Source organism: Erwinia pyri (assembly GCF_030758455.1).
Classification (GTDB): domain Bacteria; phylum Pseudomonadota; class Gammaproteobacteria; order Enterobacterales; family Enterobacteriaceae; genus Erwinia; species Erwinia pyri.
Window position 1 is genome coordinate 57,672 of the sequence record NZ_CP132354.1, and the last position, 57,671, is coordinate 115,342.

The following is a 57,671-nucleotide window of genomic DNA, read 5'->3' on the forward strand; positions in this document are numbered from 1 at the left end:
CGGCGGCTGTCAATACGACTCCTCGACCGTTCGTCTCGTCAGCTTCGATTCACTGACGAGGGTGAGCTACTATGTCTTCGTGGCGCTGATCTCGTCGAGCAGTTCGATGCGCTCTTGGAGGATCTGGAAGAACGGCGACATGGCTTCGTCGGCAAGCTGAAAGTCAACGCTCCATTCGGGTTTGGGCGACATCATGTAGCGCCCGCGGCTGCAGAATTTCAGCGAATGCATCCCGAAATCGAAATTGCTCTCAGTCTGTCGGAGCAGCCCATGGTTGAGGTCAATGACCGGTTTGACGTTGTAGTTCATATTGGACAACTACGCTCATCGAATATGGTCGCCCATGTGGTTGCGCCCAATCGAAGGTATGTTTGCGCCTCACCCGAATTCATTGGGCGTTATGGGTCACCCGAACATCCGGAGGATTTGAGTGCCCTACCGTGTATCGCGCTACGTGAAAACAACGAGGATGTTACACGTTGGTCATTTAGCCGCTCAGGAAAGATGCTTAATGTCCGAATTCGTCCTGCATTAAGCTGTAACGATGGCAGTGCAATACGAAAATGGGCATGTGACGGTCACGGTATTATCATGCGCTCAGAGTGGGATGTTGCGGAGTCGTTGGCGAATGGCACTCTCGTGCGATTACTACCCGGCTGGAAGCTGCCAGACGCCGATATTGTCGCACTCACGCACCAGCGCGAAGGGTTGCCTGCCAGGACGACAAATTTCCTACGCTTTCTTCAATCTCGCTTCCGTCCGCACCCAAGTTGGCGGGAATAATAAAGCTAAGCTTCTTCTAGACTGACCTGCTCCCCGTTGATTAATACACCGCGATGTCAGTAATGTCTTCATCAGTCACATGAGGACATCCCCATGAAGAAGCGATTTTCCGACCAACAGATCATCAGTATTCTCCGCGAGGCCGAAGCCGGGGTTTCGGCCAGGGAACTCTGCCGCAAGCATGCTATTTCAGACGCTACCTTCTATACCTGGTGCAAGAAGTTTGGCGGTATGGAAGTGCCTGAGGTTAAACGTCTGAAGTCGCCTGATGAAGAGAACGCTCGCCTCAAGAAGCTGCTTGCTGAAGCCATGCTGGATAAGGAGGCGCTTCAGGTGGCTCTGGGCCGAAAGTTCTGACGACAGACCAGAAGCGGGAAGCCGTAGAGGCCATGTGTGAGGCAACGGGTCTGTCGCAACGTCGAGCCTGCAGGCTGGCTGGTCTGTCCCTTTCAACCTGCCGCTATTCGGCTCAGCGCCTGGCTGCTGACGCACAGCTATCTCTACGTATCACAGAGCTGGCACTTGAACGCCGCCGCTTTGGTTACCGGTGTATCTGGCAGCTTCTGTGGCGTGAAGGTCTTTGCGTTAATCACAAGCGGGTTTACCGCATCTATCACCTTAATGGCCTGAGCGTAAAACGCAGACGGCGTCGTAAAGGGCTGGCGACTGAGCGGCTTCCACTGCTGCGCCCGGATGCGCCGAACCTGACCTGGTCGATGGATTTTGTCATGGATGCACTCGGCAACGGCCGCCGGATTAAGTGCCTTACCTGTGTGGATGATTTCACAAAGGAGTGCCTGACGATCACCACCGCATTCGGGATTACAGGCGTTCAGGTGACACGCATTCTGGACAGTATTGCACTGTTTCGTGGCTGGCCGGCGACGATAAGAACCGATCAAGGCCCGGAATTTACTTGTCGCGCGCTCGATCAATGGGCCTTTGAACATGGTGTTGAGTTGCGCTTAATTCCCCCGGGTAAGCCAACTCAGAACGGATTTATTGAGAGTTTCAACGGCCGCTTTCGGGATGAATGCCTGAATGAGCACTGGCTCAACGATGTTCTTCATGCCCGGAAAATCATTAATGACTGGCGGCAGGACTATAACGAGTCCAGACCTCATTCATCGTTGAATTATCAGACGCCGGCTGAATTTGCAGCAGGCTGGAGAAATGGAAAAATAGAAGGTAACCAAACCGATATTACTAACTGATCGTTATATCTGACACTGGAGGCAGGCCAGCAGGTCAACTCTGGCACACGCTGGAAGATAAGCTGGGCTGCCCCGGCAACAAAGCACCTTTATTGAATGAATGTGATAAAAAACAAAATGCGTTTTTAAACTATGCCCTTATGGCGCTCTTTAGATGTTATCTTTTAGTATAAAACTTATATTTTATGATAAGTCGTAACCTATGATTTTTTATTTTGTTTTTACTGTTCTTTCGCGAAAGTCATGGTGGGGGTACAAACCTGCATTCCGCCTGTGAGAAAATGGAGCTGGCCTGAAGTCCTGATCCATTGAGCAATAGAATGCCTGACTGAAAATATCCGGCTAATTTTCAGAGGTTAATTGATAAGAGCTTTGGCTTTAGCCTTAATTTCTGCCAACTCAGCACTCGTTACCGTTCCTTTTTTTGTCACTTTCCTGGTACGCCAGTCGACGCAGGTAACCTGATCTGTCAGAGCAACTCCCTCACGACTGCCTGAGATTTTCACTTCGAATGGATAACCTTTTTCCTGTGTGGTACAGGGTACACAAAGCAGCAGACCAACTTTATTGTTATAGGCGAACGGGCTTAGCACGACTGCAGGGCGGTGTCTGCCCTGCTCATGCCCGGCCACAGGATCTAAATCAATCCAGATAAGATCCCCTGATTCTGGTACAAAACGCGATACCATCAGAGCAATTCCTTACCTGTGGTTGCACCAAACTCTGCCTTTTCGTGGAGATTTTCAGTCGATATTCCCGCCAGAAGGGCATCGAGTGAGTATTCCTTTACTTTTGCCGGAACGATAATGATTCGGCCATTTTCCACTTCAATGTCAACAGCATCATCAACATTGAGAGATGCCGCCTGCATGATTGCAACGGGTAAACGTACTGAAGGGCTGTTACCCCATTTTTTAACGATTGCTTGGGCCATGATTGATTTCTCCGTAGTTGATACACTGTATCAACATTAACGCTTGCCGCCAGACGTGTCAACATTGTTGATACGTAGATTATTATTTCCTCTCTGACTTTACACATTATCTTTGGGATCAGGCTGGGAAGCGAAAAACAGCCTGCGCTAAGCATTCTTCACAGGATTACTTAGCTCCAGGAGCATTGCTATCCAATGTAGTGCCCGGCGATCTCGATATGAACCTGCTGGCAGAAGGGGGACGGAATCGGATTTTGACCTGTGTCCGGTCAGGACGATCGCTGATGTCAGCGATCCTTACCCATCGTGGTGTCCTGAGCGCCCTATCCCGATGGCCGGTCAGAACCGGAAGAGGGTGCCATCGAAATATGGATGGGCAGGCTTTCTGCCACCGGCCCATCAGAATATTATTGTTTGTGAAACCAAAAGGCTTTCTGCAATTCCAGCGTTTCCTCTTCAACCTCATAAACAGGCCCAATCAGTTCGATTTTTTTCTGCCCATGCTCAAAAATATATGATGCGGGCACACTCATCGTAGGATTTTCTTCATGATTGCCCGTGCACTCAAGGAGACGCGTTTCGCTCATTCCATATACGACACGGCCAATATTTGCCCAGTAGAGGGTTCCGGCACACATACAGCAGGGTTCAACCGCAGTATAAAGCGTGCAGTTCCAAAGGAACTCTGCCGTAAAATTACTTGCAGCTATTCGGGCAAGTGTTGATTCCGCATGGTTAACGGTATCGATATTACATTGTGTTAAAAGTACGGTCTCCCTGTCAGGGGCGACCAGCACCGCACCGAAAGGATGTTTACCCAGGGCGACAGCGCGTTTTCCCACTTCGTTCGACATTCTCAGGAATTTAATATCCGTTGCGTTACTCATTTTCTTCTCCTGTAGCGGAATTCAGTAAGGCATTAAGTAAAACAGCGGTAAATCCTCCAATGAAAATGCCGCTGTCAAAAATCAGTCTTAACGACGAAGGAAGGGATTTAAATAATGCCGGAAAAGCCATGGGTATAATGCCAATGCTTATTGAAACGGCAACAATGAGGATATTGTTGTCGTTTGCAAAGCTGATATCTTTAAGCTGCTGGATACCTGCTGCCAGCGTCATGCCAAACATCAAAATGCCGACACCGCCTAAAACCGGACGCGGGATAGCTGAAACAATAGCGCCAAGTTTAGGAAACAGGCCGAGTAATACCAGTATCAAACCCGCAGCGGCAAGCACTGAACGGCTGGTAATACGTGTAAGCATGATCAGCCCGGCGTTTTGCGAAAATGCATTATAGGGAAAGCTGTTAAAACACCCGCCAACCATGGTTGAAAGACCGTCAGCCCGTATCGTATCGGCAAGACGTTGTGGTGTGGTCGGTCGGCCAATAAGCTTGTCTATCAGCAGGACATTACCCGTTGTTTCTGTCATGACGATCAACATAGCCAGGCAGGACACAAAAACGGGAACGGGTGAAAATTCCGGCATGCCAAAAGAGAAGGGCATACTGATACCAATCCATGCCGCGTTACTGATAGCTGAAAAGTCGGTTAAGCCAGCTGTTAAAGCGATCAATGTTCCGGCCATCATGCCGGCCAGAATGCTGAAGTTTCTGATAACACCACGCGTTTTACAGTAAAAGAACAGGGTGATTACTAAAGTAGCCAGACCGAGTAGTAAGTTGGACGGACTGGCAAAGTCAGGCGCATCTGGATTTCCTCCTCCAATCCAGATGGCCGCTGCAGGCATAAGCGAAATACCAATGATGGTTATCACGCACCCAATCACCACCGGCGGGAAAAAGCGGACTAACCTGCTGAAAAGCGGGGCTGTCAGGACGGTAAATAATCCACACGCTATGGCGGAGCCAAAAACAGTTGTGATCCCATACTCCTGGCCAATCATGGCCATAGGCGCCAGCACGATAAATGAACATCCCTGAATAAGGGGTAGCCTTCCGCCAAAACGACCTATGCCGACAGACTGAAGCAGCGTGGCCAGTCCGGATGTAAGCAGACATGCGTTAACGAGCGTAATCGTCTCAGCCCCGTTTAAGCCCATTACCGAAGCAAGGATCAAAGGCACCGTTACCGTACCTGCGTACATAACGAGTACGTGCTGGAATCCCAGCGAAGCTATCCGCCTGACACTCAGCGAGCTTTCAGGTTTTTTCTCTGCAATTGACGTTGCCATAAACATCCTTAATCGCGTTTTAACATCAGGAAGCTCACTGTATAAGTAAAAAAATGATACAAGTAAGTGAACTGTTTTCAGGAAAATTGAAAGCCGGGAGCTATTTTGAAATATTCATTGGAACAACTTATGATGTTTGAGCAGGTAGCCAAGTCAGGATCATTTTCTTCTGCTGCGCGTCAAATGAAAAAATCCCAGTCGTCGGTAAATATGGCGATGAGCAATCTGGAAATCGAACTGAACGTTACGTTGTTTGAACGAACGCCAAGGCAGGTGCGACTGACATCAGAAGGGGAAGTTCTCCGGGAATATGTCAAAACAATACTGGAAAGATGCCATGCTTTCGATCGACGCGTGACGGCATTTAACCGGGCGATTGAGAGTCATGTCAGTCTTGCCATTGAACTTCCTTACGTCATCATTGCGCCGGTTCTATATGAATTCTCTATGACCTTTCCTGAAGTAGATATACATATCAGAGAGCCGTTTTGGGGCGATGTGGGGGCAATGGTCAAAAATGGAGAGGTGGATCTGGGTATTGCCCTCTCACACTCGGTTGAAAGCGATAAAATTCAGTTTGCTCAACTGGGTAAGATCGTCATGGTGCATGTTGTCAGCGCTGGCCATCCTCTTGCTCAACAAATCCCTGTTTCTTTTGCCGATCTGCACAACTGGCGACACATCACCTTTGGCTTACAGGAGAAAAAAATAGCCACAACAGAATATTTAGGCAGTCCTATGCTCTGGCGGGTAGAAAGCTATAGCGCCATGCTTGACGCGGCGCTTGCTGGTCTGGGATGGGCTTCGCTTCCGCGTGAATTTGTTAATCGTGAATTGCGCGCAGGGACGTTAGTTGAATTACGGCAGCAGGAGTATCCCTTCACGGACTGGATTGTTGGTGTTGATTTACTGTGGTCAAAACAAGCTAAAGCAGGAAAAGCTCAGGAATGGCTTCGCAACCGTTTAGTTAAGCATAAAATTTTTGAGCAGGATAACGCGGGTAACAGAACAACACTGTAGTCATAAAATGAAGGCAATGGCGTCGCATAACCGGGTCAGAGGGCAGGAAAAAAGGCCAAGCCGACAAAGAAGGCTGGCCACGCTACGCGAATGCTGAGGATCGAGCAGGGGTGTCACATCATAATTCGCGTAGCTAACAGAGATGAGTTTCAGCTTCCCCAGTGGCTTTTTAAATAACTAACCGCTTCCTGGGTTTGAGGCTGGTTGAGATAGTTCTCCCGGAACAAAATGGTGCCGTTGATTTGCGGCACAGACTTATTCAAATCGAGCTGCCTTTTTAATTCCGGTACGCCGCCCTGTATCGTCCAGGCTGGCTCATTCTTTGACGGTTCGCCTACTTTGTACAGGGCAATGCCAATGTAGAGACGGGTGTTTGTAGGTTTCACCACATCAGCCCACCATTGTGCCAGCACATCATAACGCGCCGCTTCACGCGAGAAGGGCCAGTAGAGCTGTGGGGCAATATAATCAAGCAAACCCTGCTGTACCCAGCGTCGGGTATCCGCATAGGCTTCATCATAAGCTGCCGCACCCCGCGTATCAGATCCTGCCGGGTCATGCGACAGGTTGCGCCATACGCCCGCAGGACTGACGCCGAATTCAACATTGGGTTTCAGCTGTTTAATGGTGCGCGAAACCTGTTCAATCAACTGCTGAGTGTTGTACCGTCGCCAGTCCGCTTTTGAGTCAAATCCCTGGCCATATTTTTTGAAGGTCAGACTGTCATTCAGGGCGGAGGCAGGGGTCTCGGCATAAAAATAATCATCAAACTGCACACCGTCCACAGGGTAGTGCGCAACCACCTCAGCCACGATACTGGTGATCCAGTCTCGTGCTTCCGGGATGCCAGGGTCGAGTACAAAACGCTCGCCTGCGGTACGGATCCAGTCGCGATGCAGTACAAATACGCTGGCCGGATGCAGCGAAAGTGTGCGATTGAGTTCAGTAACGGTTGACGGTTTGGTGTTGACGGATACGCGATAGGGATTAAACCAGGCATGAACCTTCATGCCACGCTTATGCGCCTCATCCAGCATGAACTTTAGCGGATCGTAACCCGGGTCCTCACCAATTTTCCCCATCAGCATATCTGACCATGGCAAAATCTTTGATGACCACAGGGCCGTACCATCGGGTTTCACCTGGAAGAACACCGCATTGATACCGAGACTTTTAAGCCTGTCCAGCTTATCCGTTAGCGCTTTTTGCTGTTGGCTGATGCGGATATCCGCACGGTTGGCATTCACCGACGATACCGGCGGCCAGTCCAGACGGGAGACGGTCGCCAGCCAGACGCCGCGCACCGGTTCCTGATTTTGCGCTGATGGCTGTGGAAGAGGTTGTTTAGCCACAGGGGGAAGCGGGGTGACCAGAGATTTAGGGGGTTCGGAAGAGCAACTGGCAAGTAAAACACCAGTGGCAACAATTACGCCTGACTTTTTAACGGAAGTTAAAAAGGAAAATACACGAGAACTGGCGATGATAAACTCCGGTTCTTTCTGATGGTCGCTGAAAAAGAAACATTCTCTTATTATTTGAATTTAAGTCAATAAACAGGTGCTCAGGCGAAGGCGGATTAACCTGATGAGAGAAGCAGGAAGTTGTGCCCATAGGCTTTATTTAACATAAGATTACTTACCCGCACAGCCGCAAGCGCCCTCAGCACGGTTTCGTGGCTTCAGGTAACCTTTCACCGCCCGTATCGCCTTAAAATGCCCTCATGGATTTTGCGCACGTGCATGGCGGGCGGTTAGAACAAATATCTAAAGCCAATACGCCATTTAAGCATAAATTCATCACACGTTAGTTAACGTGTGATTTGCTACTTCAGCTTCATCACCAGGCGATCTAAAACGGACACATAGTCCGCTATGAGCTGTGAGTTCAATCGATGTAGATTCAACCTGTCAACGCAACACGCTTTCCAATTATCTCTTTCGGTGTTTTGAACTTCAGTGTCTTTCTCGGTCTGTTGTTTAGTTGGGCTGTGATCCAGCTCCTGCTGGGTGTATTGGGCAAGACATGTCTTTTTGGGGAAGTGACGGGCTGACCTGCGTATGGCCGTATTCTACCGTAGCGATACTGATCGCCTCACTGATACATGTAGGTTTTAAAACCCCTTCAGGCACACCGTCCCGAAGCATCATTGAGCGCAGTTCAGCTTCAACGGCATAGCGGACTTCTTCAGTGTCCGGGTTAAGACGGATTTGAAAATCGACCACATGCGGCATCGGAGCAAAGACGTAAATATCAGCCCCGGCTACCAGTTCGTTTTATCCCAGAACAACTTCTGAGCCTTTGCAATCTCTTTCGGCTTCCCGCCTTTCAGTGCTTCCTTCAACCTGTGAGGCTTGATGTGACCCACAACGGTTGCTGGTTCTGCCCTGCTTCAGGCACATCTTACAGAGAGGGTGAGACTTCAGGAATGTGAGCCTGGTTTTGTCCCTGCGGCTGTTATAGATGCGTGCCTCGAACATATTCACCCCAATAAAAAACCGCCCGTAGGCGGTTATATTTCTGACTGATACTTTCTGGGATTTTCAAAGCAAACAGGGCATGGATTAGCACAAGGATGCAATACCCTTGATACCTTAACCGCATCGCCTTCGTGGTAAAAAGTGCCTAAAAATTGTCGGCTGGCTCTTAACGGAAGCGAAACACACTCTTCAGAGTGAATACGAAAGTTGGCATTGTGCTGTGTCAGTAGTGCAATGTAATAAAATTTTGGCATATTTTTTCTCTTCTAATTTGTGCCCAGAAAATTTAGAACTAAATCAGGAAAATAAAATACGGCCTTACCTATCTTTTCGATAACCATTAACTATCTAATTTATTTTCATAGCTTGCCGTTAACCCTTATCGGAAGAGCTATCGCCATACATCCCCCAATTTATCGCTAATACCCGTTGCGCACTGGAATTGATTAACTGTCAGCATTTGAACCTCCGTTAACCCCTTCAATACCTACTCGCCTGCGAACAGAGGAGAAGAGAAGAGCACATTAACGCCGATATATCCGACGAATGCAGACAACGTCCAGCATAATTCCGGCGGAAACGTCCAGCCGAATATCGTGCATATTGCCGTTAGTGTTGGCTGAGCAAAAAACAAAGGATTCCACACATCGCCGCACCGGTGAGCCGGTCACGCCATATGGTTTCCTGTTCCGCGAGGTTGTGAGGGTTGACATAACGAATGCCAGAATTGAGTAGTCGACCTCATTGCGGTGATTTGCCAGCCTGGCGAGCATTCCGCCAGGTTATCAGGTCTGTCCGGGATACCCACCTCTCTTTCAGGCGGCTGCATGTGTTTTTAAAAGGGTAAAGTTCGCCTACCACTACACAGGGAAATCAAGGGGGGAGTTGATTGGCAGGGCCAAAACTGGAATAAAAAAGGTCGCTCTGATGGCGACCTTCTTGAATATAGCGAGGCGGAGTTTGCATCCACTGAGTTTAGTCGGCTTGACGGCTTTAGCTATCTGCTATCTCCTTATAATGCAGATCAGCATGGAAATTTTCATAACCACCAAGAGGCATTAGTCGCCTGATGAAAACACCTCCGCGCATTGTTTTGTTTCCCTGAGTTGTCACTAGACCTGCCTCACACTTCACGTACCAGGCAGGAGCGACTTCGTTACTGACATCACTTTTGCTGGGGCCTAAATAAATTAAAAGCTCAACAATCTTTCCGATGTTTTCTGGGACGTTAGCAGAAACAATCACCGCCAAATCACCGACCTGCAGCTTACTCATCAAAGTTTCCCTATAGCTTAGAAATGTCAGTCTTAAAAAAACACCTCTATTATACAAGGCTTTGAAATAATGAGAATGGCTATCGCTATGAATATAATAAATTCCTATACCCGTATCCAGCCCGGTATCGGCTGTTATCGTTTGTAAGTAAAAGAAAGCTCAAAGTGCTGCAGAAAACATATCAGCTTTGTTATAAAGCCTATGAGCTATCAATCGCATGACACTGCCCTGTTAGGTATCACAACGGTAAAGAGTACCGAGTACATTTAAGCCAAGTCCCTTTAGGGAAGTTCTCTTACCTGTTGTGTAGATAAGAAAAAAAACCGCCGGAGAGAGGTTTAAATAATTAAGTTGTGTGAATTCGTAACCACTCTTAGCACAATACCAGGCTAAATTCGTAATGAATAGCCCCTAAGCAACTTTAGTTGTCTGGCAATACTCGAATCGCCACGGATAATCCAGACACTTTCGAGCCGTTGTGAAGTGGCTCTCAGCTTAACGCGCTCGTGATTGAGCTGGTTATGCTGCCACTACAGTGCTGCTATTTAATTATTGGATGGCGATGGTTGAGATCAATGCCAGTTAATTCTTCCTTGCGCTTGTCATAGTCCCAGCCCGGGTCGGTGAAGACAGTATCAGCACGCTGAAGCTCAGCGACATGCTGAAGAAACATGCCATGTGGTGATCAATGTGCCGGGTCTGCATTGCAGTGATAGCCATATCCATCAACCAGTTAATTATTGCTGACACTTTGTGATTCTACTTTTGCATAAAATTTACACATCACGCTATCGCTATCCGACCCTGTTAAGATTATTCTTAAATCCACCTTCATGTATTAAGTTTGAGGCTATGCCAGTATTACAATTGATATGTCCAGGATGCGGATGTGACCGGTTTACTTCATCTGCAAAATCTTCCAGAGATGAATCCGTTGCCAGTATCCGGTGCGAGAAATGTTCTGCAACGGTTCCTGTCGATGATGTCGTCTGGTACCAGGATGAGTTCATCGCTCCAGCCCTTCAGGCGCTGGAAGACAACGTTTCTTTCACCAACGCTTTTTACCTTATTCCAGGGTCATAATTCATCATCAGGCGCACTCGCAAATGCGCCCTGTGATGACCTTAGCAATCGTCTTCCGGCAGAGTTACAGTTCGACATGCTGACATGCAAGCTTTCTGCATTTCGGTATTCGCCATGGCCATCCACCGTGGAACTGCGCCTGTTTCTTTTGTAGTGTCCAGCAGGGTAAGGAAATGGCGGCTTATATCCCTGAGCCGGTTCATCTTATCAGTCCCGTCGTGTGAAAGTGTCCGAGCCCCCTTAACGGTGCAGCTGCCCTGGGATTGTTCTTCGCTCATATTCACTCCAATAGAAAAACCGCCCGTAGGCGGTGCTTTTATGTTATGAATTTTCATGTTTTTTGAGCTTGTTATGCAGTGCCAAACAAATCACACCAACACCTATAAATGTCAGGAATCCATATCCAAGCAAATGAAACAACCATATCCCTGCAATTCCTCCAGCCAGAAATGACAATAAGGTGAATGAATGTAGCCGGAGTCTTTCAAGATAAAGTGGAGCATCTTTTGGAGACTCCTTTCATCTTAGCACATCGAAGAGCGTGGCCAGCTCTATACCGATGTCCGTAGATGTTCCTGATATATGAGTTGTCCTTACACGCGCATTAGATATGCGAGTTACGACGGCATTCTGTAAGCCCATTAGAAAACTCAGGCACAAAATAAGTAATACTTCAGGCGAAAGCGGAGCCAGCCAACTCTCAACAATACCCAACAAAACCAGCCCCACACCTTCAATAATAATGTTGAAAGCGTACACCGACCGGTTGTTCTTTCTGCGTCCTGCATTAATAAGGATTGTGGAAAATGCAGAGCCGGCAATGAAAATGCATACGATAAACAGAAAAAAATGCCAGATGTAAAGTTGATTTTTGCAAGTTGATCCGACAGTGAAGAAACGTTACCGGTCATATTGGCAGAAAAAAAACCTACAATTTCAAATGCTGCTGTATTCAGGGCTCCAGCAACGGCAGCGAGCGTACAAGCGAGTTGTGTATCTGCAACGTTACTACGAGAATTCTCAGTGCTGATTAACATGTAACCTGCTTTGTTCAACTAGGGTAAACACATGATCTGCTCATTTCTAATCAGTAACAAGATGAAAAATGCACACAAAGATTTAATAGGTAACCCTTACTACGTTGTACAACGCTTTCTGAATTCAGATGGATCTGCTTCCAGATGCGTAATATATTGTCGGGAAATTCTGACCTTCTATCCGTCGATAAATTCCACCTGTCAGGCGCTTCGCGAAATATGCCGCGGCCTTTTGGAGAATGGTAAGTGCCTCTTCCTTCTCTGCCAGTTGACGCTTCAGGCAGGCAATTTCAGCAGCCTGTTTGTTTTCCCTGTTGAAATGGTCATTTGCTGCTGTTTGCTGCGCCAGTTATAGCACTGTGACTCATACAGGCTGATTTTTCGCGCTGCGGCGACCACGCCATTACGCTCAGCCAGTTTGAGGGTTTCGTCATGCATTTGGGCATATGCTGCTTACGGGCCCTGCTCTGTTCCCGTTACGATTTGTACCCGGGAAGAGCGAAAACTATATTCCAGTATCATGCGGCGCTTTGCGCCCGGACATAAGATATATTATCCTGACCGGGTAGCGGCTATTGATTTCTCTCTTCACAGATCCGCACATGACAGGCTTTTGGGCATACTTTCTGCGCAGCAATGACCATCTCTGGAGCACAGATGTTCGATCTCAGGTCTTATACGATTTTGCTTAATGAGGCATTTGATACTGGCTATCATAACGATGATCTGTACAGGCTGCTGCAGGCCTTTCTGACCGGCGAGAATGAACCGGTCAGAGTGGTCACTGCTGATACCTCTGAACTCCACCGCACACTGAATAACAATCGTGTCATGTATGCTTTCACTTGCATAATGGGCGGCAGCGTGCGCCTGAATACCTGTTTTCGTCAGCAGGTTACTCACCTGGGCAGGGTTGACTTCTCTCTGCTGACCACACAGGAAGGTCTCTGCCTCGGTATCCGGTTTGACGGTGTGGTTGCCTGCGCCGTCAGTCCTGACGGGAAGGGAACCACTGTTTCAGCGCTCCCACAGGTGAGACACTGATGATGCCGTGCCTTTATGAGGATCCGTGCTGCTTATGACCCGACAGGCCTTACCGTATCGTAAATTTATTCTGGCTATTGCAGGCGTTGCTCTTTGCGGCGCGCTGCTTCAGGCACGCGCGGACGGGCGTCTTGTGTCGGCTCTCAGCATCACGCTGGTCTCTTCAGAGCCCGTGGCCTTCATGAGAATAAGCTGTATGGGCGGAGAGTCCCTGTTCATTTCTGTGGAATTTCCGGCAGGCTCTCTCAATCCGGACGCGCTCAGGGTGCCAGGTGCAACCGGTGCTGACACGCGCTGGATAACGAGTGGTGACACAGGACGGTCCGTAAACATTGTGTATTCTGCCATGCCACGGGCACTCCTGAGGCGGCTTGCAGCCGGCAAACCGGTGAAATATGTGTTTACCGCCGGGCAGTATGCTTTTGATACGCGGGGGCTGCAGGGCTGGCAGCGTAACCTGCCAGCTGCATGCAGATGAGCGGGAGAACAGAAAAAGCCAAACGCGGTTAAAGTTATCCACAGAAATGGTGGATAACTGCTGTACAAACGGCCTGAGACCCATCACTGCATGCGCAACAGCAGACGGGTGATGTCGGTAACTGACAGTGGCCGCGAATAATAATATCCCTGCCCCTGGTCGCAGCCAGCCGCTGTCAGCACGTCTGCAGTTGCCCGATCCTCAACGCCTTCGGCAATGACGGTATACTCAAGTTCTTTAAGCATGCGGATGATGTTAGTGGCGATGGTACGGCTGCGGCTGTCGACGGCAATATCGCTCACCAGCACACGGTCAAGTTTGATAATGTCCAGTGGCATCCGGTGCAGGTAGCTGATGTTGTTGAAACCCGCGCCAAAATCATCGAGTGCAATCCTGAACCCGCGTTCCCTGAGCGCCAGCAGCGCCGCAACCGCCCCTTCTTTCTCCACTATTTTTTCCGTTTCCAGACATTCAATATCAAGAAGTGCCGGTGCCAGTCCGGCCTGCCTCATCCCCTCAGAAAGAGCGGCAGCAAAACCATCGCGTGAAAAATCACTCTCGCTGAGATTCACGGAGACCGGCACGGCACAGCCAGCCTCCTGCCAGCACGCCAGCTGCGCCATAGCGGTCCGTATGACCCAGTCAGCAAGCACGGCGTGCAGACGTGTACGGGCAGCGGAAGGCAGGAAGGCGTCCGGAGAAAGCATACCGCGCGTCGGATGTCGCCAGCGGATAAGGGCCTCCAGACCGGTCAGTTCGCCCGACTTAAGGGATATTTTGGGCTGGTAAACCAGACAGAGTCCGCTCCCGCCGTGCAGAGCAGTCGCGAGGTCATGCATCAACCGGAACTCCCCGTTACGGTGTCCGTCGGTGAGTGCATCAAAGCTCCGTACGCCGCTGCCGGAGGAGATGGCCTCATGTAGCGCACTGGTCGCACGACGAAGCCCTTCCTGCGCAGAAACGTCAGCCGGAGTGAAACACGCCTCACCGACATTAATTGTCAGATCAACAGCAATACCCTCTTCTATCTGCGCCGTGACGCCCAGTAACCGCGTACTGAGGATAGCGGCGGTCAGCGGACAGGTCTCTTCAGTCAGCACGGCATAGCGTCCGGAAGCAACGGTATACAGCTTGCCCCCGGTCGGCAGGCTGAGACGCAGGGACAATAGCCTGCCGACGTCCCTGAGCAGGGCTTCGACCGGCAGCATACCCAGTGAGCGTTCCAGCTCGCTGGCTTTATGCATATCAATACAGTCGATAATCATCAGCCGCAACCGGTCAGCGCCACACATTACCGCTCTGTGCTGCAGTTCACGTATCAGTGCCTGACGGTTGGGCAGACCGGTGGCCGCATCCGTAAAGCCGGCTGAATGCCAGGTCTCCAGAAATGCCATCACCAGACCGGCCAGTTGCTCAAGTATTCTGCGTTGACGTGATAAAAACCGGTGCGGTCGTGTATCGGTGACACAAAACGTACCCAGAAGTATCCCCTCAGCGGTCCGCAGCGGGGCGCCGGCATAAAAACGGACGTAGGGCTCCCCCGTGACAAGAGGATGATCTGAAGATCGCGGATCCTTAAGCATGTCAGGAATAATAACGGTTCCTTCGCTCTCCATAACATAGCGGCAAAACGCGTCTTTACGCGGAACCCTCCGGACGGGGATATTCTGAGAGGCAGTAATGTACTGCTGGCTGTCATCCAGCACTGAAATGAAACTGCCCGGCATACCCAGAGACTCCGCAGCAAGATGCACAAAATCATCGAGGATCGCATCCCGGCTTTCGTCAGGCGTGCGCAGTACCCTGACGGCCTCCAGACGTTGCGCTTCGTCACCATTCAGATTAACAAGCATTTTTTCTCCTGGAGTAGTAGTGGTTAAGCAGACGCTCAGAGATACCGTTGCCCGAATATTTACTGGCTGGTCCGGGGCATCAGCACGCCAGTAGGCCTCATGTTTAGGTGAAAACCGCAGGGAACAGTTACAGCTTATACTGGCCGCAACACAATGGTTATCGATCCCTTATTGTACAGATGTTACTGAATTTAATAAGAATACCACTACTCCTGGCGTTCCGGCTCGTCAATGTTATTCACCTGTAATGACCTTAAAAATTTTTCTACTTAACAGTGTTGGTTTGAGCTCAGGACCGGCCGTCATAATGGCATGGGCGGCTATGAGTTTCCGGCCTTGTCTTCAGTTTATGTATCAATGCGCTCCATAATACCGATACAGTCCGGTCAGGCAGGACCAGCGCGGCCCCGTCCGGAAGCACCCGCTGAAAAATCTGCTGTTGAGCGGAATTTCGTTTTGCCGACTGTCGTTCCGGATGTGGGGGCATGCCTGGTCGTAAAATTTTCCTGTCACCAGCCGATAACCTGACTGAGAATCATACAAGTCTCCTTAAGAGACATCAGTACGGCCCGTCGGCAGCGGTTTTCTGCCAGCGATCTTACCAGTATTTCTGGCAATGTCAGTCTGTTCCTCGTCTCCCGGGGAGCAGTACAGCACCTTGCTTTTTGCAGCGCAGCTGCGCCAACAACAGGCTGAAACTATCCATGCTTATCAATCTCAGTGGAAATGAGGCACAGCGGCAAAAAGCCACTGACGCGCTCAAAATGCCCGACGACAGCCGGGATGCCATATTAAAACAGTTTGCCTGGCTTGCCAGCGAGTCGCTGGGGATCCCGGGCAGTTTCATCTCCGTTATTGATGAACATCATCAGTTCGTACGGGCTGCGCATAATTTCGCGTTATGCCGGACGTCGCGGGAAGATGCGTTCTGCCGTCATGTGGTGGACAATGGAAATGTTATGATTGTGCCCGATACCCTGCTTGATCCGAACTTCGCTACGCATCCGCTGGTCGTTGCCCCGCCCGGCATCCGGTTTTATGCCGGCGCACCGCTGGAAAATCGCGAAGGTGTCATCCTGGGTACCCTGTGCGTGACGGACCGGAAGCCACACAGGTTCCCGCGTAAAAAAGTCAGAATGCTGACAACACTGGCACGCCTGGTGATGGCATTTCTGGAGACCTGGCATTCAGCCGGCTTTACGGATGCGGCCACCGGTCTGCCCAACCGTCAGGCACTGATACGTCAACTGCGGCTCCTTGCCACTGATGCTGATATCGTTCCGCTTCGCCTGACGTTAATTGACTGCATTGATATGTCCCGTGCTTATGAACTGGCGCGTGCACTGGGTATGACGCCGGTGGAAGCGCTGCTGCGCAACATCGGTACCCTACTGCGGGACAGACTGGCGCTGGCGCCAGCCGATGTGCTCTATGCCGTGGCCACCGGCCGTTATGCCATTCTGGCTCCGGCAGACGACCGTTTCTCAGCACAACGCGTTGTCGAAGAGCTGCGCGACGTCATCGCCCGTCCTGAGGATGGTGTGGCGATGGACCTGACCATTCATACCGGTGAAGTCTGTTTTGAACCCGCTGTGCTGCCGGCGCAGGAGGTGTTACGGCGTGCGGTCAGCGCGCTGCATGAGGCCATCAGCCTGCATGTCGGTGCGCGGGAATTTGATGAGTGCAGTGATATCCGGCGCAACGGTGATTTCAGGCTGATGAACGATCTGGCCGCGGCCCTGAAAACCGGGACCGGTGGTCTCTATCTGGTTTACCAGCCAAAGATTTCTCTTCGGGGCGGTCACCCTGTGGGTTTTGAAGCGCTGATCCGCTGGCGGCATCCGGTGCGGGGTGAGCTTTCCCCGGCGGAGTTCCTGCCTGCGGCACAGTTCACCAATCTGATGGACAGATTAACCGACTGGGTTGTCGCCGAGGCGGTTCGCCAGCTGAAGCGCTGGTCTGATGACGGTCGTGCCCTGCCGGTGTCGGTCAATGTCAGTGTCAGTGACCTTGCCCGTAGTAACTTTGTCAGCATGCTGCATACCCGGATAAACGGCGCTGGCCTGCCGGCGTCTCTGGTGGGCATTGAATGTCTGGAAACAGAAAAGGCCACGGAAAATCCGGCAGCCCTGGCGAACATGGAGCGACTCAGGCGGAGCGGTTTTCGAATTTCTCTGGATGATTTCGGTGCCGGCTACAGTAATATTGGTTGTCTACGGCAGATGCCGGTTGATGTTATCAAGCTTGACCGGGCACTGGTTGCCGGTCTGACGACCGATCCCGGCAGCCGCATTATCGCCGCCGCCGTTATCCGCATGCTGAAAGAACTGAACTATGTGGTGGTGGCCGAGGGCGTGGAAGACCGGGAAACGGTGAGTTTGCTTGATGATTACGGGTGTGACCAGGTACAGGGCTTTTACTTTTCCCGCCCGCTGACGCCGACAGAACTTGACAGCTGGCTCCTGCAACAGACACCCCCTGCAGGTAAGGTTCCGCTACCGGCCTCCGGCGGTTGTTTACTCCCCGCCTGGCGGGATCCCGCTCCCTGAGTTGCCTGGCGGGAGCGGACCCTACGGAAAAACCGCGCCGGTTTTCTGGTAAGGTTAACTGTTATCACCCCACCAACAGCCGCTTGTCAGCCCGGGAGCAGGCTCATAAACGGGCCTGAGCGGCAGGAATGATTGCCGGTGCGTGAGAAAGTTGTCAGGGCTGAATTGAAAAAAGTTTTATCTCCGTTCACTGCTTACCGGACAGTAGATGAGTGGCATTATCCTGACCCCAATGATGCTGCTGACCGTACAGCCCCTTTCCCTGCGGGATGATAGGCATGCTTGTTATCGCAGGCTGACTCATACAACGGACTGAAATCCGGGCATCGCACAGCGCGGATTGGTATACAGTGTGGTACAGAAACGTAACGTTAAGTTTATAAGCACATTCTGGTTTATTATCGCCCTCCTGGCCCTGACCATTGTGCTGCCTGGTTTGCTACCATCCGGATAGCCCGGCCTTTTGAGCATCTGACCACATCCAGCAATGGCAGGGATAACGTTGCCATTCTCAGGACACTCGCGGGCATCGCCTCCTTATACGCGGAGGCAGAGCGACTTCGCGGTGTCCTGGCCTTCCATGTACAGCTGATATTGATACAGGTCTGGTTCTCAGTGATGGAGCGATGACCAATTCCCTGTCCGGCCTGAAGAACCGTCATGGCTTCAGCGTCCGGAATCAGGTATATCCTCAGATCGGTATGCACAGCATCATTGCCATCGATATAGATCACAGCGACAGCTGCCGATACCATGCCAGCGACAGGGTGCTGTTCAGTCTGGCGGCGTTACTTCGTTTCCTGAGTCGCAGTGGTGAGGTGGTGCTTCGTTTCGGCGGTGAAGACTTAATATTTTTTCTGTCTCACACCGTTGTTGCGGGAGGGCTGATGCTCGCGAAATGTGTTCGCCAGACCGTTGCAGCACTGACCTTCCCGCATGCGGAGCGCGTTATTCACCCGGCAGGGGGCCGGTGATGATATGGAGAGACTGTTACGCCGGGCGGGTGAGGTGTTCTACAGGGCGGAAAAAGAGGGACGTATCGTGTCATCGCTGATGGATATGCGCGCAGAAATAGATGACGGTTAACACCGGACGCAACGCTTCTGATGTGGTATCCGCCGGTACGGTAAACCGTACCGGCCTGCCAGAAAATTGACATGCTCCGGATACAGTTTAATATTTTTGATGCGTGCCCGCAGTCTCGCACCTGTGATAATACCGCACTTCAGCGAGGCGTTGCCCCCTCTTTCGCTGAAAGCCGTCGCCGAAGCGGACAAAGGAGTCTTTTTGGATAAACAGGTATCTCATTTTCCCGTCGCTGTGCAGACTAACATCCGTGAGCTCCGTCTGGCTGCAGGTCTCTCGCAGGAAGCAGCGGCTGAGCGTTGTGGCCTTAGTCTGCGTGTCTGGCAGACCAAAGAATCTGTATCAAAACCCGGGCTGCTGAGCCAGGCAGAATATGAAATGCTTCTGTTACTGGCCGGGTGTCACCCTTATTACCCGTTACACAGTGTTCACTGACATAGTTAAACCAGTCAGGTGACATCAGTAACAGCAAAAAAACATATTTTCAGCGACTTAAAAGCGGCTGGAAGACTGTGGCGAATGGATGTGCAAGATCACAATCTGATAAGGACGCTAATTTGTAAATTAAATTAATGTTATTTTTCTGTATGCCGATAACTGTAATAAGCATGCCGGGCCTGAGAATATCACGCCTTAAATGTAATAATCATTGTACAATCAGAGGCTCAATGCATATGAAACGTCTCAGTATCGGCAGTTATTTTATGGACCTGAAAGTCAGAACAAAACTCGGTCTCAGTTTTTCCATTGTCATTGGGGCTTTAATTATTACGGCCCTTGTCGCTTCAGGTTGCCTTGATACCATTCAGGATAACTCTGCCCGTCGAAGTTTGACTATAGAAATGAACAGTACATTCGGTAATGCCCGTCTCAATCGCACTTTATACCAGTATACGAATGAGCAGGAATACGCCGATAAAAACGCGGAGGCTCTTAATAAATTGCAAGTCCAGTATCAAAAACTTACCGAATTTAGCTGGGATGTAGAAGGTAAGAAACACCTCAGCGATATTGAATCAGCAATGAAAGCTTATGGAATACAAAGAAATATATTAGTTGATTACATGCAGCGGATGATGGAACAGGCGGCAAGATTGCAACAATTTAAATATCTCAGTCTTGCAAAGGAAATGGACCTGCTCGTTGAAAAAAATGCACCAGACCCGACAACTGCAACAGATCTACAGCGTCTTTCGTCTCAGCTCAAAGAAATAAACATCCTGATTATTGCTTTTACAAAAGTCCCTGACGGTAAAGGACTTAAAACGTTAATTACCGCACTTGGGGCTGCCAAAGATACCGTGAACTTTCTCAATAATAAAAATATACCAATCTTATCTGCTGTTACCGCCCCAACGCAGGATGTTCTTGGTAAGGTTTTACAGATGATATCCCCTTTCGAAATATTATGGTCTGAACATCACCTGGCGGCAAAAACTCTTGTTAAGAAAGGAGAGGCATTCGACGCCTCACTTTCAAGAATGTTTGATTACCAAAAGGAAGTATCTGCAGATTTTATTCGAATAGCACGCGTAAAAATAGGATTAATATCTTTAGTTGCCGTCATTCTTAGTGTATTATTCGCATGGCGTATAACGCTGAGTATTACTCAGCCGCTGTCTGATACCCTTGCTGTAGCACGTAAGATCTCCACTGGGGATCTAAGCCAGACTGTTATTTCGGAGCGTAAAGATGAGCTCGGATTATTAATGAATGCAGTCAACAGCATGAGATCGAAACTGGAAGAAATTATTAGTAACGTTCGCAACGGTGTGTCAAACGTCAACAATGCTGCTTCTGAAATAGCTATGGGTAATGAAGATTTGTCTTCACGGACCGAAGAGCAGGCTGCAGCTGTTGTACAGACGGCGGCAAGTATGGAACAGCTTACATCGACGGTAAAACTTAACAGCGAAAATGCGATTTATGCCAGTCAGCTTGCCAGTGAGGCATCGTCACAAGCCACCCAGGGCGGTATGGTCGTCAGCGGTGTTATTAATACAATGGACCAGATCAGGAAAAGTTCCTCCCGTATTTCAGAAATAACCCAGGTAATTAATGGTATTGCTTTTCAGACAAATATATTGGCTCTGAACGCTGCCGTGGAAGCTGCACGGGCCGGGGAAGGTGGTAGAGGGTTTGCAGTCGTTGCAGGGGAAGTGAGAAATCTCGCTCAGCGAAGCGCCATTGCTGCAAAAGAGATTGAAAGTCTTATCAAGGATTCGGTCAGTCAGGTTAATTCGGGCTCGGCCCAGGTCGATACAGCAGGCAGAACGATGCAGGGTATCATTCATTCCGTTGGACAGGTTAATGATATCATGAAGGAGATAGCCACCGCCTCGGATGAACAAAACCGTGGAATTAGCCAGATAAGTCAGGCGATGACTGAGATGGATACAACCACCCAGCAAAATGCTGCACTGGTCGAACAATCCGCTGCAGCAGCCGGTTCATTACAGGAAGAGGCAGCGCGGTTAGAAAAAGCGGTATCATTTTTCAGAAACTATGCACCCAATATATCTGTGGAACCTTCTTTTGCCCGACAAGAATTGCCCGTACCCCATAAAAAGATCTCCTCTGTCTCAGATAAACACTGGAAAGCATTTTGAGTGAGGTGCCAGCCCAGTGAGATTCAACAGTGAAAAAATATGCTTAATATATTTTTTAGATAGCTTGTGATTCAGGTAAGAAATTTTTATTTTTCAGGTGGGCAAAATCTATGACACTAAAGCCTTGACGACTGTAGTGACAAACTTAATCTGCCCACCTGACAGTAATCTCTAAAGCGTATTCCCCTCGCCTCAATCGCTCACCTTGAGCGATACAAAAAATCATTCTTTGACCTTGTCCGTAATAAAATTTAACGAGGTGATTCGATTGTCTGGTTCTCTGAAAAGTAGCTACAACCTGTATTATTTACACCTGTGATTAGAGTGAGGAAAGAAAGAGAAAAACGGTTTCTGAGCCGGCTGCCAAACCGTCCGGATTCTGTAGTGCCTGAGCCATGAGCCATGAGCCATGAGCCATGAGCATTGTATGAATGACCCTGGCCAATTGTTTATTTTACATTAAATAAAATGTGCCCGGCTTGAACCGGGCACATAGTTTTTAGACAAATCTGTTTCTGCCTGCCTGCCATGCAAAATAAGCCTGAACCAGGGAAATCAGAAGCATACACATGAGGGTGGAACCCCAGGTACGGGTATGGCCATGCAGTATGCCTGCGAGGTAGGGCCCCAGAGCCCCAATCAGATAACCAATGCACTGTGCCTTACCGGACAGCTGACCCGCCTGGCTGTGTTCCCGGGCTCTCAGTCCAAAAAGCGTAAGACAGGTGACCATAGACATACCCGCGCCGATTCCTGCAAGGACAAGCCATATTACTGAAAAGTCAGGCATCATCAGAAGACCAGCAACGCCGGAGGTGATGAATAATGAACATACCACCCCCAGCAAACGCTGATCCTTCAGACGGGCAATGAATACGGCAGTGGAAAGATTAGCGACTACGGCAACGGCCTGATAGATGAACAGATGGAAACCTGCCGCAGATGAGCTGACGCCATGTTCATTCGCCATTGAAGGATACCAGTCAATAAGCGTGTAAAACACCATCGTATGCAGGGCCATAAACATTGAAACGTACCATGCCACACCGCTTTTCCAGACAGAGCGTGTACCCTGCACAGTAGATTTCACGGGTGAGTCAGCTTGATCATCTGCTCTCGCGCATACTTTCATCCACACGATAAGAGCAAGGGCTGCAGGTATTACCCAGATACCCACTGACACTCTCCATGTCGTACTGCTGAGTTCTGACAACGGGGCGGCAATACCGCTTGATAACGCTGCGGTCAGAGCCATCGTGGCAGCGTACAGCCCTACACAGCGTGCGGCATGATCCGGGAAATCCCGTTTGACTAATGGCACAACCAGGACGTTCGCAACGGCTATGCCCAGACCGATAAGGGATGTCCCTGTCCATAACCCCATGACTCCGAAGAACGAGCGCGTAAGACATCCTGCAGCGATTAACGCAAGCGCGGCTAAAAGAGCTTTCTCAAGGCCTGTTTTGCGGGTGAGCACGGGCGCAAAGGGGGAGGCAAGGGCAAAAATAAGTAAAGGCAGCGCGTTAAGTAATCCTGTGTAGGCACCTGTTAAGTTAAACGAGGCTGCAATCTCATGAAGAACCGGCCCCACAGCGGTTATTGGCGCTCTCAGGTTAGACGCTATAAGCAGAACACCGATGAAGGTCAATGAAAAAAGGGGATTTTTAGCGAGAGAGTTCTTATCTGATATGACAGACATACTGAGTCAACCCTGCAAATACGATGCGTTGATATGATCGTAATTTATGCGTTGGTTGACGTTAACGCTTACGCAATTCAGATAGGCTGAAATGTCTGACGCAGAGGGTACCGAAGCCATTCCTTACTGTCAATACACGCGTCTGCGATGATACTTTTCATGTATTGAAACCTGCACCTCCGGACCTTATGGGAATGCTCTTTATACCGGTGCTCACGAATTTTGTGTACAGATCCCCCTCTGTGAAATTCCAGACAGGTTTGTGAACGTCATTGAGAAAGTTATGACCTCCCACAAAGGGGAAGGTTTTAATCAATATATCTCTGCACCACGTATACCATTTTTTGTAGCGCAGTTTTCCTGGTAAGCTGAGCATCCGGTTTTTCTTGCAGTGGGCATGATCAGTTCAGGATGATGCAAGACAATTTTCAGACTGTTCATGTTTGCAACGCTTACCTGAGTAGTTAGAATCTGGTTTTTTATGGGGACAGACGCTATGAAAAATGTGGTGCTGAGCATGCTTGCTAAAATTTCACATATTGATGCAAACATGAAACAGCTGACTGCTCGTATTGAGGCACAGTCCCTGATGATCAGTGCGCTTGTTCTGGCTGTGAGCAAGCATGGCGGCGTAACAGAGATGATTGAAAACGCTAATAAGGCCATCAACACGGTAATTGACTCAGCTGAATCCGACGCATTGCTTAAATCAGACGCGACAATTTTGTTGGGCGAATTACAGGGCCTGCTGACTATCTCCAGAGCGGTCGATAATGCGGATGATGAAATTAACCGCGAAGTTCTTGATGAACTGACTGGTTCTGCATATCCTGGCGGACATTGAAATATCGGGCGGTAATGAACCGGATTTTAAACGCGCATATTTTAATCGGACAGTTGTGCTCCATTCTTACTGCGGTTAAGCCGGCAGTACAGGTTCATCCCTGCCCTTTACCCGCCTCTGAGCATCTCTGCCATGACAGGATGCATTTCGCAGGCCCGGCAAAGTTGAAGACCATCACACATGTTGTCAGCGCAACTGGCAGTAAAGAACGAGAGAATCTGCCATCTTGACGGGCGAACCAGCAGAGAAGCTCAGAATAACTCGTTATTCCCGAGCTCACAGCACAAAGCGGACATTAACATCAAAATTTTAAGGCTTTTAATTTCCCGGCGTTGCCGGCTCAGATGGCGCGCTTTCAGATCAACCCCAGCAGCGGGCCAGCAGCAGCGCGTTCACTGGCCATAGAAAGGTTCGGCCGCTGAGGACAGGGCTGGCAATGATGCTTCATGTTTTCACGCCCGCTGGCCCGGGTAGCAAGGCGGCTCAGGCATGTCCAGTATCTGTAACAGACCTCGCCAGCGATAAAGCCTGGCATCACCAGCCCAAACTGTTATAAAACAGCGTTGAAAATATAGACTGTAATATATATTCTTTATAAATTGTAATTCATAAAGGTGGGCCTGTGTGGATTGTTGAAACCACGGATTTGTTCTCTGAATAGTTGGAAGAGCAGTACAGGGCAATGCAGCTGGACGTTATTGCCGCACTGAATCTTCTGAAGCAGGACGGTCCATACCTCGGGCGGCCGCATGTCGATACGCTGTACGGCTCGAAAATCCCCAACATGAAAGAGCTCAGAGTTCAGAGCAACGGCCGACCTGTAAGAGGATTCTTTGTATTTGATCCCCTGCGCAAAGCCATCATCCTTTGCGCGGGTAACAAAGAAGGCGCTGATGAAAAGCGTTTCTACAAAACCATGATTAAAACGGCTGAAAGCGAGTATCACCGACACCTGGACCAACTGAAACGGAGTGGAAAATGAAAACGCTGGATGATCTGATGGCTGATTTGACACCCCAGGAACTGACTCAGGTGAATGATAAAGTTGCAGAAATGCGGCTTGATTCTCAGTTGTATAAACTTCGCGAGGCACTGGCTAAAACGCAGAAGCAGCAGGCAGAAGCTATGGGGATCGCACAATCCTCCGTGGCGGCTATCGAAGGGCGTGGCGAGGATCTGAAAATCGCGACGCTCAAACGATATGTTGAAGCGCTCGGCGGCCAGCTAACTATCGGTATCAATATGCCCGGTGGCGAGCACGTCGATTTCACACTCTAACTGTCCCCCGTAAGTGTGGTCGCCTGGCGATACGGTGTCCCCCGTAAAAGCTGGGGCTAACGTACCGGTTATTCCCCAGCGCCTGCGCTTCCTCTCTCCTTAGCTCTGTCTCACGGTCTGCTTTCTTTACTTAATGCTGCTGTGCGACAGCTGCTCCTCTTTCGCTGCCGGTGGCGCTGTGCGGCGCTGTAACTTATGCAATGAGCGGCTGGCAAAAAATCCCGGTAAATGGCTTCCAGGGTTTTATCAATCTGAAAATTACGGGCTGGGTGGGCATTTCCATTACCCGCCGAGTGGTCCCGATGTCTAGCATGCGCGAATCTATGTGCTGCTGTTATGCGCCGTGCTGCTGGCGATGCTGTTGTAGCATAGAATTTTTAGCTGCTAACAGGTATGCTGTTGGTTCTTTCCGGCTCTGCCGGGCTTAACTGATGAATGCCATGCCGAGTACAGTGGATCAGGCAGCGTACCCTGACCAGAGTGGGCGTGTCATGCAGGTGCGGCAATGAAGAAAAACCGCTTTCAGGCAGAAAATAATGCTGAATACGGATTGACTCCTTGCGCGCAAAATCAGCCGTATTGGGTCATGGCGAGCTCTGGGCAGCATGGTGGCAACTCAGATATGAGGAAGGAGCGGAAGTTTACAATTGCTCCTACAGTTGATGAAGGCATTAATAACATCGCGATGTATCTATCATCGGAGAGCAGGCCATTCTTTCCTTATAGCCTGTGCGGCATCTCGGAGCACTCCCTTTAGCCTGATGTCCCCTACTCTTTGCCTTTTTGACTCCAGATAGTGCAGTATATTCTCCCGACTTAGGGGAATCCCCTCCCGCATAATCATAATCACAGCCTCACCCAGCTCAGTCTCAATTAAAGCGGCCCTTTCTCCATTCCTGACAGGTTTCACAGCTGGCTCTCAATTTTGCGAAATCCTGACCATATCACGGGCCGTGCTCCTGAACTATATCCGTGAGGCTCAACTAATGGATCATTAAGGCTAACCTAACTCCTGACCAGAAAAATCTGAAGTTTGCAAACGTGAGAATATCCCTACAGTAATCGCCATTGGTGCCGGTTAGGTTAGATAAACTACACAAGCAGATGATCGCATGTGTAGTGCAAGAGTAATTTTGATTCCTTTCCCGACCATGACGGTCGGGCTTTTTGCGTGATTTACTGGCAATTAAATTGCATAACATGCCTTATCGTCACGATAAAAATTGCTGGCTTTCCAAAGATTACCAGGCTGATATCTTCCGCATGCGTGTTTCTTTTGTACGCGGATTTCTTTGCTATTCTGAACTTCAGAAGCTGGCCTTTTAGCCGGTTTTTTATACCTCGGTCTGCACATTCTAGCTGACCTGTCTGCGGACTACTAAACTTACATCTCATGCACAAGCACCTGTAGAGATGCGGTGTCCGAAGCTTGCCCCGTCGCCGGGGCTTTTTTGTCGGTAACCGGGCTTATCTGGTCATGAGATATCATCTGACGTATTTGCATCAATTCAGCTAAGAAGTACATGATACTTCTTCCGTAAAGGTAGAGCTTCCGCCTTTTCACTCGTTGCTCCATCGATATCAACTGCGTCTTGCAGGGTGTCTCGCCGCAAACTCGCTTCCGTTAACAGCACATCCTTCATAGATAAATTGGCATTGATTGCGGCTTTCTTTTGAATAGAATTTTCCCCAATGCCGCCAGAACAAACAGATGCACTCAAGCGGAATACTGAGCCACCAGTGTTCGCGCGGGACTGGGTATAACGTTTCCGTCCTTAACCGTCCCGGCGCCCTCTTCAGAGCCCATAGGCCTGCAGGTTTGTGAACAATCCTTTGGCAAGCCCCCTACGGCTCCGCCTGCACCGAAAGATGCATAACCGGATCCTGCCTGATCCCGCCCCCCCCGCCACAAAGGCATTCAATGATAATTTTTTTGTCCCTGGCATTGGTGTGTAATTACCCGATAATATGAAAATCTGTGCATTCAAAAGAACCCAGCATCTATTAGTGATTTCATTGCTGCCAGTAGCTGAATAATGCTGTCTTTACTTAAAGATAATCCGGCAGCTGCCATCTATTCCAGGACTGAATCGAAAAAGTCAGCATCAAGGGCAGTCGGAAGCTCACCTGTCTGAGGCTCCCCGCCTGTAAAGCCATTTTTGCCCGCGCCAAATTTGTCCGGCTGCGCGGTAGATGTGTCTACGCGATACATTGTTACTCCAGGTATCTGAAAATAACGTAAGTATGGGAAGGTGCCAGCTTGTAGAGTGTGCATTCTGCAACCGTGTCGCCCTAGGTGCGGAGATTGTCGTTGCAGTTTCTGATAGCTGTCATGAGGGGTATCTGTGTAACGGTCGGCATACTCACCTGCCAGTAGTAACGCCAGTCATCGCTGTAGAGAGAGTCAGGCAGTCAAAAAGGCATGTGAACTGGCTTTTTTTCTAACCGGTTATGGTCACTGAGAGCCGTTGTGAAAGTGGCTCTCAGCTTAACGCGTTAGTGATTGAGCTGGTTATGCTGCCAGGCTGCGCTGTCCTTCAATCAGTGACTGGCGATGGTTGCGATCAAACATGCCAGTTAATTCCTCCCTGCGCTTGTCATAGTCCCAGCCCAAGCCGGTGAAGACAGTATCAGCACACTGAAGCTCAGCGACGTGCTGAAGATATATGCCATGTGGTGATCAATGGGCCGGGTCTGGATTGCAGTGATTGCCATACCTATGAACCAGTAAAATGTGGCTGACCCCTGATAATTCCATTTTTGCACAAAATTTACGCATCACTCTATGGCCAAACGACGCCGTTAGGATTATTCATAACTCCACTACCATGGATTAAGTTTGAGGCTATGCCAGTATTACAATTGATATGTCCAGAATGCGGATGTGACCGGTTCACTTCATCTGCAAAATCTTCCAGAGATGAATGCGTTGCCAGTATCCGGTGCGAGAAATGTTCAGCAACGGTCCCTGTCGATGATGTTGTCTGGTACCAGAATGAGTTCATTGCTCCAGGACTTCAGGCGTTAGAAGACAACGTTTCTTTCACCAGTGCTTTTTACCTTATTCCGGGGTCATAGTTCATCATCAGGCGTACTCGCAAATGCGCCCTGTGATAACCTCAGTAATTGCCGTCCGGCAGAGTTACAGTTCGACACGCTGACATGCAAGCTTTCTGCATTACGGTTTTCGCCATGGCCACCCACTGTGGGTCTGCGCCTGTTTTTTAACAGTATCCAGCAAGGGAATGAAAATGGCGGCTTACATCCCTGAGCCGGTTTATCTTGCCAGTCTCACCGTGTGAAAGTGTCCAATACCCTTAACGGTGCTGCCGTCCCGGGGTTTTTTGAATCGCCACGGGTTTAACGGACACCTCTGGAACGCACCAATGAACGCAGACATGAAGCTAAGCTCAAAGGCATACGATTCGGCCGCAAACATACCATAAACAGGGCTATCGTTCTCGCACTCCATAGCAAAGGATCCGGGGCAATTCCAATTTCACGTCAAATTGGAATTGCGCGATCAACCGTCTATAAAATTATCTCTGAAGCGAGAGAAGAATAATTAATGCTCTGGATAATATCAAAATACGCCCTAATTATCTTAGAGTACTGTATCCAAAAGCGTTCGCGACACCAAGAACGAAAGAAAGGGGGGACGAATCTCCCCCGGCCAGCAAAAAAGTGATCCGTATCAAACAGCTACGTAGCCGCCATCTACGAACAGTTCTTCACCGCCGACAAAGCTGCTTTCATCAGAAGCCAGGAACATGACCGCCTTTGCAATTTCTTCGGTTCTGGCGAGCCTGCCGAATGGGATCGCTTGCTGCATCCACGCTTCCGAACCTTCATTGTTTTGCAGATAGGTCTGCATCGCGGGGGTCAACACCATTCCAGGAGAAACGACATTTACCCGGATACCCTGACTTTTCAGATCGGTAGTCCATGTGCGCGCAAGCGAGCGGATCGCCGCCTTCGTTGCACTATAAATGGAAAGATTTGCAAAACCCTTGCTGCCTGCACCTGAGCCGGTCAGGATGATGCTGCCGCCAGCGGTCATCAGCGGCAGCGCTTTCTGCACGGTGAAGACAGTCCCTTTCACGTTAATGCCGAACACACGATCAAAGTGTTCTTCCTCAATGCCACCAATCGGTGCTGATTCCGATATTCCTGCGTTGGCAAAAACCATATCCACACGGCCTTTTTCCTGCTGAATCTGCGCGTACAGGCGATCAAGGTCAGCCAGATTACTGACATCGCCTTGTACGCCCACGACACCGTACCCGATTTCCTTTAAGGCTTCATCCAGTCGGTCTTGCCGGCGACCAGTGATGTAGATGTGAGCGCCTTGCTCGGCGAAGGATTTGGCAGTGGTCAGACCGATGCCGTCCGTGCCGCCAGTGACGAGCACCACCCTGTTCTCAAACCGTTTTGTCATGTCGCTTACTCGCTTTCGTTTCAAATGGAGGGTTGTTCCACTTATTATATGGAGCTATCCTCCATTTATAAAGTTGCAGCGAGACCACGATTTTGACCGATGAAACAACTTTAAGGGCCGACGCCCAACGAAACAGAGAGCGCATCCTCGCAGCCGCCGAAGAAGTGTTTCTGGAGAAAGGCGCTAGCGCCTCCTTGGACGATGTTGCGAGGTGCGCCGGAGTCGGCATCGGCACGCTGTATCGGCGCTTTCCAACACGCGAAGATCTGTTGGCTACGGCCTACAGCCCCCGCTTCCTCACTTTTGCAGAAAACAGCCGTGCCCGAGCTGCAGAACTTGGCCCATTAAACGGCTTGCAAGCCTATTTAGAAGAACTGGTTCAACTCACGACTGTCTATCGCGGCCTTGCGTCCTCACTAGGCACTGTTCTCCAGATCGGAACGCCGGGTTGCCTCGCAACGAGTGCGGAAGGGGGGCGTCTTCTTGACCAGGCTCAAAAGCTGGGAGCTATTCGGCCTGATGTCACCTTTGGCGATCTGGTGTGCATTGCCACGGCCATCTCACTGTGTGCCGAGAACGACATTTCGCCGAAAACACGAATCTCGCATCTGGTGAATCTGTTTGTAAATGGAGCGGTGGTGAAGTGAAGCTAAATAAAAAATTACTCAGATATCTTTCTGAATGGGCATTACACTTTTTTGTGGCGTGATAATTGTCGGCTAATAGTTGATATCATTTTCAGGGTAAGCGTCGGTAACCTTTAATCTATATCCCTTAACGTGATTTTTTGTTCCACTGAGCATTAGTCGTTTAAATACTAACAATGAATTACATTCTTAGCGTACGTATTCGTTCCATTGGCCCTCAAACCCCGAGTAGCAATTGCACAGGCACTCTTTCATGAACATGGCTATGATGCAGTCAGTATTGCTGATCTGACTCAGGCGCTGAATATCAAGCCGCCAAGTTTTTATGCTGCATATGGCAGTAAGGTTGGGCTGTATGAACGGAGCCTGGAGCGTTATGCGCGGGAGAGTGCGCTTCCCCTGAACAAATTATTATCAACTGATAAAACTGTTGTGGAAGGCGTGGAAGGTTTGCTGGTAGCAGCCGCCAGACAATATGGCCTTCATAAACATCAGCGAGGATGCCTTGTTACCGAAGGCATGCGGGCAGATGACAAAGATGCCCGTGAAGTGGCATGCAGGCTGGCCAGACCGGGAATTACAGCTATAAATGACTGGCTAATGGCCGTGTGCCCGGAGTCAGCAGACTGTCTTACAGACTTTATCGTGGTAACGCTGAAAGGATTATCTGCTGCTGCGTATCAGGGCATGCCACAACGCAGACTGGTAGAAACGGCAAAAATAGCTGCACAGGTTGTAGCTACACATATCAATCCCTGATGAGAATTCAGTCAAACTACTCATTGCTGCAATGGAATGAAATTTTTTATTTTAATAAAAAAGTCTGAATTTCATTGTCTGATAAAATGAGCTGACGGAGTAGAGGGGGCGTTTGGGGAAGGTTCAACATTGTACAGCAGGCCTATTTTCTGAGCTGCTGTAGCTTTAGTAATGGGTGTACGCCAATACCAGAAGTTTGATTTCCAACAGTACGAAAAGGCATGTTTTCGTACTGTTGAACTTTAAACCCCTGGCACATTTAAGCGGAACGCAGGTTATATGTGAGGAAAGAACGTGATATCACTATAATCCTAAGCCAACTTCTTTCAATATGATAGCTATAGCATTTGAAGCATGCACAACTAAGGGATCATTACGACGATCCGGGTGCTTGGCTATCCAAATATCAAGACTAAGCATTGACTCGTCAACCTCGAGCTTAACCAGACGCTTATCTTTATCTGCAAGGAAACATGGCAAACCTGCAATACCCACGCCGGAGCAAACAGTTTCATACTGATGACTGAGATCGGTCATCTCACATAAAACACGTTTATCACCAATTATTTTATCCAGCCATTGCTTATTTTCAAAGTTGGTAACGCGTTCAGGATAGGCTATGAACTCCCATAATTCAGGTGATTTAAGATGGTAGTAATTACTTGCGGCATATAGAGCAAAATCCATTTTTCCAATTTTTTTGATTATATCCGTGTCTTTAATTCCTGGAGATAATCTGACGGCAAGATCTGCCTCGAGTCTGGACAGAGAAACAAAATGGACATCACTCAGTATCGATATAAGGACTTGGGGCAATTCCTGAGATAATTTTAACATGTTAGTAGCAAAGAAATGTCTGGCAAGAACAGGTGGTGCGGAAATAGTCACCTTTTCTCTTTTTTGTTTATTTGCAACTGACAGACGCTCTATTTTAAACGTACAGGCTTCTATCTCAACGGCTTCTGCAAGAATAATCTGCCCTTGTGCCGTCAACCTTGCCTCACGCGGGAGTCGCTCGATAAGCTTCGATCCAAGTTCAGCCTCAAGTGACATCAGACGGCGGCTTACCGTTGCCTGGTCAACATCCAGGGCCTTTGCGGCCCCTGATAGCGTACCGGATCTGGCTATGGCAACAAAAAAACGAATATTTTCCCAATTCATTATGTATGCACTTTTGCGTGGATAGTGTGCGTATTTTAGTATTTATACATGTTCTGGCAAGACCTATCATGACGTTAGTTTTTTAATTGCTGGATAGACATAATGTCAAAGTACACCCCTTCATTGATAGCCATACAGCTCGCCACCTGCATGGGTTTCCTCGTGGTTCAACTCGATGTGAGCGTAGTCAATGTTGGCCTGGGCTCCCTTAAAAATGCCTTCAATACCAACCTTACTGGTCTTCAGTGGGTGATTAACAGCTACGCATTGGTGTTTGCAGCGTTGCTGATTATTGGAGGATCTTTTGGAGATAAGTTCGGGGCGAGAAACATTTTTACCTGGGGATTCGCCCTATTTACGGTGGGTTCCATCGGGTGTGGCCTTGCCAATAGCCTGTCTGTGCTCATTGCTCTGAGAGGAGTCCAGGGAATGGGGGCAGCCCTGCTTGTGCCGACTTCGCTGACACTGATCAGACTGTCATTTACCGACCCGTCCATGAGAAGGACCGCAGTAGCCACCTGGGGGGCCTGTGGGGGGATAGCCTTAGCTGCGGGGCCAGTTTTGGGCGGCATTTTAATTCAGTATTTCGGATGCCGCAGCGTTTTCCTCATTAATGTGCCACTGGGCTTACTCGCGATTTTCCTTATTTTGCGTTCAGCTCCGCCATCGCCACGGGTAGATAAAAAAGTCGATGGATTGGGCCAGGGAACGATTGCGGTATGCATTGCGGCATTAACCTATGGATTAACTCAGTCAAGCTCTGAGGGATGGACCCGGGGGCCTGTAGCCATGATGGCCGTTGCGGCGATATTTTTAGTGCTATTTATCCTGATTCAAAGGCGCGTTGCGTCCCCTATGTTGCCCCCGCGCCTGGCTAAAAATAAAATTTTAGCCACCACCGCGCTCTGCGGCGCGATAATCAATCTGACCTTTTATGGCACGGTCTTTGACCTGAGCATCTATTTCCAGAGCATTCTTCATTACGATGCAATCAAAACGGGACTGTCTTTTATTCCTTTAACGGCTGTGCTGACAATTTCTACAATGGTGTCCACGCGAGTAGCAAAAAAAGTCAGCGATATCCGGATCATCACTACCGGCTTTAGTGTTCAGATAGACGGATTTATTTTGCTTTCCCAGTTAACAGAGTCCAGCTCTCTGTGGTTCCTGAACGGTACTCTCATGATGGTCGGTATTGGCAGCGCAATGTCTGTGCCTTCAATTACCAATTCTATGCTCTCTTCTGTATCTCAGGACGACGCGGGAATGGCTTCTGGTCTGATGGCATCTGCAAGACAAATTGGTGGCGTCATTGGTGTGGGCCTGTTTGGTGCCATGATTGCCCACAGTGACCCGCGTTCATTTTCAACCGGTATGGCCTACGGTATGTGGTTATCTGCGTTTTCTTTACTGATGTGCATAGGTATTAACGCCCTGGTATTACGTCGGGAAAAAGTGCAGCTAAAGGCCTGACAGGCTGATTATGCAACGTATCCATTATTTTTAATCATTCGGATTGCATGCCGGAAAACAGTTTTTTGTAAAATGTAATCAAGTTCATCACAAATAGGGAGCGATTTATGTCTACTCATTCTAAAGAACAAACTAACCAAACGTCTGAGTTTGAATCCGAAGGTGTAAAATCGGAAGAGCTGGTAAGTAGTGGTAGGGCATGGAACGGTAAAGCTTACGAAAAGTATCTGGAAGGCAAGCCACATTTAACCGTCATGAAAATGCACTTTGAGGCAAATACTACTTTGCCCTGGCACACTCACCCGATGCCTAATGTTGCCTATATTATTTCTGGGTCGCTAACGATTGAAGACAAAGAGACGGGCGAAAGCCGAAAATTTACCGCGGGTGAAGCGTTTAACGAATCTGTTGATGATGTACACCGCGGTTTTACCACTGACGAACCGGTCGAAGTGATCATTACTTATGCCGGCGTTGAAGGGCAGGCGCTCTCAGAACCCTATAAATCTTAATCCAGGATTCATACAAAGCATGCCCTCATTGCATGCTTTTTTGATCGCATTGAGTTTCTAACCAATAAGGGATCTGGCCCATGACGGATGCTTTGCCAGACGATGGTTAATCTCATGAATTGCCCGTAAACTTCGCTCCAGCTTACGGTAAATATCCCCTCCGTAGTCCCATCCCAGCACCCCGATGCTGCCAGCATAACCCATGCGATTGAGTGCAGCGATTATGGCAGAATTATCCAGTTCACCGCAGTCCGGGGCTCCATCGTCGCCACTCCACCCCAACCCAACGGAGACATTGCACTCCCGGAAAGCACGACCTGCATCAACCAGGGTTTGATGGCATCAAGCCGCTGTTCAAGCTGACCTTCTTCGCTGGCAAACCAGTGATAGCCATTAAAAGACGCGCCCAAACAGGGATGGTTAAAGTCCTCGCAAAGTTCAATAACCTGTGACGTGGTCTGTGTGACATGCCTTAAATGCGGGTACAACGCAATTCGCAAGCCGCGTCGCTCGGCAATAGGCAAAATGGACTGGATAAAGTTCTTGATCGCGCCCATGCCGTTGAGTGTCGTTTGAACAGCAAGCTCTATCAGTTCAACCCCTTCCACCGTCTCAATGATGCGCCGCAGCACCGTATCATTACGCCCCTCATGAAGCACCAGATACAGACCTGCAATCTCTAAACCATGTTGCGCTTTAACCCTGGGTAATAAGGCCAAATCGGTATACGGCGTACCTCCCCATGCCGATACGGTAATCCCGTCATAACCCAATTCGGCCAGCATTTCACATTGGGAATGAAATTCATACACGCCCATTGATGAGTAAAAAAATGAGTCCAGCGCATGAACAGGATGGATCATATAAACTCCAGGGAAATTAATAAGAGGATGGCGTCATCACTGACCAGTCGGGATGAGCTGCAAGACGCTTTTCCATTGAACGGAATGCCGCTTGTGAGCGCTGTAAATTGCCATATACGTCGCCCCCCATGCTCTCCCAGCCCATTACGCCATAGCATCCGTGATACTCACGTCGTTCGAGCGCGCCCAGTAATACAAAGTTATCCATTTCGCCTTCGTTTAAGGGTTCAATGGTTGCAACACCGCCCCAACCCAGTGGAGAAAGTCGTGTTCCGGCAAGATTAACTTGTCGAAGCCAGGGCATGACCGCATCAAGTCGTTGTTCTAAGTCCCTCTCCTGGTTCGCATACCAGTGGTAACCGTTAAAAACAATGCCCAGATTAGGATGATCAAACTCTTCACATAAAGAGATGGCCTCCGACGTAGTCTGCATGCCATAGCGCACATGGGGATACAACGCGATATCAATGTCCCGCTGCTCACAAATCGGTAAAAGCCGTTCGAGCATTCTTTTGTCGGCATCTTTAACGTTCTCACCGGAATGCAGTGCCAACTCAATGCGTTGTGTGCCCTCAACCGACTGAACGATATTGGTCACAAAAGACTTAAGGCCCGGGCGATAAATCATATAAATAGCGCCAATGTCGAGACCCCATTGCGGTTTTACCCTCGATAAGGCCGACAGCTCCTTACTCCATGCCGATACCGTCAGCCCCTGATAGCCCGTTTCTGCCAGCATCTCGCACTGGACATCAAGGGGATAAGTGCCCATTTGGTCTGGAAAATAAAGTCCATGTGGTGCAGTGGATGTTCCATTATTGACCTCCTGAAATATGGCTCGGGAAGTGAGGCAACAGGTGTTCGCCGAGTTCGTCGATCACTTCTGAGGCAGGACGACGCTGGGTTTTGAAGTGAAGCGCGACGTGCGAGACGCCCTGCTCTTGCTGGCGTAACCAAAGTTCCCGCAGTGCATTTCGCCCCGCACGTAATACGCGTCCCGGCTGCAGCGGCATGTCAGGGTCACGGTCAAGATCAAACATTGTGCCATAGCCGTAGGGTTTAAAAATGTCGGTGCGGGAGGCGCTTCTCCACCTGTCAATGATGGCCGGAATGCGCTGGGGATCTGCGATATAAGATAAAATTCCGTCGGTATTTTGCGCGGCCCATTCAGTTGTTTGTCCCGCGTGACCTATCACCAGCATCGGCAATCTTTTACCCGCAGGTTTGGGTATCAAATCGATATTGCCTTGCAGATTTCCGTAGAAACGGGATTGATGAACCGGCCAGCTCTTTTCTGTTACGGCACGAATAATGGCGTGCGCATCCCGGAAACGTTCGCCACGATTTTCAAACTCCAGGCCAAATGCCGGATATTCCACAGGCCTGTCACCGGTCGCCAGCCCCAATAAGAGTCTGCCACCCAGAAGCTGATCAACGGTCGAAGCCTGTTTCGCCACAATCAGCGGATCGCGCAGTGGCAGGACAATACCTGCTGTACCTATGGCGATATCGCGGGTGATTGCCGCCAGATAACCTGCATAGGCGAGAGGATCCAGTACCTGACCGACATCCCCAAAATTAGGATCGTAGAAAGGCACATCGCGCAGCCAGATTGCAGAAAAACCGGCCTCATCGACTTTGCGCGCCATCTTCGCGTGGTCTGCCAAAGTTGGACCTACGCTGTTCGGGTAACTTTCAAGAGGTGCAATAAAACCGAAGGTTAGATGGCCGGGTTTGAAGACTCGGGAATAACCTTGATGCTTTGCCAAATCGGCTTGCATTGGCGAGTAATTTGAACACTCAGACATCATATTCTCCGGTAAAAATGAGGAAACATCGGCCTTAATGCCTTATTTCTCTCTTAAGGCTAAAATTTTAAATTTCTTCTAACCAAAGAAAAATAGGCTTATATTCTCAACATAACGGAATATTAGGATGTAATTGAGGGGTGTTATGGCAATGGACTACTTCGGCGCGCTGGGCGCTTTTGTGCACGCAGCTGAGACCAGAAGTTTTACCGAGTCGGGACGCAGGCTGGGAACTTCCTCCTCGGCCGTTGGCAAAGCCGTTGTGCGTCTGGAGGAGGAGTTAGGGGTACGTTTATTTCATCGTTCAACCCGGGCAATCACGCTAACCGCCGAAGGCCAACTCTTTCAGGCCCGTTGCCAAAAGATCCTGGCGGACTTTGACGTGGCTCGCGCAGAGCTGGTTCAGGCTAAAGTCGGTCCGCAGGGCAAGCTCCGCGTGGCTTTGCCTCAATTAGGAAGCCATCTGATGCCTTACCTGGTCGAGTTCCAGCAGCGCTACCCGCAGATTGAACTGGAACTGGATTTCAGCGATCGATTGGCTAACGTGATTGATGAGGGTTTTGATGCGGTTCTGCGCATAGGCATGATCAATGATTCCAGGCTGACTATTCGCCAGTTAACGGGATATAAACATCGGCTTGTCGCCTCGCCGGATTATTTATCCCGAAATGGCGTCCCCTTGACGCCAGACGATTTAAAATCGCATGCCTGCTTACGTTATCGCTTCCCAACCAGCGGCAAATTAGACGTATGGCCATTGGTTGAAAACGGGGTGATTCTGCATCTTGAACTGCCGCAATCCGCCATCGCCAACACCATTGACTCACTCTTTGCTATAGCGGAATCGGGGATCGGTATAGCACTGCTACCCGATTTCATGGTTGAAAATTCAATTTCATTCGGGAGTCTACAGGCCGTGCTGAATGATAATGTTCATGATCATCGCAACGTCTGTATATTATGGCCATCCAGTCGTCAACAATTGCCCAAGATTAAAGCTTTTGTTGATTTTATCGTTTCGCGGCTGCGTTCCGGCAAATCGTGCATTTAAGCTTTCCCTCTCAAAATGGCACGTTCTTCAAGCTCAACGATAAGCTCATCAATATATTCATCCTGAATCCCCCAGGCACCAAGAGTTGTCGCCAGTTGGGTAATGTATTCCGCATTGGTGCCGATATAGCCAGTGGCGGAGAATGCTAATTCTGCAACGGTATAGGGGGAACTCTCTGGCTCGTAAAACGGGTGATTAATCTTTGATACAAAAGCCAGCGCATCAACTTGAGTACCATCTGCCAAAACCACTTCTGACCACACCGGGCAATAAAGGCCGGTAATCATCTCGCGTATCCATATTATGGACAGTTCTCGTTCAAGGTCGGTGTCCGCCAATCTGAAGGCTATGCCGTCTGTGCAGCCCCCCACATCCAGTGATAGCATGCGACCAGGATGCTCGGGAGTCGCCCTGCCCGAGGTCAGGCGAATACAGAATCGGCGTTGCCAGCCTTTCAACTGCGCGCGCTGCATTTCTTCAATGGTAATCAACGGGTTCCACATCAAAGAACCATAGGCAAACACCCACACGGGCTTTTCCGCTACGCGATTCATTAAGACTGACTGCATCGAAAGATAGATTTGATCCATGCTCCACAACATCCCAGCAGGGAATAATCGCTGATGTGTACTGACATATTTGCCACTGAGGATATTTTCGCGGGTTAACAATTTTATACTCCATTGAGAGGGGGAAAGCATCAAGTGCACTGAATGCCGGAAACTCATAAGTAGTCAATGATAACTTTCTATAAAGTTGATAAAAATAATCTAGTATTCACAACACTTCGGAAGTTAAGGATGAAGTACTATAGTTGAAGTTTATTTCATGCGGCTTGTATGAAAGTCACTAACATTAATGTTTATGATAAAATAATATAAACAACCACTGGATTTAAAATAAATAATTCAATATTTAATTATCTAATGATTATTCAATTATAAGGCGGTAGGTTAGTTCGTGTTTAGGCACAATGCACCAGCATGGAGAGAAGAGGGTGTCTTATTTGCGTCACAAGCATAAATAGTTAAATTCATGGGATTAAAAAACAGGGAAATGAAGCTTTCCTTTTTTTCTGTGTAGAGGCATTTTGCCAGTTAAAAGTTTTAGAATAGTAGTTATTTACATCTTTTCATCTGTCACATCAGTATTCAGTTATGAAAAAAGCCTACGCATGCAGGCTTCTCAATATAATTCTTGAGCAGTGTTACGATAGGAATAATATATCTTCTGCCTTATTTACTATACAAAAAGGGTTTAATACACGCCCATACCGCATCGAAATTCACTGCAAAAGCAGGATGTGGGGCATCAGGAATGATGGCCAGTCGCGCATTTGGCAACATTTTATAGGCAGCGATCACTGTGTCCAGCGGTGCATTAACATCCTTTTCACCTGCCATAACAAGTACAGGGGCATGGATTTCTGCAAATAGCGATTTACCGATAGTAGTCTGATCGTATTCTTGATTAGCTTGTTTAAACCATTCTTTCATTTTATCAGGCTTTGGGCGGATATCCGCCTGTTCTGCCCAGTATCGCGGGTCAAGGTCAATAATCGACTGTAAGGGTTCACTACGATCCTTACGCCCACCCTGTACAAACCCCATTTTCCATTCGCCTGCACCAATTGCGACCAGCTTATTGATCTGCAATGGGTAATCGGCTGCAAATTGATATCCCGTGTAAGCGCCATCACTAAAACCAATAATGTCAGTTTTTGAAATTCTTAACGCAGAAAGTACCTCATGCAGATCCTTAGCCTTTTGCTTGTAACCAGGCAGAACTGTGCCGATGTCCGATTTACCATGTCCACGCGTATTCACCAGAATGACGAGATGGTCACTTTTGAGTTTGTCAGCAAACTGGCCCATTTCTGCCATAGAACCAACTACCCCCCCGTGCAAAAGCACCACGGGTTCACCGGAACCATAGACCTCATAATATAATTTAGCATCACCAGACTGCACATAATGACCAGCTTTAGTATTGTTGCCGTAAGGGGTAGGGCTTTGATAGCTATTCGACTGTTGTCCGAACCAGTGCAAAGGTTCATTAGGCTGCATTTCGGCAGCCTGTACTGAAATTGAAGACATGCAAAGTGCTATAAGAGTGGTAAAAGTTTTATTCATTAAGATACTCCTCCTGTTTAGATTGGGAGCATAAACACCTGTGCAGAAGAGGTGGCAGGCTCAGATTGCAATATCATCATTGAGACTGACCTGGGATCTTAAAGACATCTCTCTTCGCCATGCATCAATCTGTGGCGGCCACTGAATCCCTTTAACGATGGATAATGAGCGCAGCAGCGGGAAAAGACGAATATCTGTGAGCGAGAAATGTTGGGTGTCTCTCTCTTGCTGTGTGAACAACAACTCAAGAACGTCAAGTTGTGCATTCATTTCATTAACCATTATTCCACTTTGTTCCAGCAAGCGCGGGAAGGGACCGAAAACGGCTTCTTTCTTGTTGACGAAATATTGTCTCGCCGCATCCGGTCGGAATTCTTCAAAGTCTGAGTTTGCCCAGCGCGGGATCGCCAGCGGATAAATCAGTTTTGTTGCTTCTTCCATCCAGGCTTCGATTGCTGAATTGTCAGGCACTTCCAGGACAGAAGAACCATAGGTCTCATTAATGTATTTGACGATTTCCAGGCTTTCACCAATCGCTTCATTGCGTTCAGTGATGAGGATGGGAAGCATTTTTTTGCCGATGAGACGCGTTGGCGTTTCTTCATCACCGTTAGGCAAAGTTATGATTTCACACGCAACATCTTTCAAGCCAAAAATCATGCGTGAACGTACGCAGAACGGGCAATGATCGTATACATAAAGTTTCATAGCAGAATCTTTCATCATCTTTAATGTAAAAAATTAACGTGTAAACCCATCGAAAGGTTTCATATACACGGCACCAAACGGATCTAATCGCTTGCGAATTTCAGCATCGGGTTCGCCATAAACTGTCAGACCGGTAATGGTGACCAAAGAGAGAAAGGTTTCGGCAAAAGGTGCGAACGTGTGGTCAACATGGCTCACCACATCTTCCTGACGGTAACGCTCGACGATGTGTGCAGTTTGCTGATCTTCACTGACGCTGTAGACGTAGCTAAGCGTGCCAGGTTCTTTACTGGTGGCTTCCACCACGCGTGAGACTAATTCTTTAAATGCAGGGAATTGTCCGTCATTAACGGCCAGGTTAAAAACACATGTGATTTCATTTTTCATCATAATCTCCAGAACTAGGGAAGCAGGCAAACGTGCAAAGAAGAGAGGGAGACATTCACCGCAAGAGGAATATGCCGTTATGCACTGGAGCATAACGGCGAATTTGACACAGGTGCGCTGCTGGTCAGCCTGATTTTTTCAGTGTCTCAGCAAAAATCTCACCTGAGATGGCCCAGTTATCGGTGGTGACGTCGTTGAAAATGACATACACATACTGCGGATCAACTTTGGCATGGGTTGCGATAGCTTCAGTCACCGCTTTAGCGATAGCAGGTTTAGCATCATCACGACCATCGAACATCTGAATATTAACTACTGGCATGGTAGACCTCTTCATGAGTTGAACAACTGTCAGAAGACCTGACGTTGAAGAAATCCTACACTGCTACTGAAAGTGGATAAACAAGCTAAAAGGGGACAGAGTGTAAACCTGTACTCTACAATCATTCGAATGCTTTTTGTGCGGCTAGTGCGATCAATTCATCAATGATAAAGCGCACACCCGGCAACAGATGGCGCGCGCGCGGCCATATCACATTGAGTTCGGTGGGAGCAGGATTACAGGCAGCAAGCAGCGGCACTAACTTACCGTTCTGTATGTGTGGCCGCAGTAATGCTTCGGGGAACTGAATCATACCGGCTCCGGCAATGCAGGCATCAATCATTGCATCGCCATCACTGATTTGATGAAAAGGCGCGGGTTTATGTCTGATGTCCTTCCCATGCTCGTCACGGATAAGCCAGTTAAGCGGAGCTCCACCGCGCCAGGCCAGAATACAGCGGTGATGCGCCAGATCGGCCAGCTTTTCAGGTGTGCCGTAACTAGAAATATAGTCGGGAGACGCGCAGATAATAAGATGCTGATCGTTCAGTTTACGGGCGATGAGTTCGGCAGTGTTTTTCACCGGACCAAAGCGGATGGCGAGGTCGAAACCAATATCCAGCGGGTCAATGATGCGGTCGTTAAAAATGATGGTCAGCTTCAAATGCGGATAGCGTTTTGTCATGTCCATAAGCACCGGCATCATCACCGAGCGGCCAAATGCAGCGGGCAGATCTATCCTCACTGTGCCAGTAGGTTCCGTAAGCTTTGAGCGCAACGCCAACTCTGCCATTTGCAGGGTTTCGAGCGCACTCTGGCAACTTGCCAGATACGCTTCACCTTCGGTGGTCAGGCTGATTTTACGCGTTGTGCGATGAAACAATGAAATGCCGAGATTATTCTCAAGTCTCTGAATACTCTTGCCAATTGCCGATTTTGACACGCCAAGTTGTTCAGCCGCTTCGGTGAAGCTACTTGAATTTGCGGCCGTCACAAAGTGGACAATACTGCTGAAAGACTCGGTCGAAATCACTGCTGTCATCGTGGGTGCCTGAATGAAAATCAGAGGGCTACTTTACAGTAAAGTCGAAGCGCAAAACAGCGCACACAAAAAGCAATCAGCAGGAAGGAAACTGGCGCAATGTGGAAAGTAGACAAGTTGAATGGTGAATAACCTGTTCGCTATTTTCATGAATCTTTCTTTTCAGACGTATTTTAGAGAGCAAGCTTATCATTGCCAGTCAGAGCCGGAATAATCAGGTCAACAAACAATAAAGCAGGGCACTGACATGGTAGTTTTCGTTTTAAGCCACTATATCTGCTCGTCGCTCAATACTGCCCCTGGCTTTCCCTGAGGGTACTTAGTGCCTGTAGCGGACTAACTAATACCCTGACGCATCAGAAACGCGGAAGCCTGTCAGTTCGCCTGACTCCGCAATTATCCTTTTTCTCGTATTTGTTTATATAATAATCACATGCCATTACTAAATGGTGCCCGTATATGACAGTTCAAATAAATTTCCTGATTGTTTCTTAAGAGAAATAAATTTACAGGCACGTGTCTTGTAGACTTTTTCCTCTTATTTAAATGTAAATATACTATACCCCCCTACAGTATGAAGATATACCCCCTCCCACTATCCATAAGGTGAACGCCTATGCCACATACACCAAAAGAAAAGAAGAAAGTCCTTGCTCGCGTTAAACGTGTACGCGGTCAACTGGAAGCACTGGAATTGGCCCTGGAACGTGGGGATGACTATAGTCCGGTGCTTCAACAAATTTCTGCTATACGGGGCGCAGTAAACGGTCTGATGGCGGGAGTGTTGGAAAGTCACCTGCGGGAAGAACTCAAAAGCGTTAATACCACAGCAGAATCGAGAGATGCATCAATTGATGACGCCGTTTCACTGATAAGGACGTATCTGCGCTAATTAATCAATATCCTGGACAGGATGCAGAAGCAGCCTGTCTGTGCCTAAACCTTTAAAGGACCCCCTATGAAATCACGTGCCGCAGTTGCATTTGGTCCAGGTAAGCCGCTCGAGATCGTAGAAATCGACGTTGAGCCACCTCGCGCTGGTGAAGTATTAGTTAAAATTACCCATACCGGCGTTTGTCACACCGATGCCTTTACGCTGTCTGGTGACGATCCGGAAGGTATTTTCCCGGCCGTACTGGGTCATGAAGGCGCGGGCGTGGTGGTAGAAGTCGGGGAAGGGGTGACCAGCGTCGTGCCTGGCGATCACGTTATCCCTCTCTACACTGCTGAATGTGGAGAATGTCTGTTCTGTAAATCAGGAAAAACCAACCTCTGTGTCGCCGTTCGCGCTACACAGGGTAAAGGTCTAATGCCTGATGGCACCACACGTTTCTCATATAACGGTCAGCCAATTTTCCACTACATGGGCTGTTCAACCTTTAGTGAATATACCGTCGTTGCAGAAGTCTCTTTGGCGAAGATTAATCCGGAAGCCAACCACGAACACGTATGCCTGCTTGGTTGTGGTGTCACAACTGGTATCGGCGCTGTTCACAATACCGCAAAAGTTCAGGAAGGCGATTCAGTTGCCATCTTTGGTTTAGGTGGTATCGGCCTGGCTGCCCTGCAGGGTGCTCGTCAGGCTAAAGCCGGTCGCATCATTGCCATTGATACCAACCCGGCTAAATTCGAGTTGGCCAGGAAATTCGGTGCCACTGAATGCCTGAATCCAAACGACTTCGACAAGCCTGTTCAGGAAGTGATTATTGAAATGACTGGATGGGGTGTTGACCATTCGTTTGAGTGTATCGGTAACGTCAATGTAATGCGGGCTGCGCTGGAAAGTTCTCATCGCGGCTGGGGCCAGTCCGTGATTATCGGCGTGGCCGGCGCAGGGAAAGAGATTTCAACACGTCCATTCCAGCTGGTCACAGGTCGTCAGTGGAAAGGTTCCGCATTTGGTGGCGTTAAAGGCAGAACTCAGTTGCCGGGCATGGTTGAAGACGCGATGAAAGGAGACATCGAACTTGAGCCTTTCGTGACACACACCATGGAGCTGGAAAAGATTAACGACGCCTTTGATCTGATGCATGAGGGCAAATCAATCCGTACCGTCATTCATTACTAATCGCTTTTATCCCAGAGCTGAAGCGTGCTGGCTTATATTCAGCAGCACGTTTTTATATTATCAATAAGGAAACTGCCATGGCTCATATCAACCTGCACCCTGCAATTAATAATGGTTTCAAACCAGCGGACGAAAACTTTTCTGGCGGGACATTGAAGTGTCATTGCGTCCGTCATCCAGTTGAAGTTATCGTTCAGGCCCAAACGATGCACAATCATGCCTGTGGATGCAGCAAATGTTGGAAACCTGCAGGTGCGACTTTCGCGATAATCGCGGTAGTTCCGCGCGAAAAAGTGAGTGTTATTGCCAATCCGGAAAAACTCAAGATTGTTGATGAAAGCGCTACTATTCAGCGTCACGCCTGTAAAGAATGTGGTGTGCACATGTATGGTCGTATCGAAAATAAAGACCATGCTTTCCACGGTCTGAATTTCGTACATACTGAGCTTTCTGAACAGTCAGGCTGGGCGGCTCCTGCATTCGCGGCCTTTGTTTCTTCAATTATTGAAAGTGGTGCTCCGGTATCACAGATGGATGAGGTGAGAAGCAGCCTGAACAAGCTTGGCCTGGAAACCTATGACTGTTTGTCTCCTGCATTAATGGACGTGCTGGCAGCGCACACCGCTAAAGAGAAAGGCACATATCACGCCTGAAAATTTTGTATAAAAAACAGGTGAAAAGTGGAATTAAAATAGAGACGGGCATGATTACTTTAACCGGCCAGGAGAAACATTGCTCGCCGGTAGGCGCTTCAGCATTACGAATGTCCCTGAATATACGCACGCCTGCATGAAATATGCGCCGTAGTGTGTCTTTTGCCGCGTTCAATTACGTGCCCGTTTAATTCTCCCGCACCGCGGCATGTACCGGATAAAAGGCATTCAGGTACCGGACTTGCAGGCGTTCTTCGGGGTACGCAGTGGTAATTTGCCAGCCATGCATAATACCTGTCAGATAACATTAAATGCAGATTAATTTATATGACTACCTTAAATTAAGTAAGTAACGAGAAAAACGGGCGCACTGGGCAGGTTTTATAAACACTGTATTTGTTAGGCTCTTTTTTGTAGGACTTGCCGGTTAATTTGCTATGGTAGCTGACAGAAATTTGACGCTCAGTGGACAGGAAGATGGAAAGACTCGACTGCGATCGCATGTTTATTGCCGTGATGGAAACAGGCAGTTTTACCGCCGCCGCACAAAGGCTGTCGACCAGCCACGGCCAGGCATCCAAACTGATCACCCGACTTGAGAATGAACTGGCCGTCAGCCTGTTCAGCCGCAGCACCCGGTCCTTAAAACCCACTGAAGTTGGTCTGGCCTATTACGAACGTATTCGCCCCTTGCTGGCAGAATATGATGCGCTGAATGATGACGTTCTTAACGCCTCTAAAACCCCCTCTGGCTTATTAAGGATCTCGGCCCCGGTCACCTTCGGTTCGACCCAGCTCACCGGGCATCTGATTGCTTTTGCCCGCCGTTATCCTGATATTGAGCTGGATGTCAGCTTTGCTGACCGCCTGGTAAATGTGGTTAATGAGGGCTTCGACTTAACGCTGCGTATCGGCAATCTCACTGACAGCAACCTGATAGCACGTAAGCTCTGCAATATACGCATCGTGATGGTCGCGTCAAAAGCTTACCTGCAGCAGAAAGGCAGCCCGACACACTGGGACCAGCTTTCTCAACATGACTGCATTGTGGATACCAACTTCCGGGATCCCTTTGTCTGGCCATTCCTCGACGAAACACGGGCGTTGCATGTACAGCCAGTCCGGGGGCGAATGAAGTTCTCCAACGCGGAAGTTTGCCTGCGTGCAGCTCTTGAAGGATTGGGTATTGCGCGACTACCTGCTTTTGTAGCTGGTGAAGCACTGCAAAGCGGGTCGGTTGTACCGGTACTTTCCCGTTATGAGGCCCCGCCGCTCGGCCTCTATGCTGTTTATCCGCCGGCGAAATATCTTGCGCAGCGTTCCCGGGCATTCATCGATTTTCTGGCGGAGTCATTTGCTGGCCAGCCGAAGTGGGAAGAGAACTGGCTATAATTTCCATTTTGGAAATAAACATGCTCTTTCTGTCAGGATAATCACCACATCAGAAAAGTAGTACCTTTCTCTCATCAACTAATGAGAGGAATAGACAATGTTCGATCACCGCACCACACCTTATGCAGCACTCATCATGCGCCTGGCTTTAGGCATTCTGTTTCTGGCGCATTTCGGCCTGAAGTTTTTTGTCTTTACGCCAGCGGGCACCGCAAAATTCTTTGCTTCCCTGGGACTGCCCGGCGGTCTTGCCTATCTGACGATGACCGTTGAACTTGTCGGTGCTATTGCGCTGATCCTTGGCGTTTATACCCGCGTGGTTGCCGTAGTGCTGATCCCTGTTCTACTGGGTGCTATCGTCACAGTACATGGCCCGGCGGGCTTTTTCTTCACTAACCCGAACGGCGGCTGGGAATTTCCGGCGTTCTGGATCGTGGGCCTGGTTGTGCTCGCCTTAACCGGTGATGGTAAATACGCGTTAAAACCCACTTCATTCAAAGGTTGAGGAAGGCACCATGCTGGTTAACGGAAAATGGACGGCAGAATGGCATCCGGTGCAGGCCACCGATGAAAAAGGCGGCTTTGTGCGTCAGACCTCAAGTTTTCGCCACTGGGTAACGCCAGACGGCGCTGCAGGTATCACCGGTGACGCGGGCTTCATCGCAGAACCCGGGCGGTACCACCTTTACGTGGCGCTGATTTGTCCCTGGGCTTCCCGCACGCTGATTGCCCGTAAACTGAAGGGTCTGGAAGACGTGGTCAGCGTATCGGTTGTCGAACCCTGGCTGCTGGATGAAGGCTGGCATTTTGGCGACTATCCGGGTGCTGACCGGGATAGGCTGAATAATGCTGAATGGATACATCAGCTTTATACCCGGGCAGATGACACGTTTACCGGGCGGGCAACGGTTCCTGTGTTATGGGACAAGAAAACTCACACGATCGTGAACAATGAGTCTGCCGATATCGTACGTATGTTTAACAGTGGGTTTGGCGATCTCGCCCGGACGAATATTGACCTCAGTCCAGCTTCGCTTCAGAGCGAAATTGAAAGTCTGAATGCCGAAATTTATCCCTTACTGAATAACGGCGTCTACCGTGCGGGTTTTGCCACCACGCAGGTCAGTTACACTGAAGCCGTAAAGGATGTGTTCGGTATGCTGGATAAGCTGGAACTCCGGTTTGCTGACGGACGTGATTTTTTATGTGGTGATGCATTTACCGAAGCTGATATTCGCCTGTTTGTCACGCTTATCCGTTTTGACGCGGCTTATTATGGCCTGTTCAAGTGCAATCTTCGCCAGCTCAGGGAATACGCTCATCTTGACCGTTACACCCGTCGGGTCCTGACGATACCCGGTATAAGCAGCACGGTGAATATTGACCATATCAAACAGGGGTATTATTCAATCCGCGCCCTGAACCCTGCCGGTATCGTGCCCGAAGGGCCTGATATGCGTGCTTACGCATTAGAGGAAAAATGATGAACAGGGATCTGATTGTCCTGTTACACGGAGTGGGCAGCCGGGGCAGTGATTTGCAAGCGGTGGCGGAACACTGGCAGCAGGCGATGCCCCATGCCTTCATCGTTTTACCGGATGGCCCGTCTGTCTTTGACATGGGCCCAGGCTTTCAGTGGTTCAGTGTGAGTGGTATTACTGAAGAGAGCCGTCCGGCGCGTATAGCCGCGGCCCGTGAAACGTTTGATTCAACGTTAACTGACCTGTTCAGGGAACTGGGCATTAATCCTGTAAAGGATCGTGTTGTGCTGGCAGGCTTTTCCCAGGGGGCGATAATGGCTATGGATGCGTTAGTTCGGGGAGGCTATCCGTTTGCGGGCGTTGTGGCTTTCTCGGGACGACTCGCATCCCCGCAACCATTACAGCCCATTGCAGGTTCTAAGGCATTATTGATTCATGGTAAATCCGATCAGGTGATCGGCTGGACTGAAAGTCAAAAAGCGGCTGAGGCACTCTGTGCAGCAGGGGTTAAGGTTGAACTCAGCCTTGAAGAAAACGTATCGCATACCATTACCGTCGCAGGCATCAGAACGGCAACCAATTTCATTAATAAACTGTTCACCCCGGATGCCTGATAAATATCCGGCATGGCACTGAAGGTCGCGCCGGATGCTTTCTCTGTCTCCTGCCCATGCAGGCCCAACTTAAGCAATTCAATATCGTTGCCGGCGCGCGATGAAACGCCGTTGACGCTGCACGGCTATAAACAGCACCGGTGCGTAGTGGTTCATTGCTCAGCTTCTTTCACCAGAATCCCCTGGCGCAATGAATACCCGGTTCGGTTATTTTCCTGGCTATACTCCGGTTTGCCCACCTAAAACGATCTACCTATTCGATTTTTGGACGCACATTATGAATGAATTCGAATTTTCTGTTTCAGCGCATCAGACCCAGTTTTTATGGGCATCCGCCGGTGTATCAATTACGACTGCGGCAGGTTACGACGATGTTTTAAAAAAAATAGTCACGAGCGGGCAGCTGGGTTCCTATGCGCTTGAAATGATGATATATCTGACCGAAGAAATTATCGAAGCGGATAAAAGGCTCATACCGGTCAATGGCAATGCTACCAGTCAGGACGATCTGTTGTGTACGCTCAGTAACCGGTATTTTAACGGCGCTAATCTTATTACTGATACGGAGATTGAATCGGTATTCAACCGACTTGCTGACAGTGTTTCGTATACAGCCCGCGCATGCACGCCAGAAGAACTGACACAGGTAGCTTACTTAGTTTTCATTCGGGAAATGGCTCATCATCTGAGCATTCAGGCTATAAGCCTGAAAACGGAGAAAATGCTGAAAGATTCCCTATAAAATCAAAAAATGCGATTAGCAGTACATTCTGGCTCCATCGTACAGGGGGTTCGAGGGCCAATGGAACGAAAACGTACGCTAAGAGATTAATTAATTGTTTATATTGAAATTTAATGTACTTACTGCCCCATTTAAAATGAGCTACTTTAGAAGCCTAAAAATTCATTTGTCTGTATTGTTACCGGGACTTGACTCTCAGTGGAGCTACAACTCCCGGTAACGTCTAAAGCTTTTTCTTCTGCACTATCTTGCCCGTAGTGTTATCCATCCGGTATTCAGAGATGGTGCCGTCCAGAATGTATTTGATAACAGCTTGTACCGTGGCCAAAGGGCTATGAAACCACTCTCTGGGCGTGTAGGTACTGCCGTTAACCGCCCTTAGCGTAATATTAAGGCGCTGCTTGGCTAGGAAGCCATGCACAAGTGCTTCAAGCCTGTTGGCATTCATGTTGAAGCATTGAGTGGTAAAAACAATCCTAACCGGCGCCTCAAGAAAGGTTCTGTCTTTGGCGGCATTCTCGATCCTTTTCTCCACAGTGGTCTCGGTAAACCCTATTTTGTAGAGATCACGGATGTAAGGTGTAAGTGCAGGATCTGTACTCCTGGTTGCCAGCACGTAGACGAACCCACTCGGAACAGGCGCATCACTGGGTATCAGTTGCTGACTATTAAGTTCCACCTTACGCCCTTCCTTGTCACGAACAAGGCCCTGGGTCAGGGACTGGTAGAGCATGTTGAGTTCAGTCCCATTCTCAAACACCAGATGCAGGCGGGCATTATAGGTATCGTACTGCTCAAGCCGCTCACCTGCACGATGAACATACCCCATCACCCCGCTGAGAATAAAAAAGTCACCTTCCTGGAATTTGTGCTCATTACGATAACGAATAAAGGAAAATACCCCATCCCGAAATCCTTTATGTACTCGCGCGAACAAGGGAGAAAAACGTTCAAAGTCGGGGCAAGGCTGACGCCTGGCAATCTCATCAGGGAGGTCCTTCTTACCAACGGGAACATGCTTGATAGTGAAAATTTCAGGGGCATTAAAATCCAGCAAACCTAAGTCATCATCAGCAAAAATATCGTCCAATGAGGTTACCAGTTCTGACTTGCTTATCTCTGGGAGAGAAGCCAGCTCGACCTCCGGCGTTTCACTCAGATTTTGATTCACATAAGCGCCTGACAGCAGCCCATGGCGATCCCTCTCACGCAATATCTTGTACTGTTCAGGATTTGCCCGAATTGTATTAAGCTGCCGTGTTAGTGATTTCTCACTCATTGTGGCATTTGGTGTGTTTTGCGGTGCACGGCCATAACTATCAACAAACGTCATGATGCTCTCGACTGGCTACCGTTCAGATCCGTGGGGCCTGTCTTGGACTTCAGAGCTATGACATCCAGTAGCCCAAATACATCTTCCGCCGCGAAAATATCGTCGAGTGTCATCTTTTTCCTAGGTTGGGTAGAGTGCAAACTGATCATGAGTTAGCTTCCCTGCTTTGCCATTTGCGCCTGTTTTTTGTTGCGAAGGTAGGCCAGCACTTGGGCGTAGCGCACCTCCAACGGGTCACTCGATGTCAGCTCTGGTGGGTGTTGGTGTTGGCGGGCAAAGTCTTGGATCCGCGGCCATAGAATAGTGGCCTCATCCTCTGACACTTGGGCCTGGCTTGCGCTAACAGCATCTTGAATGGTTTTGAGCATTGCCACGGTGACTGATTTTGAGAGAATTTCATAAGCACCGTGGAATGGGTTTACTGTCTCAATCAGGTCGATATTCAAATTTTCGATGTTGATGAACTTCTCACCCATCTTCAAAAACTGCCTGCTAACCGTTATCTCATCCGGGTCGTTGACTGGGGAGGGGCCACCCACGCTATCCGCGCCTTCCGGGACATCCTTCTCATCTACCAATACTCCGTGCTTATTGATGTAAAGGCTCTGCAGGATGCCAGACCGTATCTGCTCCAGTTCATAATCCGTCAGATCAGGATACATTTTTTGGATGGTTGCGGGTAAGGCCTCCTGAGTGATTAACTCTGCTGGCAGAGTATTGGATACTGCTTCCTTAACGAGTTGCTCATTAGCCATCAGGGTCGCCATGATCTCTTCTTTATCGCCGTTAAGAATATCGAGCACCTTTTTCGATACCGGGGCCACCTTATCATCGATAATTAGCGTGTTTGGAGGGAGATCTTCTCCATTCCATTGAGAACGTGGCTTGAATTGGATGCTGGGTGCCAAGATTTGCTCCATCAACAGTGAGGTAGTGATGGCCTTGAGCATGTTGTTGACCGATACTTTCACGTCATCATCCTGGGCATCAGGCTGTGCGATCAGGTTAGTAAACTGGGCATGCGTCTTCCCTTTGCAATCACGTGTTGCGCGGCCAATGATCTGCACCACTTCAGTCAAAGAACTCCGATAGCCGATAGTCAATACATGCTCACAATACGGCCAGTCAAATCCCTCTTTTGCCATTCCCAGGGCAATGATGATGTCTATATCGTCTGCAGTTGCAATGTTGCGCAAATATGCCTGCACCTTGGGCCGTTCAGCCACATTGTCATCAACCAGGTTAGCGACCTTCAAAAGTTTGCCATCTCCTTTACGTTTAACCCGATAAACGCCGGATACCGGATCTTGAGACTCCACGTCACCCAGAGCATCCAATATGGCATCAACCTCCGTGTGCTTATCTTTGGTGGACTCGCCGGAATTGACGTTAGGGATATGGATGATGGTTTTTTTTGTGGGATCGAGCACGGAGGGCAAAGCGTTAATATAGCGGCCTTGATAAAAATGATAACCGATGCCGAGTGATTTCAGATGTTCATAGCCGTTTAACTGTTCGTAATAGGAGTAAGACACTTTAGTAAATTGGGCTTCATCCTCTGGTAGCAAAATAGGAACGGTATCGCCCCGGAAATAGGAGCCCGTCATGGCGACAATGTGCGCATGAGGCAGCTTCATCAGCGCATCGAGTAAAGCACCTAGCCGGCTGTTTTCATCGGCAGAAACGTGATGGAATTCGTCAATGGCCACCAAACAGTAGTCAAAAATAGCCACATCCATACTGTCGAAAGCAAAGCGCAAGGTGGCAGGAGTGCAGATTAGGATCTGACCATCACCGTGCATAAAACGACGAAAAGCGGCCACCTTTCCCTTTTCCCCTCCACCGATACAGAGGTTATTCTCAGGCTCTACCGTCCAGTCAGCAAAGAAGCCGTATTGGGTGAGAGGGGTGTCTTTAAACGAAGATCCGATGGACATTTCTGGCACCGCTACGATGACCTTACGTACCCCCTGGTTGATCAGCTTGTCCAACCCCAGAAACATCAACGCCCGCGATTTACCACTGGCAGGTGGCGCTTTAAGCAGCAGGTAGGGGCTGTTGCGCTGCTCGAACACGCGGGCCTGCATCTCGCGTATGCCCATGGTTTTTTGTGCTGTGCTTTGCCCCGTTTGGGCATAACTGACGTTAAGTATATTTTCCATAGCCACACCTGTTTCGTGGAGGATGGGCGACGCGGCAACCGACCGCACCCATCATCTGAAATTTGTTAGTAAGCCGTGTCAGCGGCTATTGATTCGTCAACTTTTCATACCGTGCAAGCAGAAAACTCAGGCGATCAGCTGCATCCCTAAAGGGCTTATCGCCATAGAGCTCCGCGAGGGTACGACCAGGGAAGTCGTCTCGAGTCAGATAGACCTCTTCAGCCAGTCGTTTCACCTCTTCACGTTGTTCTGGTGTCACTGTTGGCCAAGGAAAGGTGTTGTAAACGACTTTATTGCCATAGCTGTAATCACTTTTTAAACGCATCGCTACTAAGCGCATCCAGTCGTTATGGAGTATCGACGTGAGGATGCCAAACTCATATAAAGTGCCATTGGGAAGGATGAAGTTTTTATTGGTAGATATTACATTGGCATCAAAGAAACCTATAGGTACGTAAGTTCGACGCTCAGATGAAACTGATGGCACAAGAATGTAATTTCCGGAGGTTGGTTGGCTTACCTGTATAAAAATATGTGGTTTTTCAGCCATTTTTAGTGCAGCTGGATGACCAGCTTTCAGACGTAATTGCCGAATAGCTGCTGTTTTTTTCTGTACTTCAGGCATAGTCTGTAAATCTTCATCATTAGCATTGACCAACCACAAACACCACCGCTCCTTGGCATTCAAAAATTCAGCAGCCCCCAGTACCTTTTTGAGCCATCGCTCGGCTTGAGGTTCTTTCTTTACCAACTCATCGCGTTCTTCTCTGGTCAGGAGCAGATGACCGCCATCCGTAGGCTTATTGCCAAATAAAAGAGGTGGGATGTTGCTCACCAAAGGCTTGCTTCTTGCGATGATAGCAATATTACGTCCTTCAACCAGATAGGGGCTGATATTGCTGACGTTACTACTATGCCATTCGCCTTCGACTCGCTGGAACAAACGTCGTGTATTTGACTGTGCAGATAGTCCGATAATAACTACATGAACCGCTGCCTTGTCACGGGCATGGTTAGCCCAGGCGAACGTCGGATAAGCGAAGTGAATATTCAACCCAAGAGCGAAAATAGGAGGCCAGAGAGTGGCCACCTGGTCACCCTGGCAGATCGAGTTGGTCGACACCAAAGCAAGTTCAGCGCGGGAATTCTTAATATACTGTGCACCTTTCCAGAACCAGCAGGCGACAAAATCTAAATAGCCTAGTGTCATCTTACCAAACACAGCCTGCATATTCATTCGCTGTTCGTCAGTACGGCCTAGCGTACCTAGAAACGGTGGATTGCCGATCACATAAACTTCATCCTCTTTACCCTTGGGACAAACGGTATGCCAGTCTAGTACCAGACTGTCACCCCCTTGGATTTTCCCCGATGAGCGTAATGGCAGCGCGGGTGGTGCATAGCCAAAGATTTGCTCCCATTGCTTGTTGAGTTGATGCTCTGCCAGCCACAGTGCCAGACGGGCAATCTCACAGGTGAAATCGTCGATCTCAATTCCATAGAACTGGTCGAGGTGGAGATTAGTGATGTTGAATCCCTGTTGTGGATCCAACTCTTGCAATGCCCGGATAATGTCTATTTCTAATAAACGCAGTGCCTTGTAGGCAATGATCAAAAAATTGCCCGAGCCACATGCAGGGTCAAAAACCTTGATGTTGCCTATTCTAACTAACGGCTTTTTAAGGCCATTGGCACTGGTACTACTCTTTTCTAGTTCGGCTCTCAAAGGGTCGGTCGAGAAACAGAGGCTGGATCACCTTCATTATGTTGCTATAAGAGGTGTAGTGCTGCCCAAGATTGCCACGCTGCTCTACGTCAATGACGGCCTGGAACATGGAGCCGAAAATATCGGGGTTAATATCACCCCAGTTCATCAAACAGCACTCCAGTAAAATCCGGCGGCCTTTCAAGCCGAGATTAGGAATGTGCTCATCCACCGCGAATAGCCCGCCGTTAACATAGGGAAAAGCAGACATATGGTTCGGTAATTGCTTACGGAAGTCACTCTTTGGGGGACTGTTCATAACGGCAAATAGCAAACTCAGGAAATGGTCAAGGTCACTTCCATCTTCTTCCGTGTAGCCTTGAATGGCCGCGGTAAACTGCCCTTCAGTGAAAATACCGGTATCCTCAGCAAAAAGGCAGAACAGCAGGCGAGTGAGAAAAACGTTGAGGGCATGAATATCTTCTGCACTATTCAAATTGTTATGGATTTTAATGAGGTCGAAGAGCTTGCCCATTTTCTCGGCTGCTTTGACATCAGCGGGGTGTTCACTGCCCAAGATGGCCTTTTCTAAGCCAACGAGCGGCAAAAAGAAGCTATACTCCCGGAACAGCTCACACAACTCGATATCAAGGCGTTCCTTGGTCAGCACATCCCACGCGAGAAAACGCGTAAAATCGGTGACCATGATAAATCGGTACTTGTTTTTGCCATTGGTCGGATCGGTTTCCCCTGCTCAGGATTACGTCGAAAAAGAACTCGACCTCAACGAACTTTGCATCCGCAGACGGGCGTCAACGTTCTTTGTTCGTGCCAGCGGCAGCAGCATGCAGGATCTCGGGCTGTTTGATGGCGATGTCATGGTGGTCGACCGTGCCGAGGAAGCGTCACACGGCGACATAGTTGTTGCTGAGGTGAATGGCGAGTTCACAGTTAAGCGCCTGCAGCTGCATCCCCGCCTCGCCCTGTTGCCGATGAATCAGGCTTACGCGGTGATTTATCCTGAGGAACTGCAGCTGCTCGGCGTCGTCACCTGGTTCTTCAACAGCACCCGGGCGCGTGGGAGGTAATCATGCCCATGTTCGGACTGGCCGACGTCAACTCCTTTTACGCCAGCTGCGAGGCGTTGTTCCGCCCTGACCTGCGCGGTAAACCTGTAGTGGTGCTCAGCAACAATGATCTGAGTGATACCGACTGTTAGTAACACGGCCTTCGGATGTCCAGGTCAGTGGTAACGGTTTGACCTGCAGCTACCGATGCAAAGCTACCCTTCGGCACCAGCAGAAACCGGCCAAAAGCCCCCCCTTTATCAACAAGCTTGGCTTACCCCGAAACGGCTTGGGATTGTGCCAGCGCGAGGCAGTAGCTGCGCTGGCCTGCTGATCAGCCTACGGAATACAGCGGCGCATCGATTTCATCGAACTTGCCACCGGTGATGAGATCCTTGATGCGTGGATCGTCAAGTACCGTATAAGGATAACCGCGTGGGATCGCGCTAATCTGATCGAGACGCGCTACTTGCTCAAGCGACAAGGCAACTTTTGCCGCAGCAAGGTTACTCTCAAGTTGGAGCAGCGTACGCGGGCCAATGATCGGCAATGACCCTTTAGCGGAGACCCACGCGACGGCGATTTCACCAGGGGTAACCCCCGCCTCATGGGAAATCGCGAGTAAGGTATCAATAATCGCGCTGCGCTGCGGTGTATTCTCGGGTTGAAATCCGGCGCCGCCCCACGCGTCGTTACGACGGCTTTCCATATTTTGGTTGCGGTATTTCCCTGTGAGGACACCACCGCCTAACGGCGAATAAGCCACCACACCGAGACCTAACGCGGCTGCGGCGGAAATCAAGTCCTGTTCAGTCGCGCGCTGAACCAGACTATGCTCGACTTGAATGCCCGCGATTGGTACGGTGCCGCGCAATTCGGCGATAGTCGCGGCGCGTGCAACGCGCCAAGCAGGAAAATTGGAAAGACCGGCATACAAAATTTTACCGGCCCGTACAAGGTCATCGAAGCCTCGCATGATCTCTTCCATAGGCGTCACGCCATCATCCACATGCGCCCAGTACAAATCGATACGATCAGTTTTGAGCCGCTTCAAACTGGCTTCAACCGATGCCACCATGGCCTGACGGCTGTTGCCTGTTGCGAGAATGCCTGAGTTTGCATCCGTCTTGACAGCAAATTTAGTTGAAATGACAAACTCTTCCCTTCGGCCTTTCAACAAGTCGCCAACAAATTGCTCTGACTGACCATCCTGGTAGCCGTTGGCTGTATCAATGAAGTTGCCACCTGCGCTGGCATAAGTGTCGAAAATACGGCGCGCTTCATCCGGATCGGCCCCGTGGCCGCCCCAAGCCACACCGAAATTCGCCGTCCCGAGTACCAGTTCGGAAACTCGCAAGCCAGTATGCTTCCCAAAAATTTTATAACGCATGTGTCACTCCTTGTTGTCGTCCCTAATGCAGCGGCGCTACAATAAAAGGATCAGGGATCCACATCTTCTGGATCACCGATCCGTTTGTCAAGGAGTGTTTATGCGGGCTGATGCAAAAGAAAACTATAACCACCTGCTTGTGACTGCGCGGGCCGTCGTCGCCGAGGATGGTGCAAACGCATCAATGCGCGATATTGCTCGCAAAGCTGGGGTAGGACCTGCCACCCTTTTCCGGCACTTCCCTACGCGAGATGCGCTACTCGACACGTTGCTGAGGAGTACCCTCGAAGAGCTGACGCGAAAGG

Annotated in this window: 50 protein-coding genes and 10 pseudogenes (2 of these 60 cut by a window edge); 32 read left to right on the forward strand and 28 right to left on the reverse strand. The window is 49.2% G+C overall.

Annotation, left to right across the window (positions count from 1 at the left end; genetic code table 11):
- Both Q3V30_RS21705 and Q3V30_RS21710 read left to right on the forward strand, forming a co-directional pair.
- Positions 1-783 carry the 3' portion of a LysR family transcriptional regulator gene (locus tag Q3V30_RS21705; RefSeq protein WP_306213333.1) on the forward strand. 123 nt of this gene lie to the left of the window's left edge, so the window shows 783 of its 906 coding nt (coding positions 124-906); the start codon falls outside the window, past its left edge; it ends in the stop codon at positions 781-783.
- 93 nt (positions 784-876) lie between these two features.
- Positions 877-1,997 (forward strand): IS3 family transposase gene (locus Q3V30_RS21710; RefSeq protein WP_306213334.1). Its coding sequence is split into 2 segments (ribosomal slippage): positions 877-1,135 and positions 1,135-1,997, totalling 1,122 coding nucleotides; the frame shifts between segments, so codons are not numbered across the junction.
- 356 nt (positions 1,998-2,353) lie between these two features.
- Here the strand turns inward: Q3V30_RS21710 and mazF are convergent.
- The 4 genes from mazF to Q3V30_RS21730 all read right to left on the reverse strand — a co-directional run bounded on the left by mazF (position 2,354) and on the right by Q3V30_RS21730 (position 5,124).
- On the reverse strand, positions 2,354-2,686 hold the full coding sequence (gene mazF / locus Q3V30_RS21715) for an endoribonuclease MazF (protein WP_306213335.1): 333 nt from the start codon (positions 2,684-2,686) through the stop codon (positions 2,354-2,356).
- On the reverse strand, positions 2,686-2,931 hold the full coding sequence (locus Q3V30_RS21720; RefSeq protein WP_306213336.1) for an AbrB/MazE/SpoVT family DNA-binding domain-containing protein: 246 nt from the start codon (positions 2,929-2,931) through the stop codon (positions 2,686-2,688). The genes mazF and Q3V30_RS21720 overlap by 1 nt, the downstream gene beginning before the upstream one ends.
- Positions 2,932-3,338: 407 nt before the next feature.
- Positions 3,339-3,818 carry a nucleoside deaminase gene (locus Q3V30_RS21725; RefSeq protein WP_306213337.1) on the reverse strand — a complete coding sequence of 160 codons (480 nt, stop codon included), beginning with the start codon at positions 3,816-3,818 and terminating at the stop codon, positions 3,339-3,341.
- Positions 3,811-5,124 (reverse strand): nucleobase:cation symporter-2 family protein, encoded by a 1,314-nt coding sequence (locus Q3V30_RS21730; RefSeq protein WP_306213338.1) that lies wholly within the window; start codon positions 5,122-5,124, stop codon positions 3,811-3,813. Before Q3V30_RS21730 ends, Q3V30_RS21725 begins: the two co-directional genes overlap by 8 nt.
- A 105-nt stretch (positions 5,125-5,229) precedes the next feature.
- Between Q3V30_RS21730 and Q3V30_RS21735 the strand changes: the two genes are divergently transcribed.
- A complete protein-coding gene (locus Q3V30_RS21735; RefSeq protein WP_306213339.1) occupies positions 5,230-6,144 on the forward strand; it encodes a LysR family transcriptional regulator in 915 nt (304 codons plus the stop codon).
- Between the two features lie 149 nt (positions 6,145-6,293).
- Here Q3V30_RS21735 and Q3V30_RS21740 read toward each other — a convergent pair whose 3' ends face one another.
- The gene (locus Q3V30_RS21740) at positions 6,294-7,571 is read right to left on the reverse strand and encodes a glycoside hydrolase family 10-like protein (RefSeq protein ID WP_306213537.1); all 1,278 of its coding nucleotides are present in this window, start codon (positions 7,569-7,571) and stop codon (positions 6,294-6,296) included.
- On the opposite strand from Q3V30_RS21740, the gene Q3V30_RS21745 reads away from it, so the two are divergent.
- The gene (locus tag Q3V30_RS21745; protein WP_306213340.1) at positions 7,510-7,647 is read left to right on the forward strand and encodes a hypothetical protein; all 138 of its coding nucleotides are present in this window, start codon (positions 7,510-7,512) and stop codon (positions 7,645-7,647) included. The genes Q3V30_RS21740 and Q3V30_RS21745 overlap by 62 nt on opposite strands.
- 396 nt (positions 7,648-8,043) lie before the next feature.
- On the opposite strand, the pseudogene Q3V30_RS21750 reads toward Q3V30_RS21745, so the two are convergent.
- Positions 8,044-8,188, reverse strand: a pseudogene (locus tag Q3V30_RS21750) (hypothetical protein); the annotation flags it as partial.
- 1,426 nt (positions 8,189-9,614) lie between these two features.
- A complete protein-coding gene (locus tag Q3V30_RS21760) occupies positions 9,615-9,896 on the reverse strand; it encodes a hypothetical protein (protein WP_306213341.1) in 282 nt (93 codons plus the stop codon).
- An 889-nt stretch (positions 9,897-10,785) separates the two neighbouring features.
- On the opposite strand from Q3V30_RS21760, the gene Q3V30_RS21765 reads away from it, so the two are divergent.
- Positions 10,786-11,133 (forward strand): hypothetical protein, encoded by a 348-nt coding sequence (locus Q3V30_RS21765; RefSeq protein ID WP_306213342.1) that lies wholly within the window; start codon positions 10,786-10,788, stop codon positions 11,131-11,133.
- Here Q3V30_RS21765 and Q3V30_RS22800 read toward each other — a convergent pair.
- The 3 genes and pseudogenes from Q3V30_RS22800 to Q3V30_RS21780 form a co-directional block, all read right to left on the reverse strand.
- Complete coding sequence (locus Q3V30_RS22800; RefSeq protein ID WP_428979279.1) at positions 11,021-11,314, reverse strand: Acb2/Tad1 domain-containing protein; 294 nt, start codon at positions 11,312-11,314, stop codon at positions 11,021-11,023. The genes Q3V30_RS21765 and Q3V30_RS22800 overlap by 113 nt on opposite strands.
- A gap of 184 nt (positions 11,315-11,498) precedes the next feature.
- Positions 11,499-12,016: pseudogene (locus tag Q3V30_RS22710) on the reverse strand (YoaK family protein).
- Between the two features lie 200 nt (positions 12,017-12,216).
- Positions 12,217-12,462 (reverse strand): annotated as a pseudogene (locus Q3V30_RS21780) (transposase); the annotation flags it as partial.
- Between the two features lie 211 nt (positions 12,463-12,673).
- Here Q3V30_RS21780 and Q3V30_RS21785 point away from each other — a divergent pair.
- Entirely contained in the window at positions 12,674-13,060 is a 387-nt protein-coding gene (locus Q3V30_RS21785) for a hypothetical protein (protein WP_306213343.1), read from the forward strand.
- A gap of 561 nt (positions 13,061-13,621) precedes the next feature.
- Here the strand turns inward: Q3V30_RS21785 and Q3V30_RS21790 are convergent.
- The gene (locus Q3V30_RS21790; RefSeq protein ID WP_306213344.1) at positions 13,622-15,391 is read right to left on the reverse strand and encodes a bifunctional diguanylate cyclase/phosphodiesterase; all 1,770 of its coding nucleotides are present in this window, start codon (positions 15,389-15,391) and stop codon (positions 13,622-13,624) included.
- Between the two features lie 704 nt (positions 15,392-16,095).
- Between Q3V30_RS21790 and Q3V30_RS21795 the strand changes: the two genes are divergently transcribed.
- From Q3V30_RS21795 to Q3V30_RS21810, 4 genes are all read left to right on the forward strand, one after another.
- Entirely contained in the window at positions 16,096-17,940 is a 1,845-nt protein-coding gene (locus tag Q3V30_RS21795) for a sensor domain-containing diguanylate cyclase (RefSeq protein WP_306213345.1), read from the forward strand.
- Between the two features lie 626 nt (positions 17,941-18,566).
- A complete protein-coding gene (locus Q3V30_RS21800) occupies positions 18,567-18,914 on the forward strand; it encodes a diguanylate cyclase (RefSeq protein ID WP_306213346.1) in 348 nt (115 codons plus the stop codon).
- 313 nt (positions 18,915-19,227) lie between these two features.
- Positions 19,228-19,461, forward strand: a complete 234-nt coding sequence (locus tag Q3V30_RS21805; RefSeq protein ID WP_306213347.1) for a helix-turn-helix domain-containing protein — start codon at positions 19,228-19,230, stop codon at positions 19,459-19,461.
- Positions 19,462-19,700: 239 nt separating this feature from the next.
- Positions 19,701-21,635 (forward strand): methyl-accepting chemotaxis protein, encoded by a 1,935-nt coding sequence (locus Q3V30_RS21810; RefSeq protein ID WP_306213348.1) that lies wholly within the window; start codon positions 19,701-19,703, stop codon positions 21,633-21,635.
- Positions 21,636-22,134: 499 nt separating this feature from the next.
- Here Q3V30_RS21810 and Q3V30_RS21815 read toward each other — a convergent pair whose 3' ends face one another.
- Positions 22,135-23,334 carry a CynX/NimT family MFS transporter gene (locus Q3V30_RS21815; protein WP_306213349.1) on the reverse strand — a complete coding sequence of 400 codons (1,200 nt, stop codon included), beginning with the start codon at positions 23,332-23,334 and terminating at the stop codon, positions 22,135-22,137.
- A 496-nt stretch (positions 23,335-23,830) separates the two neighbouring features.
- On the opposite strand from Q3V30_RS21815, the gene iraP reads away from it, so the two are divergent.
- The 5 genes and pseudogenes from iraP to Q3V30_RS21840 all read left to right on the forward strand — a co-directional run bounded on the left by iraP (position 23,831) and on the right by Q3V30_RS21840 (position 26,213).
- On the forward strand, positions 23,831-24,178 hold the full coding sequence (gene iraP / locus Q3V30_RS21820) for an anti-adapter protein IraP (RefSeq protein WP_306213350.1): 348 nt from the start codon (positions 23,831-23,833) through the stop codon (positions 24,176-24,178).
- A 682-nt stretch (positions 24,179-24,860) separates the two neighbouring features.
- On the forward strand, positions 24,861-25,160 hold the full coding sequence (locus Q3V30_RS21825; protein ID WP_306213351.1) for a type II toxin-antitoxin system RelE/ParE family toxin: 300 nt from the start codon (positions 24,861-24,863) through the stop codon (positions 25,158-25,160).
- A complete protein-coding gene (locus Q3V30_RS21830; RefSeq protein WP_306213352.1) occupies positions 25,157-25,456 on the forward strand; it encodes a helix-turn-helix domain-containing protein in 300 nt (99 codons plus the stop codon). Before Q3V30_RS21825 ends, Q3V30_RS21830 begins: the two co-directional genes overlap by 4 nt.
- Positions 25,457-25,593: 137 nt before the next feature.
- Positions 25,594-25,823: pseudogene (locus tag Q3V30_RS21835) on the forward strand (sulfite exporter TauE/SafE family protein); the annotation flags it as partial.
- A 138-nt stretch (positions 25,824-25,961) separates the two neighbouring features.
- Positions 25,962-26,213: a hypothetical protein gene (locus Q3V30_RS21840; RefSeq protein WP_306213353.1), complete on the forward strand. Its 252-nt coding sequence runs from the start codon at positions 25,962-25,964 to the stop codon at positions 26,211-26,213.
- Positions 26,214-26,964: 751 nt separating this feature from the next.
- Here the strand turns inward: Q3V30_RS21840 and Q3V30_RS21845 are convergent.
- Entirely contained in the window at positions 26,965-27,177 is a 213-nt protein-coding gene (locus tag Q3V30_RS21845; protein WP_306213354.1) for a tail fiber assembly protein, read from the reverse strand.
- Positions 27,178-28,820: 1,643 nt separating this feature from the next.
- Between Q3V30_RS21845 and Q3V30_RS21850 the strand changes: the two are divergent.
- A pseudogene (locus Q3V30_RS21850) lies at positions 28,821-29,021 on the forward strand (helix-turn-helix domain-containing protein); the annotation flags it as partial.
- A 129-nt stretch (positions 29,022-29,150) separates the two neighbouring features.
- Here the strand turns inward: Q3V30_RS21850 and Q3V30_RS21855 are convergent.
- Positions 29,151-29,894, reverse strand: coding sequence for an SDR family NAD(P)-dependent oxidoreductase (locus Q3V30_RS21855; RefSeq protein ID WP_306213355.1), 744 nt, complete (start codon positions 29,892-29,894; stop codon positions 29,151-29,153).
- A 92-nt stretch (positions 29,895-29,986) separates the two neighbouring features.
- Here Q3V30_RS21855 and Q3V30_RS21860 point away from each other — a divergent pair, with 92 nt between their 5' ends.
- Complete coding sequence (locus tag Q3V30_RS21860) at positions 29,987-30,541, forward strand: TetR/AcrR family transcriptional regulator (RefSeq protein ID WP_306213356.1); 555 nt, start codon at positions 29,987-29,989, stop codon at positions 30,539-30,541.
- 210 nt (positions 30,542-30,751) lie between these two features.
- The gene (locus tag Q3V30_RS21865) at positions 30,752-31,300 is read left to right on the forward strand and encodes a TetR/AcrR family transcriptional regulator (protein WP_306213357.1); all 549 of its coding nucleotides are present in this window, start codon (positions 30,752-30,754) and stop codon (positions 31,298-31,300) included.
- A gap of 303 nt (positions 31,301-31,603) precedes the next feature.
- Here Q3V30_RS21865 and Q3V30_RS21870 read toward each other — a convergent pair whose 3' ends face one another.
- Positions 31,604-32,461, reverse strand: a complete 858-nt coding sequence (locus Q3V30_RS21870) for a LysR family transcriptional regulator (protein WP_306213358.1) — start codon at positions 32,459-32,461, stop codon at positions 31,604-31,606.
- 102 nt (positions 32,462-32,563) lie between these two features.
- On the opposite strand from Q3V30_RS21870, the gene Q3V30_RS21875 reads away from it, so the two are divergent.
- Together Q3V30_RS21875 and Q3V30_RS21880 are read left to right on the forward strand one after the other, a co-directional pair.
- Positions 32,564-33,934 (forward strand): MFS transporter, encoded by a 1,371-nt coding sequence (locus Q3V30_RS21875; protein ID WP_306213359.1) that lies wholly within the window; start codon positions 32,564-32,566, stop codon positions 33,932-33,934.
- A 107-nt stretch (positions 33,935-34,041) separates the two neighbouring features.
- A complete protein-coding gene (locus tag Q3V30_RS21880) occupies positions 34,042-34,446 on the forward strand; it encodes a cupin domain-containing protein (RefSeq protein ID WP_306213360.1) in 405 nt (134 codons plus the stop codon).
- A 57-nt stretch (positions 34,447-34,503) separates the two neighbouring features.
- Here the strand turns inward: Q3V30_RS21880 and Q3V30_RS21885 are convergent.
- The 3 genes and pseudogenes from Q3V30_RS21885 to Q3V30_RS21895 all read right to left on the reverse strand — a co-directional run bounded on the left by Q3V30_RS21885 (position 34,504) and on the right by Q3V30_RS21895 (position 37,117).
- Positions 34,504-35,309, reverse strand: a pseudogene (locus Q3V30_RS21885) (sugar phosphate isomerase/epimerase family protein).
- A gap of 16 nt (positions 35,310-35,325) precedes the next feature.
- A pseudogene (locus Q3V30_RS21890) lies at positions 35,326-36,125 on the reverse strand (sugar phosphate isomerase/epimerase family protein).
- Positions 36,125-37,117 carry an LLM class oxidoreductase gene (locus Q3V30_RS21895; protein WP_306213540.1) on the reverse strand — a complete coding sequence of 331 codons (993 nt, stop codon included), beginning with the start codon at positions 37,115-37,117 and terminating at the stop codon, positions 36,125-36,127. The pseudogene Q3V30_RS21890 and the gene Q3V30_RS21895 overlap by 1 nt, the downstream one beginning before the upstream one ends.
- Before the next feature lie 151 nt (positions 37,118-37,268).
- Between Q3V30_RS21895 and Q3V30_RS21900 the strand changes: the two genes are divergently transcribed.
- The gene (locus Q3V30_RS21900; RefSeq protein ID WP_306213542.1) at positions 37,269-38,168 is read left to right on the forward strand and encodes a LysR family transcriptional regulator; all 900 of its coding nucleotides are present in this window, start codon (positions 37,269-37,271) and stop codon (positions 38,166-38,168) included.
- Here the strand turns inward: Q3V30_RS21900 and Q3V30_RS21905 are convergent.
- The 6 genes from Q3V30_RS21905 to Q3V30_RS21930 form a co-directional block, all read right to left on the reverse strand.
- Positions 38,165-38,839, reverse strand: a complete 675-nt coding sequence (locus Q3V30_RS21905) for a gamma-glutamylcyclotransferase (RefSeq protein WP_306213361.1) — start codon at positions 38,837-38,839, stop codon at positions 38,165-38,167. The genes Q3V30_RS21900 and Q3V30_RS21905 overlap by 4 nt on opposite strands.
- A 564-nt stretch (positions 38,840-39,403) precedes the next feature.
- Positions 39,404-40,300: an alpha/beta fold hydrolase gene (locus Q3V30_RS21910; protein ID WP_306213363.1), complete on the reverse strand. Its 897-nt coding sequence runs from the start codon at positions 40,298-40,300 to the stop codon at positions 39,404-39,406.
- A 60-nt stretch (positions 40,301-40,360) separates the two neighbouring features.
- Positions 40,361-41,008, reverse strand: coding sequence for a glutaredoxin 2 (grxB, locus tag Q3V30_RS21915; RefSeq protein WP_306213365.1), 648 nt, complete (start codon positions 41,006-41,008; stop codon positions 40,361-40,363).
- A gap of 33 nt (positions 41,009-41,041) precedes the next feature.
- Positions 41,042-41,395 (reverse strand): putative quinol monooxygenase, encoded by a 354-nt coding sequence (locus Q3V30_RS21920; protein ID WP_306213367.1) that lies wholly within the window; start codon positions 41,393-41,395, stop codon positions 41,042-41,044.
- Positions 41,396-41,519: 124 nt separating this feature from the next.
- Positions 41,520-41,717 (reverse strand): tautomerase family protein, encoded by a 198-nt coding sequence (locus tag Q3V30_RS21925; protein WP_306213369.1) that lies wholly within the window; start codon positions 41,715-41,717, stop codon positions 41,520-41,522.
- A 121-nt stretch (positions 41,718-41,838) separates the two neighbouring features.
- A complete protein-coding gene (locus Q3V30_RS21930) occupies positions 41,839-42,759 on the reverse strand; it encodes a LysR family transcriptional regulator (RefSeq protein ID WP_306213371.1) in 921 nt (306 codons plus the stop codon).
- Positions 42,760-43,375: 616 nt separating this feature from the next.
- Between Q3V30_RS21930 and Q3V30_RS21935 the strand changes: the two genes are divergently transcribed.
- The 8 genes from Q3V30_RS21935 to Q3V30_RS21970 all read left to right on the forward strand — a co-directional run bounded on the left by Q3V30_RS21935 (position 43,376) and on the right by Q3V30_RS21970 (position 49,709).
- The gene (locus Q3V30_RS21935) at positions 43,376-43,651 is read left to right on the forward strand and encodes a metal-sensing transcriptional repressor (protein WP_306213373.1); all 276 of its coding nucleotides are present in this window, start codon (positions 43,376-43,378) and stop codon (positions 43,649-43,651) included.
- A gap of 66 nt (positions 43,652-43,717) precedes the next feature.
- Complete coding sequence (locus tag Q3V30_RS21940) at positions 43,718-44,827, forward strand: S-(hydroxymethyl)glutathione dehydrogenase/class III alcohol dehydrogenase (RefSeq protein ID WP_306213375.1); 1,110 nt, start codon at positions 43,718-43,720, stop codon at positions 44,825-44,827.
- Positions 44,828-44,904: 77 nt separating this feature from the next.
- A complete protein-coding gene (gfa, locus tag Q3V30_RS21945; protein ID WP_306213377.1) occupies positions 44,905-45,480 on the forward strand; it encodes an S-(hydroxymethyl)glutathione synthase in 576 nt (191 codons plus the stop codon).
- Between the two features lie 477 nt (positions 45,481-45,957).
- Positions 45,958-46,872, forward strand: coding sequence for a LysR family transcriptional regulator (locus Q3V30_RS21950; protein ID WP_306213379.1), 915 nt, complete (start codon positions 45,958-45,960; stop codon positions 46,870-46,872).
- A gap of 97 nt (positions 46,873-46,969) precedes the next feature.
- Positions 46,970-47,377, forward strand: coding sequence for a DoxX family protein (locus Q3V30_RS21955; protein ID WP_306213381.1), 408 nt, complete (start codon positions 46,970-46,972; stop codon positions 47,375-47,377).
- 10 nt (positions 47,378-47,387) lie between these two features.
- Positions 47,388-48,356, forward strand: a complete 969-nt coding sequence (locus tag Q3V30_RS21960; protein WP_306213383.1) for a glutathione S-transferase family protein — start codon at positions 47,388-47,390, stop codon at positions 48,354-48,356.
- Entirely contained in the window at positions 48,353-48,967 is a 615-nt protein-coding gene (locus tag Q3V30_RS21965) for an alpha/beta hydrolase (protein ID WP_306213385.1), read from the forward strand. Before Q3V30_RS21960 ends, Q3V30_RS21965 begins: the two co-directional genes overlap by 4 nt.
- Before the next feature lie 277 nt (positions 48,968-49,244).
- Positions 49,245-49,709: a hypothetical protein gene (locus tag Q3V30_RS21970; RefSeq protein WP_306213387.1), complete on the forward strand. Its 465-nt coding sequence runs from the start codon at positions 49,245-49,247 to the stop codon at positions 49,707-49,709.
- A gap of 223 nt (positions 49,710-49,932) precedes the next feature.
- Here Q3V30_RS21970 and Q3V30_RS21975 read toward each other — a convergent pair.
- The 3 genes and pseudogenes from Q3V30_RS21975 to Q3V30_RS21985 all read right to left on the reverse strand — a co-directional run.
- Positions 49,933-51,191: pseudogene (locus tag Q3V30_RS21975) on the reverse strand (GIY-YIG nuclease family protein).
- A gap of 3 nt (positions 51,192-51,194) precedes the next feature.
- On the reverse strand, positions 51,195-53,204 hold the full coding sequence (locus tag Q3V30_RS21980; RefSeq protein WP_306213390.1) for a DEAD/DEAH box helicase: 2,010 nt from the start codon (positions 53,202-53,204) through the stop codon (positions 51,195-51,197).
- Positions 53,205-53,289: 85 nt separating this feature from the next.
- Positions 53,290-55,651: pseudogene (locus Q3V30_RS21985) on the reverse strand (class I SAM-dependent DNA methyltransferase); the annotation flags it as partial.
- Here Q3V30_RS21985 and umuD point away from each other — a divergent pair.
- Both umuD and Q3V30_RS21995 read left to right on the forward strand, forming a co-directional pair.
- A complete protein-coding gene (umuD, locus tag Q3V30_RS21990) occupies positions 55,614-55,997 on the forward strand; it encodes a translesion error-prone DNA polymerase V autoproteolytic subunit (protein WP_428979280.1) in 384 nt (127 codons plus the stop codon). The pseudogene Q3V30_RS21985 and the gene umuD sit on opposite strands and share 38 nt — an antisense overlap.
- Positions 55,998-56,005: 8 nt before the next feature.
- Positions 56,006-56,107 (forward strand): annotated as a pseudogene (locus tag Q3V30_RS21995) (Y-family DNA polymerase); the annotation flags it as partial.
- Positions 56,108-56,310: 203 nt separating this feature from the next.
- Here Q3V30_RS21995 and Q3V30_RS22000 read toward each other — a convergent pair.
- Positions 56,311-57,366: an aldo/keto reductase gene (locus tag Q3V30_RS22000; RefSeq protein WP_306213393.1), complete on the reverse strand. Its 1,056-nt coding sequence runs from the start codon at positions 57,364-57,366 to the stop codon at positions 56,311-56,313.
- Positions 57,367-57,466: 100 nt separating this feature from the next.
- Between Q3V30_RS22000 and Q3V30_RS22005 the strand changes: the two genes are divergently transcribed.
- Positions 57,467-57,671, forward strand: the 5' portion of a protein-coding gene (locus tag Q3V30_RS22005; RefSeq protein WP_306213396.1) for a TetR/AcrR family transcriptional regulator. It continues 374 nt past the right edge of the window; the window shows 205 of its 579 coding nt (coding positions 1-205); its start codon is at positions 57,467-57,469; the stop codon falls past the right edge of the window.

Excerpts from the sequence above, each read along its gene's own strand:
- mazF (WP_306213335.1), bottom strand. The coding sequence starts at position 2,686 with ATGGTATCGCGTTTTGTACCAGAATCAGGGGATCTTATCTGGATTGAT.
- Q3V30_RS21720 (WP_306213336.1), bottom strand. The coding sequence starts at position 2,931 with ATGGCCCAAGCAATCGTTAAAAAATGGGGTAACAGCCCTTCAGTACGT.
- Q3V30_RS21725 (WP_306213337.1), bottom strand. The coding sequence starts at position 3,818 with ATGAGTAACGCAACGGATATTAAATTCCTGAGAATGTCGAACGAAGTG.
- Q3V30_RS21730 (WP_306213338.1), bottom strand. The coding sequence starts at position 5,124 with ATGGCAACGTCAATTGCAGAGAAAAAACCTGAAAGCTCGCTGAGTGTC.
- Q3V30_RS21760 (WP_306213341.1), bottom strand. The coding sequence starts at position 9,896 with ATGAGTAAGCTGCAGGTCGGTGATTTGGCGGTGATTGTTTCTGCTAAC.
- Q3V30_RS22800 (WP_428979279.1), bottom strand. The coding sequence starts at position 11,314 with ATGAAAATTCATAACATAAAAGCACCGCCTACGGGCGGTTTTTCTATT.
- Q3V30_RS21785 (WP_306213343.1), top strand. The coding sequence starts at position 12,674 with ATGTTCGATCTCAGGTCTTATACGATTTTGCTTAATGAGGCATTTGAT.
- Q3V30_RS21790 (WP_306213344.1), bottom strand. The coding sequence starts at position 15,391 with ATGCTTGTTAATCTGAATGGTGACGAAGCGCAACGTCTGGAGGCCGTC.
- Q3V30_RS21795 (WP_306213345.1), top strand. The coding sequence starts at position 16,096 with ATGCTTATCAATCTCAGTGGAAATGAGGCACAGCGGCAAAAAGCCACT.
- Q3V30_RS21800 (WP_306213346.1), top strand. The coding sequence starts at position 18,567 with ATGACCAATTCCCTGTCCGGCCTGAAGAACCGTCATGGCTTCAGCGTC.
- Q3V30_RS21810 (WP_306213348.1), top strand. The coding sequence starts at position 19,701 with ATGAAACGTCTCAGTATCGGCAGTTATTTTATGGACCTGAAAGTCAGA.
- Q3V30_RS21815 (WP_306213349.1), bottom strand. The coding sequence starts at position 23,334 with ATGTCTGTCATATCAGATAAGAACTCTCTCGCTAAAAATCCCCTTTTT.
- iraP (WP_306213350.1), top strand. The coding sequence starts at position 23,831 with ATGAAAAATGTGGTGCTGAGCATGCTTGCTAAAATTTCACATATTGAT.
- Q3V30_RS21825 (WP_306213351.1), top strand. The coding sequence starts at position 24,861 with ATGCAGCTGGACGTTATTGCCGCACTGAATCTTCTGAAGCAGGACGGT.
- Q3V30_RS21830 (WP_306213352.1), top strand. The coding sequence starts at position 25,157 with ATGAAAACGCTGGATGATCTGATGGCTGATTTGACACCCCAGGAACTG.
- Q3V30_RS21840 (WP_306213353.1), top strand. The coding sequence starts at position 25,962 with ATGAAGAAAAACCGCTTTCAGGCAGAAAATAATGCTGAATACGGATTG.
- Q3V30_RS21855 (WP_306213355.1), bottom strand. The coding sequence starts at position 29,894 with ATGACAAAACGGTTTGAGAACAGGGTGGTGCTCGTCACTGGCGGCACG.
- Q3V30_RS21870 (WP_306213358.1), bottom strand. The coding sequence starts at position 32,461 with ATGAATTGGGAAAATATTCGTTTTTTTGTTGCCATAGCCAGATCCGGT.
- Q3V30_RS21875 (WP_306213359.1), top strand. The coding sequence starts at position 32,564 with ATGTCAAAGTACACCCCTTCATTGATAGCCATACAGCTCGCCACCTGC.
- Q3V30_RS21880 (WP_306213360.1), top strand. The coding sequence starts at position 34,042 with ATGTCTACTCATTCTAAAGAACAAACTAACCAAACGTCTGAGTTTGAA.
- Q3V30_RS21895 (WP_306213540.1), bottom strand. The coding sequence starts at position 37,117 with ATGTCTGAGTGTTCAAATTACTCGCCAATGCAAGCCGATTTGGCAAAG.
- Q3V30_RS21900 (WP_306213542.1), top strand. The coding sequence starts at position 37,269 with ATGGACTACTTCGGCGCGCTGGGCGCTTTTGTGCACGCAGCTGAGACC.
- Q3V30_RS21910 (WP_306213363.1), bottom strand. The coding sequence starts at position 40,300 with ATGAATAAAACTTTTACCACTCTTATAGCACTTTGCATGTCTTCAATT.
- grxB (WP_306213365.1), bottom strand. The coding sequence starts at position 41,008 with ATGAAACTTTATGTATACGATCATTGCCCGTTCTGCGTACGTTCACGC.
- Q3V30_RS21920 (WP_306213367.1), bottom strand. The coding sequence starts at position 41,395 with ATGAAAAATGAAATCACATGTGTTTTTAACCTGGCCGTTAATGACGGA.
- Q3V30_RS21925 (WP_306213369.1), bottom strand. The coding sequence starts at position 41,717 with ATGCCAGTAGTTAATATTCAGATGTTCGATGGTCGTGATGATGCTAAA.
- Q3V30_RS21930 (WP_306213371.1), bottom strand. The coding sequence starts at position 42,759 with ATGACAGCAGTGATTTCGACCGAGTCTTTCAGCAGTATTGTCCACTTT.
- Q3V30_RS21935 (WP_306213373.1), top strand. The coding sequence starts at position 43,376 with ATGCCACATACACCAAAAGAAAAGAAGAAAGTCCTTGCTCGCGTTAAA.
- Q3V30_RS21940 (WP_306213375.1), top strand. The coding sequence starts at position 43,718 with ATGAAATCACGTGCCGCAGTTGCATTTGGTCCAGGTAAGCCGCTCGAG.
- gfa (WP_306213377.1), top strand. The coding sequence starts at position 44,905 with ATGGCTCATATCAACCTGCACCCTGCAATTAATAATGGTTTCAAACCA.
- Q3V30_RS21950 (WP_306213379.1), top strand. The coding sequence starts at position 45,958 with ATGGAAAGACTCGACTGCGATCGCATGTTTATTGCCGTGATGGAAACA.
- Q3V30_RS21955 (WP_306213381.1), top strand. The coding sequence starts at position 46,970 with ATGTTCGATCACCGCACCACACCTTATGCAGCACTCATCATGCGCCTG.
- Q3V30_RS21960 (WP_306213383.1), top strand. The coding sequence starts at position 47,388 with ATGCTGGTTAACGGAAAATGGACGGCAGAATGGCATCCGGTGCAGGCC.
- Q3V30_RS21965 (WP_306213385.1), top strand. The coding sequence starts at position 48,353 with ATGATGAACAGGGATCTGATTGTCCTGTTACACGGAGTGGGCAGCCGG.
- Q3V30_RS21970 (WP_306213387.1), top strand. The coding sequence starts at position 49,245 with ATGAATGAATTCGAATTTTCTGTTTCAGCGCATCAGACCCAGTTTTTA.
- Q3V30_RS21980 (WP_306213390.1), bottom strand. The coding sequence starts at position 53,204 with ATGGAAAATATACTTAACGTCAGTTATGCCCAAACGGGGCAAAGCACA.
- umuD (WP_428979280.1), top strand. The coding sequence starts at position 55,614 with ATGATAAATCGGTACTTGTTTTTGCCATTGGTCGGATCGGTTTCCCCT.
- Q3V30_RS22000 (WP_306213393.1), bottom strand. The coding sequence starts at position 57,366 with ATGCGTTATAAAATTTTTGGGAAGCATACTGGCTTGCGAGTTTCCGAA.